Below are 57,671 nucleotides of genomic sequence, written 5' to 3' on the forward strand. Positions count from 1 at the left end.
TACCGGAATACCCAAAGCCTTGTTTTCGATGATCGTGACTGGCTGAGGAACGGACTTGCAATAAAAGTCGTTCACCTCGATCACCTCCTCCATCAGATCGGTGTAGCTCAAATGCTCCCGGAAGGCTTTCACCAGGTAAATATTCTCGCCGACAACCGCCCATGCGGTGCACGCGGAGTAATCCGCTCCCTCGCCTGCGGACATCGCCATGTCCCAGGAGATCACGACCTGCTCTACATTGCGTTTGTAGAGCTTGCCGGGCTCCCAGCGACCGAAATCCGCAAGCTTGAACAAGGCGCCGCCCGGGGCCTCGGGGTTCTGTTCATATTGCGCCTGATACTGGGCCTGCCCCATTTGCTTCTTGATGCGCGCGATTTCTTCCTCGCCAAACCGCTCCGGCATCAACAGCGTGCCTGCGGCGCGACGCCAACGCTTTCCTTGCCCGATCGGAATCTCTTCATCCCTTTGCGCCGTCATCGAGAGGTTCAAGTGTCGCCAACCTCCCTCGGCGATCAGCCGTCCCGGAAGGTCGTCCACATGAAGACGTTGTGAGACAATGATCATGGCGCCCTTTTTCGGGTTGTTAAGGCGGCTCGGGAGCACATTGGCGTATCGGTGGTGGAGGGCCAGGCGCTCCGCTTCTGACTGGACGGTGCCTGCGCTGATGGAATCGTCGACAACGAGCTTGTTTCCACCGATACCCGTGACGGGACCGCCGAGCGATCGGGCGAAACGAACGCCACGTCTTGTCGTTCGCAATTCTTCGAGGTTGGCACGTTTGGGATCGAGCCGCGTTTTGGGGAAGGCCTGCTTGTACCAGTCCGATTCCATGATGAGGCGCGATTGATGAGCGAGCGATTGTGAAAGCTCGGCCGAATAGCTCAAGCAAACGACGCTTTCGGAAGGATTGTTGCCAAGCTCCCAAGCGGGGTAGCAGACGCTGTAAATGAAAGATTTCAGAAATCGGGGCGGGGCGGTCGTCAGCAGAAAGCGCTCATGACCTGCGCTTACCTCCTCAAGCGCGTGGCACATGGCAAGGATAGGCGCGCCTAAGACAAGCTCTTCGCCGGCGTTCAAATACCGGAAGGCGCGCGCGACGAAGAGCGCAAGGCCCTCCCGCACGGCCGCTGCTGCGAGAGATTCCGCCTTGTCGCGGTGGTTTGCGGACATCTCAGGCACCACCCATTTCTTCAATCAAGGCCTGCAGCGCCTGGGCGTCTTTCAGAACCTGAAGATCGGCTGCGTCGGGTATTGAGGGGTCACTCGCCTCGGGTTCCGGCATATATTCCTTCAAAAGGTTCAGAACGACTTGTATCGCCCGGATATCGCCGAGGGTTGCCTTGTTGAAGGCGACGAGAAGCGTTGCTTCGGCGCGTGACAACCGGCTCCGTCTTCCATTTGCGTCCTGCGCGACGACGCTTCTTTCCGCAAGCTCACGTACGATCGTGGAAAGATGCTTTGTTCCCTTCCTCTTTCCCTTCGGGTTACCCGACTGCCCGGGCTTCCATCGATGGGCCTTGGGCGGCTTCCCGTAGCCCACCTCCTCTTCGGACACCGTCATTCTCGAGCGATCACCTGTCATCTGCCTCGAGTGCTCCGCCCCCGCGCTCGGCCTCTGCGGTGACCGCCGTGCTTCATCGTCTCTATCTCCCGTCACCCTGGCCGCAGGGCTCCTCTCCCGGACCATCCTCTTCTTCGCGGGCGCCTTCGTTGCCGAGGGGTTCTGGGTCACCGTTTTCGTCGCGCACAGCTTCCGCGTCATCGTTTTCGTGGTCGGAGCCTTTTTTACGGACGTGTTCTTAGTCCAGGTCTTCGTTGCTGACGTCTTCTTGGCCACCGTCTTCGTCGCTGAAGACTTCCGCGCGGACATCTTCCGGGGCGAAGACTTCTGGGCGGACGTCTTCTGGGGCGACATCTTCTTCGCCGAAGTTTTCGTCGAGGGCGTTTTCGCGGGCGCCGCCTTATGGTGCGTCGCGGTCGCTGCTGCCTGCGGCTTGGACGCGCCGGTATCGGAAAGGGGCTTTTCGCCGGGCTTGGGAGTCTCTGCCGGCGACACCTTGCTCTCCTCCCCGAAGGTCTTCGTTTTCTTGCTGCTGCGGATGACAACCGACATTGACGTGCTCTCGTACTCGCTGTTGCGTTTCGAATGAGGTTTTGAGGTGAAGGTCTTCTTCGCGAGCCAGCATGTGACTGCCGGCGCGCGGCCAAGAGGACCTCGATGTGGCTAGATGAGGAATGTCTCCGCCTCTCCGGCCGGTATATCGCTTGCGGGCGTGTCCTCCGGCGTTGAAGAAGAGCGGTGCTCGGTGGTCCCGCCCGCTTCCTGCCTCCGCCCCGAGGGCTCTGCGGCCTGTGCGTCGTCCATATCCTCGTTGTCGACGACGAGCGCTTCCCTCCGCCGCTCTTCCCCCAGCTCGCGGAAACTCTTGCCGGAGCCCACATGGACCGCCTGCTGGCCCGTGCAAGCCTCGTAGCGCCGGACCGCGACGTCGACATAAAGAGGATCGAGTTCGATGCCGTAAGCGATGCGGCCGGTCTTGTCGGCCGCAATGATCGTCGTGCCCGAGCCCATGAAGGGATCGAGCACGAGCTCACCGCGCTTCGTCGTATCGAGAATAAGGTCGGCGATGAGCTCGACGCTTTTCGGGGTCGGATGATCGGCGAGGGCGGCACGGGCGGACGACCCGGGCGTGGTGGCGCCCGGATAGATCAGAACATTGGTCCGATCACGGCCATGCTTACCGAGCTTTACCCGGTCGAGATGCGGGGCGTCCCCATGCTTCAAGACAGCGATCAGCTCATGAGCGTTGCGATAGAGGCCGCCCATGCCGCCGCGCCCCTTGTACCAGACAAGAAGATTGAGAAGCGTCGTGCCCGCTTCGCGCGCAACACGAAGAAAGGTAAAAAGGCCGCGCCAGTCCATCGGGTAAAAGCCAAGACCGCCTTCGACCAGGTGCTCCGGTGCTTCTTCGAGCACGTCAGCGAAAAGGGTGGCGATGGTTTCTTCATCCACCCCGCTTGAATTCCCGACAAACTCACGGTGCTTTACCGCTCCCTTGCCGCTGGCAAAGCCCTCGATCGCACAGCCATAGGGAAAATCGGCTACGATGAGACGTGCCTTGAGCCCGGCTTCCGCAAGTCCTGAATAGCTCTCAGCATCGCGCGCATCGCCGCAGACAAGGGTATGGACGCCCAGCGTAAATCGATCCCCGGGACGCGCGACGGCGGCGCGAGGTTCGCGCTCGGGGGGCGACGTCTCCGCGGCCTCGCTCGTGTCCCCGCTGTCCAGAATGATATCGAGTTCCGCACCGTCGAAGCCCGGGATCTCGATTACGCCCTCATCGAGCACGATCTCCTCCAGCTCAAGGCGCAAATTCTCGAGGTCGTATTCCCCTTTTTCGCCCAGGCGATTGACAGCGAGCCGCAAACGCTTCAGCTCGCTCCGGTTCAAATGATCGATTTCGATACAGGGCACTTCCGCGTATTCGAGGCGTCGTGCGGCCTCGAGGCGAGTAACCCCGTCGATCACCTCACCTTCCGCCGTTGCGAGCAGAGGCACAATGTTGCCGAAGGCCGCAATCGACTGAGCGACCTCGGCGATGTGGTCCTCGTTCAAGCGGCGCACATTGACGGAAGGTGCGTAGAGCTCTCCGATCGGCCGCAACACGATCCCGAGTGACGGCTCGGCCCGGTTGCGGCGCGTCTGCCTCGCGGTCTCAAGGACCACGCCGCTTTCAAGACCGCGCTTCTTCTTGCGCGACTTCGCTGCAAGCTTTTTCTTCAATGCCTTCGGCGACTTCTTCGCCGGAAAATCCTTCGTCATCCCAATATACTCCTTCGTTCACACCTTTATTCGGGTGTTGCCTCGTGAACGACGGAGTTGGGTGGAGGAGTGAGCCGCCTCGGCATCGTTTGATCCGGAGGGGCTCCAACCACCCGCCTTGCGGCGTTCAGTCGGCAACACCCTCCGTGGAAAATTCGTTGCGCGGCTCTCTCGAAGGTGGCGTCGGTATCGCGCTTCGTCAATAATTTATTCGGGTACAGACGAAAATTTTTTTGGACAAGAGTTTTTTGAGATCGGTTATGTCATCGCGGCACTTCGCAATTTTCTTGCGGATGCTTTTTGAGTTGGAGAGTTAGAGCGATGATCTGTACAGCATTCTCGTTGGAGTCACTCTAGCGGCGCGCGATGCATCCCGAGGTTTTCGCGCATTGCACCACTTCGTCACGGGGTGGACGCGTCAATTTCTCGGGCTTCGGATCTCCGGCTATTTGATCCCTTCATCCGATAAACGAGACGACTGGCGGCGGTGCTTTTGCCGCGCAACCGATTCGCGGGGTGCATTTTTCTGTTGGCTGTCGTTTTTTGAGATGTCGGGACCGAATGTTGGCCCTCAAAATATGCGGGCTGGTTGCTGGTCTTCCTTGCGCGCGTTCTTCTTGCGCGTTCTCATTGTGGGCGTCCTCTTCTCTGCGATCATGCCTTGCTTGTGCGGTCCTCGGCCCCATGTTCTGCGCCCGTCCCTCAGGCAGTCTTCTCAGGCACTCTCTTCAGGCACTCCTCTCAGGCATTTCCCTCAGCCACTTCCCTCAAACACTCTTCTTGGACATCTCTCTCAGATCGCTTTCCTCAGATCGCTTTCCTCAGACAGCTTCTCTCAAGCGCTCCCCTGCTAACCATCTCTCTCGAACCTCCAACAGGGATGCCTTTCGCCCGGCCTTTTGGGGGCGGTTTTGCCGCGGTGGCTTGCCCGGAGGTTTCTTGCTTGTCCTCTCCCATGCCGAACGCCGCCAATCCGGAGCGGATTGCGTGCTTGTTGTCTCCAACCCGGATGCATCTCCGCTCAGGGTTAAAAGTTTTTAGGAACCAATCGGCGCAGTCTAAAGCGAGACAAGCCGCTCGCCGTCAAACGCCTTTCCTGAGCGCATGGCGGCGCTGCCGGCGGTTCAATTGCTAGGACTGGGAGATAACAATGTCGCTTAGTGAATCGAACGCCGCCCCCTCCTCGTCGGGGCAGGCATCCAAACCGGAGGCGGGTCGATCCAAATCTGCTACGCCCGTGCGCCTAATTCGTGCCGGCAATGAAGACATCACCATCGGCGAGAACAGCGTGCTCGAAGGTTCTTTCGAGACGCAGGGCGTGATGTTTGTCGATGGCGCTGCGGTTAACGCGGACCTCAATGCCGCGCAACTCTCGATCGGAGCGACTGGTCGGGTTGAGGGACAGGCATCGGTCCTTCGTGCCGAAATCGCGGGGGCCTTCGAGGGCACACTCGAATGTTCGGGCGAGGTCATCCTCCGCTCCTCCAGCCGCATCGCTGGCGAGGTTCGTTGTGCAAAGCTCGTGACGCATCGAGGTGCCGTGATCGATGCACAGGTGCGCGTCGTCTCGGACGGCGAGGACGGGCCAGAAGAAAGAACTCCACAAAGCGTTGCAATTGTTCAAACCGCACGCGGCTCTTCATTGCGGCCCTGGACACGGCGGCGCTTCAAACGCGTGGTGCCGGCAATAGGCGGAGCGGCGCTCTCGCTCTGCTTGGTCGGTATCGGAGCCCTCGTTTTCTGAAACCTCCGATGGGACAGGGTCAGCGAGGCGGGAGCGCGGTTTTGGGCGGTGGGCGCCGCTCGCGACGGCACTCGTTTTCTTTCGTCGGCGCTCTTTCCCGGTTCTGGCGCATCACGCAAGAAAATGAGCTCTCATTGCGACCGGAAATGACGGCGCCGTTTCCGCTTGTGTCAGCCTTCATGGCCGCTTTAGTGTCCGCTCCTTTCTCCTCTCTTGGGGCACATCCCGGGGCGGGAGAGGCGGCGAATAGGCGGTACGTCGCCTAAGGGATAGCGTTCGCCAGGCATTTCCCGGCACTAGGCAGCAAACGCACCAAGCGTTTGTTGCCCGTGCCGTCCTTCCAGGGAGGAAGGTCACGCCTTTCCGTTTTGGGCCTGCTTCAACAGGTAAGCTGCCTTGGCTTCCCGACCGGTCTTTTCGGCCCAATGTCATCTGCGATACGAAATGTATCAAAAATAACACCTACGCCCTTGGGGGGCCTCCTGGACGGCGGGTTGTCTCGCAGCGCGGGGCGGGGGCGTGATTAGTCCGCGAGCGCGAGAAATGCCGGTTGTAAGACCGGCTGCGCCTTTCCAAAGTGCGGGAAAGGTTCATTTGCCTCGCGAGAGTTCCCTCTTAGGCCCGCAAGAGTTTTTTCAAGCGGCTATAGAGGCGTTTTCCCCACATGTTCACTTAGTGAAACTTTTTCACTTTTGGGCTGACTTTCGGCGAGGTCTCGAAGGCTCCATTTTCCCTGCTTGCGAGACTGAGGTCGGGGGAGATTGGGCCCATGTCCCGCTGGAGACGCGGATCCTTGGGAGGGGTGGTTCGCGGGGCAGGCCAGACAAGGCCAACCCATATTGAATTGACGGGAGGTTTCCCCGTGTTCACCTATTGGCTTGCTGTTGTGGTCGGAGACGACCCAAAGGCAATCGATCGGCGCATGGCTTTTGACGAGGCGCTTGAAGACGCGAGTGAGAGGGAGATTTTCGGGCTTTCCTTTTCCTTCCTTGTCTTCGAGAGCGCGGAGGCGATCGATCCGCTTTGTGCGGCGCTCGGCGATGCACTTGATCCCTCGCGAGATTCCTTCCTCTTGCACCTTGCAGGTCGCCATGAGGCGCGCGCATTCGGTCTCCCGGAGCAACATGAGCTTTTCGATCTCCTCGATTATCTAGCCCCAGGGCCCGCGCATTAGTGCAGGCCGGAACGTCCGGCGCACGGCTCAGGGCACTTAAGCGGCCTCTAAACGCCGTTCGCCCCTATCCAGCTCCTTTCCCTTCTATAGGCGATGCGTTCCCTTCTACGCGGGAAAGGTTCGCTGCTCCCCATGCACATAATTCCCTGCAAGGCGTCTTAGGGAATTTCATCGGTAAGTCGCTCTATTTCCTCAGGTTTTCGCCCTCGTTTAAGCGCTTTTCGCGCCGGAATTCATGGAAATTCCCTGTATTCTCCCTGCATTTAGGGAATTCGGTGCCAAAAGCACGAAGGGGGATATTTCACCTCCTCTGACCTTGTGCCAAAAGCCATCGGCATTGGACAAAGGGGCCAGAAAGGGCCGCTTTACGGGCTCGTTTGAAGAAGCGGCTTAGGGCGCGCGCGCGGGCCCCGTGTTCCCTTCTCTGAGGGTTGCAAAGAGCCGAGCGGGGCGATGGCGGCTGCGCTAGACTTTCTTTTTCCTTGTCCCGCCCCAAGCTGTCCCGCCCCACGCTGGCCCAACCCAAGCTGGAGACCACCTTTGAAAATCGCCGAGCGCTGGTTCGAGAAACAAGAGATCGGAGATGGTATCACCTGGCTCTACGAGCCTCATGTGCATCCCTTCATCCGTTGCAACATCTGGTTTGTGCGGGGGCGCGACCGTGATCTTCTGATCGACACGGGCACAGGCGTTGCCTCGCTGAAGGATGCCATCGCGGGCATGACGGACAAGCCGCTGACTGCCATCGCGACCCACATCCATTACGACCATGTGGGCTCCCTGCACGAGTTCGAGACGCGGCTGATACATGAGATCGAGGCGCCGCTTCTTGAACACTATCGGGAGTTCGCCGCGCTGACCTCGGCGGGCTTCCCGGATGTGCTGCGGGAAAGTCTCGCTGGCTATGGTCTTGACGGCAATGATGCCGTTCTCGTCGATGCGCTACCGCATGAGGGCTATTCGCTCGCCGATTATCGGATCACCTCGACGCATGCGACGGGGCATCTCGCGGAGGGCGATGTGGTCGATCTCGGCGACCGGCATTTCTCCGTCTTCCACCTGCCGGGGCATTCACCGGGTTCGATCGGCCTGTTCGAGAACGCCACGAAGACGCTTTTCTCCGGCGATGCGATCTATGACGGGCCGCTGCTGGACGAGTTGCCGGATTCGGACATCGCCACCTATCTCCAGACCATCAAGCGCCTGCGCGGCCTCGATGTGCGGGTGGTTCATGGCGGTCACGATCCGAGCTTCGGTCGCGACCGCCTTGTCGAAATCTGCGACGACTATCTCGCCCGCCGGGGCTGAGCGTCAGGCGGCGCTTGCCGCTTCCGCCGGGGCTTCGCCATGTGCGCTCTTCCACTCGGCGACGAGTTCCCGATTGTCGTGCATCCAGGGGTGGAAGCTCGGGCGGAACCAGTCGAGATAGGCCGGGATCGACTTCCAGAGCGGCCCGGGATTGATCCAGAGATAGTGGAAGATCCGGCCCCATGCGCGCGGGCTCCATTGCAGCCGGTCGGCTTTAAGGAGATCGCGGATGTGAAGCGTGAGGTTGATGTTGAAGAAGATCGTCGCCATGAGCAGCGAGCGTGTGCGCAGGAGATAGAAGGTGACGGGGTTCGTGATGGCTTTCAGGACGTCGAAGGCAACCGCCTTGTGTTCCGTCTCCTCAACCGCGTGCCACATCCAGAGCTCGTATTCCTCCGGTGACGCGTGACGGCCGAAGGTTTCGCGCTCACGAAGAAGATGATCGGCGAGAACGGCCGTGAAATGTTCGAGTGCGACGGTCTGGCCGAGCTGCGCCTTTTTCGGCATCAGCATCCGGGCGAGGTTTTGCATCCGCGCCGTGCGGCGTTCGAGCTTGTCCATTGGATAGCCCTGGGCGGCGACGCGGTCGTTATAGGACTGATGTTCGCGCGAATGGATGGCTTCCTGGCCGAGGAATTCCTTGATCTCGCCCTGCAGCTTCGGGTCGGTGATCTTGTGCTTCTGATAGCGCACCGTGTCGCAGAAGAAGCGCTCGCCGGCGGGAAACATTGCCGAGAGGGCGTTGAAATAGGCGGTGATGGCCGGGTCGCCGTCATACCAGCTCTTCCGTTCGCCGGCCTGGAACTGCCGGTTACGTATGGTGAAGGCAAGCTGGCTTCCGCTCTGGCTCGGGGCGGCAGCGGCGGACGCAGGGGCAGCAGATGTGGGGGCGGCGGACATTGGGGGGCTCCTCTTCCCGTCATTTGTACCCTACATTTTTGTCAGCGACCGCCTATCTTCAATGCCACGTTACAAAATCTCACAAAAGAGACGCCGGAATTTGGTCCTCGTGACCGTATCTCAGCACGGCAAAGGCTTTGGCGGCGTTTATCGGAAAGGGAGCACGCGGTATTCATGAAGATCAAGGTGGGGAAATACCGCATTCCGGTGCCCAAGAGCCGTGCGGGCCGCATCGGCGCAGGCGTTACGCTCGTCATTCTGGGGTTCATTCCCGGTCCGCCCGGGCCTGGCGCAATCCCTCTCGGCCTGACCATTCTCACGCTGGATCACCCGCGCGGCCGCCGCTGGCGCCGGGTCACCATCGTTTGGGCTGGCCGGCGCTGGCAGGCATCCAAGGAAAAAAGAGAAATGCGCCGCACTGCAAAGCGCGACGCATCGGTTGTTCCGGGAGCCTCGGAGCCTGAAGTTTGAGCTTCAGCAGGCGCCACGGCGAAGGAGCACGGCCGGGAAGGTTTTGAACATGATGGCGATATCCTGCCAGAGCGACCAGTTCTTCACATACCAGGCATCGAGTTCGACACGGCGCATATAGGTTGTCTCGTTGCGGCCGCTCACCTGCCAGAGGCCGGTGATGCCGGGTTTGGCGGCGAGGTAGTATTCGGCATCCTCGCCATAGCGCAGCACTTCCGCATAGGTGACGGGGCGCGGGCCGACGAGGCTCATTTCGCCGCGGATCACGTTCAGGAGCTGCGGCAGTTCGTCGAGGCTCGTCTTGCGCAGGAACTCACCGACCGCCGTTACGCGCGGATCGTTGCGGAGCTTCTGGTCGCGGGCCCATTCGGCGGCGCGCAGCGGATCGTTTTCAAGCACGCTCTTCAGGATCGCATCGCTGTCCACATGCATGGTGCGGAACTTTCGGCAATGGAACTCGCGGCCCTTTTCGCCCACGCGGCGATGGCCGAAGAAGGCCGGACCGCCGTCGAGACGGATCAGGAGGGAAACGGCCCAGAAGAAGGGAAGCAGTGTGAGGAACGCGGCGCTCGCAACAACGAGGTCGAAGCTGCGCTTCATCAGGCGCGCCATCGGGCGGTTGAGATTGTCGGCCAGCGTCAGCATGACGAGGTCGTGGCTGAAGAAATTACCCACTTCGAGCGCCAGCGCGCCGATACCCTTCACAGGCGGGACGATGGAGAAGGCGATGCGGGCGCGGTGCAGCGCACGCAGGATGTTGTCGAGGCTCGCCATTTCTTCCGGCGAGGGGGCGAGGACGACGAAGCGCGCACCGTGCTTCTCGCAAGCGAGTTTCAGTGCGGCGGAAAGCTGGCCGCCCGCGCGGTAGAGAAGGCTAGAGGGATCGGACGCATTGCGGTCGGCGGTGAGTTCGGCAAGGTCCAGTGTGCCCGCGACTTCGTAGCCGAGATAGGGCTCGTCCTCGAGCACCTGTGCGGCTTCGGCGGCGTTCTCGCGCGAGCCGATAATGAGGACGGGAGCGGTCCAGCTGCCGTACCGCTTCAGGACATGTCTCATCCCGATACGGGCCATCGGCACGAAAAGGAGCGCCCAGAGCCAGGCCTGAAGCATCCAGAGACGGGAGAAGTAGTCCTTCGCAATGTACTGCAGGAAGCCGTCGACCAGTGCGACGAGGGCAATCGCCTTAACGATTTCCTTGGCCTCGGCCCAGAAGGGCGTGCGCTTCGAATAGTGGCCCTTCGCCGCCCACCACAGGATCGGCAGCATGGCAAGGAAGCCGATGCGGATGATGCGGCTCATCAGCTCGCCGGCTTCCAAAGCCGCGAATTCCGTATTCAGAACCTGCACATTGATGCCGAACGCAATCGAACCGGCGACAAGCTGGGCGAGAGCCAGCGCGCCGAGATCGCCCATCAGCAGCATGAAGCGGTCGGCCAGCGGGGTCAGGCGCGTGCCCGTGGAGGGGCTTGTGGAATTAACGCTTTCGAAGCCGGCAAAGCCGGTTCCGGTGACGGGGGTCACGCTTTCGAAAGCCTGTATTTCGTTGTTCAGTGCGGTCACGATACTCACGCCAACTTGTGTCCGAATGCGACAGTTGACGGAGAGGTCGCAAGGAGCGCGCCATCCCGCTTTGTCCCGTTTTGAGCGGGCGAACAGGGTAAATACAGTCTTAAAACCAGCAGAGGTTTAGTGTGGAGGCAGCGGTATTATCCGGTGGCGGATGATGCGAAGAGCGCACGAATATCCGCGCGGAGGATTTCGCCGAGCGCGGCAAGGATCCTCATATTCGCGCGTAAACGCCGGTCGAAGCGGGGTGCATCCTGCCGCTGCGTACCGCTTACCGGGATTTGCCGGAATGGTGTGCCCCGGCGAAGCGAGTTGATTGCGAGCTCCGTGCCGATGGAGTTCGTATGGTCGAAGCCGCCATTCGCAAGGGCGAGCTTCATGTCATAGCCCTTCATGCCGCAGAGGATGTCCTTCACGCCGAAACGCAGGCGGACGTAAAGACCCATCACGACTTCGGCAAAGCGCTGCTTGCGTGGCCTTACGCCCAGCACCAGAGGCACCGCTTCCTCCATCAAAAGCGCCTTGAAGGCGTTTACGAGAGCCGGGTTGTGTTCACCATCGGCGTCCATGGTGATCGCAAAAGCAAAACCACGGGAGAGCGCCTCCTCAAAGGCGCGGTTCAGCGTACCGTCATAGCCGAGATTGTTCTCGTTGCGGATGACGATGGCGCCCGCATTTGCGGCCTCCGCGCCGGTTTCGTCCGGCGAAGCGTCATCCACCACGATCACATCGGCATATTCGCGCGCGGCTTTCACCACCGCGCCAATAGTTGCGGCTTCCCGAAAGGCGGGAATGAGGATGGCTATGCGAGATCGGTCCACAGCAACTCCTCTCCCGCTTTCTTGCCGGTGGACAGGCGCTTGCCAAGAACCTTTGAGAGCGCATCGGGTGAGACCGCTCTTTCGGGGCAGGGGCGAAGCGCCTCAAGGTGGTCTTCGGAGAGAATTGTTCCGGCGGCAAGCGCATCCTTCAGGCGCAGTGCGCGGCGCTGAATGACGATTGTTTCCATCTCGTTCTTCTCAATCCGCTTCACGCCGTCTCCGAGCGCTGCTTCGAGCTCGCGGGTCGCATCGACCATGGCGCGCCATGTTGCCGGGTTGAGAGCAAAGGAATGGTCCGGGCCTTCGCGCGAATTGTCGTCGGTGAAATGCTTTTCGATCACGCGCGCGCCCAGCGTCACGGCGCCGAGCACCGCGGAGTGGCCTGGAGTATGATCCGAAAAGCCGAGCACCATGCCGGGCCAGCGCGCAGCGAATGTCTGAAGTACGCGCAGGTTCACATATTTGAAGTTTTCGAGACTGCCCGTGTAATTCGTGTTGCACTGCATGAGGCATATCTGCCTGTTATGCTTCAGGATCAGTTCGACGGCAGCTTCCGTTTCTTCCATCGTGGCGGCGCCGGTCGCAAGAAGCACAGGCTTTCCCGTCTTCGCGATGTGTTCGATCTCTTCGTGATAGGTGATGTCGCCCGAGCCGATCTTGAAGGCGGGAACGATGTCGCGAAACATGTCCACCGCCTCGATATCGTAAGGCGTGGTCATGAAATGGATGCCGGCCTTGCGGCATGTTTCCAGCAGCTCCGGCGTCCAGTCGCGGCGCGTGTGATACTGGTCATAGACTTCCACGACCGATTTTTTCCATGCGGCCTGATGCGAAACCTGACCCTTCTCTCCCTCGAAGCCGACCTTGCTCACGATCTTGTTCGCAAGGAAATGCTGGAACTTGGCACAGTCGGCGCCTGCTTCCTTCGACTTCCAGATCAGGTCCTTCGCGCGTTCGAGGTCGCCGTCATGATTGGCGGCAATATCCGCGATGAAATAGGAGGGCGCATCGAGCGCAATCTCGTGCGTTCCGATGCGGAGCGATGTGTCGTGCTTCATGACGGTTTCTCGTTGTACTTGTGCAGAACGCAAGCAACCACTTCGGAAAGTCCGGGCAGCCTGTATTTCAGGATCTGTTCGGCGCGGCGACTGTCGAGGCCGAGACAATGGGCGCGCGTGGTGGCCAGGCCCTGAACGGAGCCGGATGTCGCAGCGGTGAGCGTGCAGCCGAGTTGCCGGGCGATCTCGTGTACGAAATCTTCCTTCGTATATACCTCGCTTGCAGCGAGGTTGTAGAGGCCGGATGCGCCGGCCTCCGCCATGTCGAAAGCGGCGCGCGCAAAGCTCGCAACGTCGATGGAAGATGACCAGGCATCGCTGAAAAGTGTCGCGGCGAGATCGTTTTCCGCGACCCCGATAGCCCATTCGGCAAGAGTCGGCTTCTCCCAGCCTCGAATGCCGACGATGCTTGTGCGCAGAACGAGTGCGCCCGCTGCCGTCAGGGCAAAGCCTTCGCCTGCGAATTTGGTGCGCGCATATTCATTGACGAAGGAGACGGGGGCCGTTTCGTCATGTGGCTGTTTGCCGCCTTCGGTGAAGTACTGGTCCGTCGAGACATGAATGAGTTTGCCGCCGCTTGCTCGCGCCCATGCGGCGAGAAAGGCAAGAGGGCGCGCGTTCATGTTCCATGCGTCGAGGGGCGCGCGTTCGCAGGCCTCGATATCGGTAAGGGCAGCGCAGTTGAAGACGAGGTCGGGCTTTTCCGCTTCAAGCGTCTTGCAAAGCGCCTCCTCGTCGGCGATGTCGAGCGCGATGGGTGCATTCCGCCGGGCCGCTTCCCGCAACAGATGGCCCCGCCGTCGTGCTTCCTCCACGACCGCCTGGCCAAGCAACCCGGTGCTGCCCAACACAAGGGTCTTCATTCAGCCGCCTCTTTCGAACTGAAGAAGCATATGGACTTCGGAAGAGAGATGTTTGCGGTCCAGCGCTTCCTGCATGGCGTCGATGGCAGGCTTCATCATGTCCGTCCATAGCCCGGCGGCGCCTGCCGTCTTTTCGGAAGCCGAGAGCCGGACAAGGATACTCCGATAGAGATCCATGACGTCGCCGCCGAACCACCATTCAGCCACGCGACTCATGCCGAATTCGCGGCAGGTCCAGTCGAGTGAGGATTCCGAATAGAGATGCGTATGCCCGCCGGAAAGGTGGCGTTGCATCACATCCTGAAAGGCGGCCTCGATGAAGACACTGGGGCTGAAAAGGGGCACGGAAATGTAGAGATAGGAAACGGCCGCATTGTCCTTGAGCGCAGCCAGCAGCTCGCGCGGCCGTTGCAGGTGTTCCAGAACGCCGATCAGCGAGACGACTTTCGCGTCCACTTCGCCCGCCAGCGACACCGTGTCACCAAGGTCGTGGGTACGGACGACCGCTTCTCCAGCCATCTCGTTTGCGAGTGCGGCTTGTGTTTGTGAAACCTCGAAGCCGCGAATGTCGGCGAGGCCTGTGGCGCGAAGCGCGGAAACGAAATAGCCGGAGCCCGCGCCGAAATCCGCATAGGAAAGCGCGGCCGGGTCTTCGCCTTTTGCAGCAAGGGCATCCGCGAGAAAGCGCGCCTTCGGGACATAGATGTCGTCCGTGCGCTTGCGATAGGCGTCGCGGTCGGCGGAGCTGTAGTCGCGGGCATAGGCCGCGCCGCCCGCCTCTACATAAAGTTCCGAACAGAAGGCGTCGCTATCTTCATGTGCGCCATTGAGGTGGCCGCAGCGCGGGCAGACGAGATAGTCGACATCGAGTTTCGAGAAACTGACCTCGCTTATCGGTCCGTCGCAGGCCTTGCAATTCAGCCTTCCGGGTTGCTTCGCATAAAGCGCGGCAAGCCCGCGCTGGCGTTGAAGCAGCGCCTCGTTTTCATCGAAAAAGTGCGATTTGTGAGAGAGCAGAGGTGCGCTCGGTTTTCCGTATTTCTGCATGACGGACCTCCCCCGCGGGCCCTTTTCAGCGCTAACGCCGGATGGCGTTCAGCTCCTGAAGATGTTTGTTTTCCTCGCAGACCTTCAGCGTTTCCATCCAGGACGGAATGCCGTCGCCGAGCAGCGGAAAGAGCGCCTTGCAGAATTCGAGGTCTTCGGGATAGTCGAGCGTCCAGCGTAGCTTGCCGAGCGCCTCGTCCGGCCCCTCCAGCGAAATCCGCTTGATCTCAGGTTCGCGGCGCAGCCAGGGCGTGACGTGTTCGCGGTCGTAAGGCTCGGTTGCCTGCTGCCAGTCACGTTCCATGGCGCGCCATGTGAAGGCTTCGCAGTCGAGCCCGTGCGGATAGCGATGGACGAAGTTATTTGCGGCGTAATCGGCCGACGGATCAGCAAGAAGCGCCGCCAGAACGTCGCCACAGAGGCCTGGGTCGATGAGAGGGCAGTCGCTGGTCACGCGCATGACGATATCCGCGCCGAGGTCGCGGGCCGCGGTGTAGTAGCGGTCGAGTACGTCAAGTTCGGAGCCGCGGGCCACCGTCGCGCCAAAGGCTTCGGCTTCCCGGACGACGGGCTCCTGTTCCGGGCCTTCCGGCACGGCGCAGCAGACAATGTCGATTCCCGGAATGGCGGCACAGCGTGTCAGCACATGGCGCAGGACAGTCTGCCCCGCCAGGTCTTCCAGCACCTTTCCGGGCAGGCGGGTCGAGGTCATGCGGGCCTGAACGATTGCGACATTGGGCATGAGGCGTTACTTCCTCGAAGCGGCGTGCATCATGCGTCGGCCCGTACATTGTAGGCCTTCACTTCGTCAACGCTCAGGAAGTGCGGGTTGGTGCCGGAGCTGTAGTCGAAGCCCTGCGCCACGGGTTCGCCGCGTTCCTCGATGTTATTGGTCAGGTAGTCGACATCTCCGCGAAAGAACTTGATCGTCGGGCGGATCACGAAATGATCCGGGAATTCGACGGTGAGGTGCGAGTCATCGGCAGGACACATGGTCTCGTGCAGCTTTTCGCCGGGGCGGATGCCGATGATTTCCTGCTTGAGTTCCGGCGCCATCGCCGATGCGAGATCGGTAATGCGAACGGAGGGGATCTTCGGCACGAAGATTTCGCCGCCATGCATGCGCTCGAAATTCCGAATAACGAAGTCGACGCCTTCCTGAAGCGTGATCCAGAAGCGCGTCATGCGTTCATCCGTAATCGGCAGCGAGGTTGCGCCTTCGGCAATGAGTTTGCGGAAGAAGGGGACGACCGAGCCGCGCGAGCCGACGACATTGCCGTAACGCACGACCGCGAAACGGGTCTTCGCGGGACCGACCATGTTGTTTGCGGCAACGAAGAGCTTGTCAGAGGCGAGTTTCGTCGCGCCATAGAGATTGATGGGGTTTGCCGCCTTGTCGGTCGACAGGGCCATTACCTTTTCGACGCCTTCGGCTATCGCCGCCTTGATGACGTTCTCCGCACCGTGGATGTTCGTCTTGATACATTCCATCGGATTGTATTCTGCTGCGGGCACCTGTTTCAGCGCTGCCGCATGGATCACGAAGTCGACGTCGCGCATCGCCTGGCGCAGGCGTTCGCCATCGCGCACATCGCCGATGAAATAGCGCATCTGCGGTTGCGAGAATTCCTGGGACATCTCGTACTGCTTCAACTCGTCGCGCGAAAAGACGATGATGCGGCGAGGCTTGTGCTGGTCGAGAAGGGTGCGGACATATTTACGGCCGAAGGAGCCGGTGCCGCCTGTAATGAGTACGGATTTATTGTCGAACATCCGGATTTTTCACTCTCGTTTGGGTGTCCGATTCATTGCACGATAAGCCTAATGGGTCGTTAACCATGATGGCGAGCGCCGATTGACGGTTGCGGCGACCGGGGACGTTTTGGGGAGGAAAATCTGTTCGATCTGAGGGAATATCGTCTGCCGGACGGGCGGGAGCTTCTGCTTTATGGCCGCGCACCTCACGAAGGGGCGGTGCGGGAGTGCCTGCCCCCGGCGGCGCCGTGCGGCGGCGGGCATCTTCGGTGGCATCCCTTGCGGGGCGAATGGGTCGCCTATGCGGGCGCGCGGCAGGGCCGCGCCTTTCTGCCATCGGCTAGCACCTGTCCGCTCTGCCCTGCGCGGGACGGCGGTCTCGGCGAAATCCCTTTCGAGCAATTTGAAGTTGCGGTCTTCGAGAACCGTTTTCCGGCTTTCTCGAGTGCCGCGACCCCGGTCGATCTTCCGGGCATCGAGACCGCGCCGTCGCACGGGCGCTGCGAGGTCGTCGTCTTTTCCGACGATCATCGGGCCGGGCTCGGTTCGCTTTCGGAGGACAGGCTTGCTCTCCTCCTTGAGGTCTGGGGCGCGCGGGTCGAAGCGCTCGGGCAGGATCACCCTTATGTCCTGCCCTTCGAAAACAGGGGCGAGGAGATCGGGGTGACGCTCCATCATCCGCACGGTCAGATCTATGCCTTTCCCTTCATTCCCGTGCAGGCGCGGCGCGCGGCGGAGGCGCAGGCCGAAGCGCCCGTCATCGAGCGCCTCCTGCATGGTGCCGGGCAGCTTGTCATCGAGGAGCGGGAGCATGCTTTGGCGTTCGTGCCGCCCTTTGCCATGTATCCTTTTGAAAGCTGGATTGCGCCCCGGCGGCGTGTACCCGGCCCGCAGACCCTTTCGGATGCAGAGCGGCTGGACATGGCGCGGCTTCTCGGCCGCACGGTGCGACGGCTCGATGCCCTCTTCGGCGCGCCCATGCCATACATTCTCACCGTGCAATGTGCGCCGCGCGGTTTCGAGGCGACATTCCACATGACAATCGACATTCGCCCGTTCCGCCGCGATGCGGGCAAACTCAAATATCTCGCTGGTGTCGAGCAGGGTTCAGGCGTCTTCCTCGCCGATGTGCTGCCGGAGGATGCGGCGGCGCGATTGCGCGCGGTGTCGGCGGACTATCCGGCATGAGGGCGTCGTTCCGGGAAGCTTTCGGCATGGAGGGGCAAGCGGAGGGCCGCGCGCCTGCCCGCGTCAACCTGATCGGGGATCATACCGATTATGCCGAGGGCTTTTGCCTGCCCATGCCGCTTCGCCGCGAAACGCGGGTGACGATGGCGCGGGCGGGTTCATTCGAGGCGCGCAGCGATGGGCATCCGGCCGCCTCCTTCGATCCTTCCGGTCCGCCGCGCGGCGGCTGGACGGATTATGTGGCGGGGCCTCTTGCCGAGCTCACGAAGACGGGAATTGAGGTGCCGCCTGTGGCGGTTCTGGTTACGTCGGATATTCCGCAAGGGGCGGGTATTTCTTCCTCCGCCGCCCTTGAGGTCGCGGTGCTGCGTGCGGCGCTCGCCCTCACAGGGGCATCTCTGCGCGATGCCGAGGTGGCGCGGATGGCGCAGGCGGCGGAGAATAATTATTGCGGCGTCAATTGCGGGATTCTCGACCAGATGGCGTCCGCGGCAGGCCGCCCCGGCGAGGCGCTGCTGCTCGATTGCAGGACGGGAGAGGGCCGTCTCGTTGCCGTGCCGCCGTCCTTCCGATTCCGCGTCGTTCATTGCGGCGAGGCGCGCCGTCTTGCCGATGGCGCCTATAACGAGCGCAGGCGCGCGGTCGAGGAGGCGGCGGCGCTTCTCGGCATTGCGGCCCTGCGCGATGCGGTGCCTTCCGATGTCGAGGCGTTGCCTCCATCGGTGCGGCGCCGCGCGCGCCATGTGGTCACGGAGAACATGCGTGTGGTTTCCGCCGTCGCCGCGCTTGAAGCGCAGGACGTAGCGGGCTTCGGGCGGGCCATGAGCGAAAGTCATCGTTCGCTCGCGGAAGATTATGAGGTTTCGACGCCTGCTCTCGACCGGCTGGTCACTGCCATGCTGGCCGAGGGAGCTGCCGGGGCGCGGCTCACAGGCGCGGGCTTCGGCGGCTGTGCTGTGGCATTGTTGCCGCCGGAGCTGGACAGCGATCTCTGGTGGAAAAGGGTGTCGGCGGATAATCCTGCGGCCTGGCTCGTCGCGGACTGAGTGCGGTCATGCTGTAATGCGGCTCGCGCTTTTTGAGGGCGGGAGCAACCGCTCCGGCGGGAAGGTGAGCGTTACCGTTGTGCCATGTCCGGGCTCGCTCTCGATCTCCAATGTGCCCCCGTGCCCCTCCATCAGACATTTCGAGAGGGGCAGACCGAGCCCCGTACCTTCATATTTCCGGGCGATGTCTGAATCGATCTGGCCGAAACGCTCCAGCGCCATCGGAATGTCTGCTTTCGCGATACCGATTCCGGTATCGCTGACGCGAATTTTGGGTGTGCCGTTTTCCACTGCTGCGGAAATATGGATGTCGCCGCCGTCCGGGGTGAACTTCACGGCGTTTGAAAGCAGGTTCAGTAAAACCTGCCGGATGCGTCTGTGGTCGGCCAAAAGTGCCGGCATGTCCGGCGGGCTATCGACGTGAAGTTTGAGGGCGTGGGTGTCGGCCTGCTGTTTCAGCATGCGAATGGCGCTGCGAATGACATCTTCGACATCGACTTCCTCGTCGTGAAGCTGCAATTCGCCTGCGTCTGCACGGGTGAAATCGAGCACATCGTTGATGAGTGAAAGCAGATGCTGCCCGCTCTTGTAGATGTCGTCCGTATATTCGAGGTATCGCTTGTTGCCGAGAGGGCCGAAGGTTTCGGATTTCATGATCTCCGAAAATCCAAGGATCGCATTCAGCGGAGTCCTGAGTTCATGGCTCATCGTGGCCAGGAACTGTGCTTTCGCCTGATCTGCCGAGGCGACGCTTTTCAGCGCGATCATCAGGTCTTGTGAGGTCGCTTCGAGCTTCCGCTTTGTCTCCTCAAGCTCCATCACATGGGCACGGAGGCGCTTTGCTTCCTGCGCGGAAAGCCTCGCGAGATGCCGGTCGATTGCGCTCCCGAGAAAGCCGAAAGCACCGATGAAGACCGTGATCGCGGCAATCGCAATAGACAGAACGAGAGGCTGAACCGTCGGCCTTGTAAACTCGATTGCGGGATCGAACGTGACTGTCGCCGCCGTCATGCCCGTGAAGTGAAGCGCACAGATTGCGAGAGAAAGGAAACCCGTTCCCGCGATCCGGCCTTTGACCCCGCCCAGTGCCGCTTTGAGTTGAAACGCCAGGGCCGAGAAGACGATACCCATGACGACAGACGCGAAGACATAGTCTCGATCCCAGGTCAGATGCTCCTGCACCGTCAGCGCTGCCATGCCGACATAGTGCGCTGCCACGATGGCAAGCCCCACCACGGCGCCGCCGATCCCGGCGGGCTTTACGCGCGCGACGAGAAAAAGCCCGGCAACGGACAGGGCGACGGAAAGGAGAAAAGAGATAATCGTGGCGCCCGCCGCATAGGTCGCGATTTCGCCGGGCCGAAAGGCGAGCATGCCTATGAAATGGGTCGCCCAGATACCGCAACCCGCAACCGCGCCGCTCGCCGGAATCCAGAGCGTACTCCGCCATGATGCCCCCTCGCGTGCGCGCGCGAGCAGGCTCATCGCCGAAAAGCTTGCGAACAGACAAATGAAGCCCGCCAGAGCGACGAGCCGCAGATCGTGTTCGACCACTATGCAATTATAGACGGTAAGCATGGCTCGCGAGTGAAGCACACGCCGTTTAATCCTTGCTTAACGATTAATGAACTCTCGGTTTCAGTTTTCTTCCGCTTCCGTGTGTTGCGCGAGGCGGTCGAGAAAGCGATAGAGGAAAATCCCCGCGCCTATCGCAACAATCGTGAAGAAAACCGTCATGTCCAGATGCGCGGGAATATAGGGATCTGCCTTGATGAGCTGCATCTTTGCGCCGATCGTCTCGTAGTGACGGTCCTTGAAGGGCCATACCGCCAGAAGCGATCCGCCGAGTATGCCGATCACTGTCAGCAGGGTCTGGCGGTAGAAGCGGTCGAGCAGCCAGGAGATTGCTCGCGAGAAAAGCAGGGCGCCGGTGACGACGCCCGCGGCCAGAGGTGCGATAAAGGAAAAGTCGAGTCTGCCCAGAGCCTCGATGGCATCCGTATATTTGCCGAGGATGAGCAGTACGAAGGAGCCTGAAACGCCGGGCACCAGCATTGCCGCCACCGCCGCCATGCCGCAAAGGAAGATGAACCAGCTTGCATCGGGTGTGCGCACCGGTACGAGGGTTGCGGCAAGAAGGCCAAGCACGACGCCAAGTCCGATCCATATTACGCTCGTCGCGCCCTTGGAATGGACATGGGACAAAAGCCCAACGATGGAAGCGGCAATCAAACCGAAGAAGAAGCCGAAAGTGATTTCGGGGAGGTTCGTCACCATCATCGAAAGCGGAATGACGCGGCTGAAGATGATCAGCGAAAGCATCACGCCGATACCGGTGGTGCCGAGAAAGAGCATGTCCGCATGCCGCGCCGCCGCCAGCACTTGCCCTTGCCGGAGAAGGCCGAGCAATTCCCTGTCGAAGCTGGCAATGGCGCCGATCAGCCTTTTGTAAATGCCGAGAATAAGCGCCAGTGTGCCGCCGCTCACACCGGGTACGAGGTCGGCGGCGCCGATGCACATGCCACGCAGCACCTGCCGTGTCGGGTTCACATTGTCGCGGCCCTCCGGGCTCAGCCTGTCGGCAAAACGGACCCAGAAGGAGAGCGCCCAGTCTGCCGGTTTCAGCGCGGCGCAATAGATATGCCAGGTGATCGGTGTACCCACGATAATGGCGAAGGTGACAAGCGCCATCGCGCCACCGCCGATCACGGCGTCGGTCGCCCAATGCGCTCCGGCGGCGATGCGCGGCAAGGCGAAGAAGAAAGCGAGCGCAACACCGACAAGGCCGAAGCGCCAGTTGAAGCCGCGCCACCAGAGGATTGCGAGGATCATCGTCACCGTGGCGTGATCGCCGGGAAAGCTTCTGTCCGATCCTTCCTTCGCCGCCGACCAGGGAATGATGTCCTTGATCGAGTGGAAGCCGTCGAGAACATGCGAGGGCGAAAGGCGCGGATAGGCGATGATGTGGCGCTGGAGAACGATGATGATGAGCAGCAGTACTGCCGTCATCAGTCCGAAGGCGAGACCATGCCGGAAGCGCGCGAAATCGCCGGACCCGATATAGTAGAGATAGATCACGAAGATCATCAGGGCGGAAAGGGCGTCGAAGCGCCGTCCGCCGGTCGGCGCCCATATGGTCGCCCAGATGTCGCTCGACGCCACGGTGCCGTTCATCGCATGGAACACCCATGCGTCGAAAACGTCCCATGACTCGCGCGTAACCGGCCACAGCCATGAGGCGAAAAGAAGCAAGCCTGCGGCTGTCCAACCCGCGAGCGGCACCCAGCGCCAGCTTTTCGACAGCTTGAACTCGCTCAGATTTTCATTGGAAGCCATCAAGCTCTCCGGCAGGTCCCCACCCCAGAATCACTTGCGATACTATAATGGCGTCACGGCTTTGGAATGGCAAAACCGGGATTTTCGACTTCCTTCAGTGAAACGCCGGCAGCCAGGCGCCATGTGCCTCGATCAGATCGTCGACCAGCGACCATATCTCATCGAGCGAAAGTTCCGCTGCCATGTGCGGGTCCATCATGGCAGCGTGGCAGATGTGTTCGCGTTTGCCGGTTCGGATCGCCTCCAGCGTCAGCGCCTGTACGTTGATATTCGTCTGCATCATGGCGCTCAGATGCGGCGGCAAGGCGCCCACCCGTGTTGGCGTGATGCCGTTTCCATCGACGAGACAGGGAACCTCCACGCATGCGCCCGCGGGCAGATTATCGATGAGGCCGCGATTGGGAACATTGCCGTTGATGACGGCGGGCTTGCCCGTGGCGATGGCGCGCATGATCTTTGCGCCATATTCACCGGAGAACTTCACTTCGAGCCGGTTTGCGGAGACGAGGTCGCGCTCTTGCGCTTCCCAGGCCGCGATCTGTTCCTCGCAGCGGCGGATATATTCGTCGAGCGGGATGTTGAATTTCTCGATCAGGTCCGGCCGGTCGCGTTTGATGAACCAGGGCACGTATTCGGCGAAATGTTCGCTCGATTCGGTGACGAAATAACCCGTGCGGCGCAGGATTTCGTAGCGCACCTTGTTCCAGCCGGGCTCTTCGCCTTGCGCGGCGATTTCCTTCAGCTTCGGGTAGAGGTCCTCGCGCGTACCGTCCGGCAGCTCGCGCTCGAACTTCGTATAGAAAGCCATGTGATTGATGCCCGCGCATCGATAGCGCAGGGATTTGTAGTCGACGCCGAGATCCTGCGAGAGTTCAAAGGCGGTTCCCTGCACGGAATGACAAAGACCCACATGGCGAATGTCCGGTGCAAGCTCGCTCAGCGCCCAGCAGTTGATCGCCATCGGGTTCACATATTGCAGCATCAGCGCGTCGGGGCAGAGCTCGCGCATATCCTTTGCGATATCGAGCAGCACAGGCACGGTGCGCAAGCCGCGCATGATGCCGCCCACGCCCAGCGTGTCGGCAATGGTCTGGCGGAGGCCGTATTTCTTCGGGATTTCAAAATCGGTGACGGTGCCCGGTTTGTATCCCGCGACCTGGATCATCACGATGACGAAGTCCGCACCCGCAAGCGCTTCGCGCCGGTCGGTCGTTGCGATGATCTTCGGCGAGACGGCAAGCGCGTCCGCGATCTTTCCGGCCACAACCGCGGAGGTCTTCAGCCTCGCTTCGTCGATATCCTGCAAGGCGATCTCGCAATCGGCAAAAACACCGTTCAGCAGGATGTCCCCCACCAGGTTTTTCATGAAGACGGTGCTGCCCGCCCCGATCATGCAGACTTTCGTCATTCTCCCGCGCTCCCCCGTTGTTTTACGGGAGCATCGGGCAGGCGCCGCGCGCTTGCAAGCGCCGCCATTTCCGGCACATTGGGTGCATTAAGGGAAGGGAGGCCCCATGCCGCAGTCGGGACCACGGCCGAGCGATGTCACGATCGGTGTCTGCTACTACCCGGAGCATTGGCCGGAGGCGGTATGGGCAGAAGATGCCCGCCATATGCGCGAGGCGGGCATTTCGCGCGTCCGCATCGGCGAGTTCGCCTGGTCGCGGCTGGAGCCTTCGCAGGGCAAATATGATTTCGGCTGGCTCGCCCGCGCGCTCGATGTGCTGCATGGCGAAGGTCTCGGCGTCATTCTCGGCACGCCCACGGCAACACCGCCCAAATGGCTTGTGGACGCCATGCCCGACATGCTGCCCGTCGACCGGCATGGCCGTCCGCGCGGCTTCGGATCGCGCCGTCACTACTGCTTTTCCCATGCGGGCTACAGGCGCGAATGCGCACGGATCGTGCGCGCGCTCGCCGAGCGCTTTGGCGAACACCCGGCCATCATCGCCTGGCAGACCGACAATGAATATGGCTGCCACAATACGGTGCTTTCCTGGTCGGATGAGGCAAGGCTCGGATTCCGGCACTGGCTGAAGGATCGCTATGGTTCCATCGCCGCGCTGAACGACGCGTGGGGCAACGTCTTCTGGAGCATGGAATATCGTGACTTCGAGGAGATCGACCTGCCCTCGGCTACGGTCACGGAGGCGAACCCGGCGCACCGCACGGATTTTCACCGTTACTCGTCCGATCAGGTGGCGGCCTTCAATCGTGTGCAGGTGGAAATCATTCGCGCGCTTTCGCCGGGGCGCGATGTTCTCCACAATTTCATGACCTTCTTCCTCGATTTCGATCATCACGAAACGATGAAGGATCTCGATATCGCTACCTGGGATTCCTATCCGCTTGGCAGTCTCGATGTCTTTCCCATGCCTGCCGAGCGCAAGGCGGCCTTTGCGCGCACGGGTGATCCCGACCTTCAGGCTTTCCACCACGATCTTTATCGCGGCGCGGGGCGCGGCCGGTTCTGGGTGATGGAGCAGCAGCCGGGGCCGGTGAACTGGGCGGATTACAATCCCGACGCCGCGCCCGGCCTCGTCCGTCTGTGGGGGCTTGAAGGTTTCGCGCATGGTGCGGAAACCATCTCCTATTTCCGCTGGCGTCAGGCACCTTTTGCGCAGGAGCAGTTTCATGCCGGGCTCAATCTGCCCGACGGCTCGCCCGACCGCGCCTACCACGAAGTGAAGCAGCTTTCTGCCGATCTTGCCGCTCTCGGGACGCTCGGCAAGGCGGTGCCCGCCAGGGTTGCGCTTGTCTTTTCCTATGAAGCTTCGTGGTTTCTGAGGGTGCAGCCGCAAGGCCGGAATTTCTCCTATGTCGAGCAGGCCTTCGCCATGTACCGCGCGCTCCGGCGGCTCGGTCTCGATATCGATATCGTCGGGCCGGAGGCCGACCTCTCGTCATATGCGCTGGTACTCGTTCCCTCGATGCCTTTCGTGCCCGAGCGGCTTGCGGCGGAACTTGTCCGCTGCCCCGGCATGGTTCTCGCGGGCCCGCGCACCGGCAGCCGCACGGCCTCTCATCGTATTCCCGGCAATCTCGCGCCGGGGCCGCTGGCGGATTTTCTCGGCGTCCGCGTGACGCGCGTCGAGAGCTACCGGCCTCACAGCGCCGTCCCCGTCCGCTATGAAAACGAGGTGTTTCACTTCGACCGCTGGCGCGAATTCGTGGAACCGGGTGCGGACACGGAAGTCCTCGCCAAAACGGAAGACGGTCGGCCCGCGCTTACCCGCAAGGGCAGGGCGCATTACCTCGCAGGCTCGCCCGACGAGGCGTTGCTTCAGCGGATCGTTGCCCGTCTTGCGGGCGATGCGGGGCTGGCGGTGCTTGATCTGCCAGCCGGGCTGCGCACCCGGCGGCGGGGCGCCTTTCGCTTTGTTTTCAACTACGGGCCGGCGTCTGCCGACATCTCGCCGCAATTCCCGGTTACCTCCGTGGTTCTGGGCGGCGCACGGCTCGAAGCGGGTGGTGCGGCCGTTCTGCGCACGGAGGATTAACCTTGTGAACGGGCAAGGGCTAGGTGCGGAAAACACGGGCGTGATAGCGTCCCGACCATGAGTTCAGCCGGGGGCGTCCGATGCATTTTTCCAGCCTGATTTCCAGCCGCCGCAGCGCGCATTTCTCGGTGCGTACCATTACGCTGCTGGCGTTGAGCCTGACGGGCTGTGCCGCGGCCGCCAATGCGCCATCGGGAGAGCCGCGTGTGCCGCTTGCCTCGCCGGTTGTCGAAAACGCGGCCTTTGCCGACTGGCTGACTGCGTTCCGGGCAGATGCCATAAGGGCGGGCGTCAGTGGCCAGACCTTCGACCGCTCGCTCGCGGGTATGAAGATCGACCGCAAGGTGATCGAGGCGAACGAGGCGCAGCCGGAATTCTCGAAACCCGTCTGGGAATATCTCGAAGGCGCGTTGTCGGATACCCGCGTTGCCAAGGGCCGCGCGCTTCTCGCCGAGAACAAGGCGCTGCTCGACAGGATCGAGGCGCGCTACGGCGTCGACCGTCATGTGCTGGTCGCGATCTGGGGGCTCGAATCCAATTTCGGTTCGTTTCAGGGCAATATGAGCGTGGTCCGTTCGCTCGCCACCCTCGGTTTCGAAGGGCGGCGCACCGAATATGGCCGCACACAGCTCATTGCCGCGCTCCAGATTATCCAGCATGGCGACATCGCGCCGGAGGGTATGACGGGGTCGTGGGCGGGCGCGATGGGGCAGACGCAGTTCATCCCCACGACCTATAATGCGCATGCCGTCGATTTCGATGGCGATGGCCGCCGCGACATCTGGAACTCCCATGCGGATGCACTCGCCTCCGCCGCGCATTATCTCGACCAGTCGGGCTGGAAAACGGGTGCCGTCTGGGGCCATGAGGTGAAGCTGCCAAAGAATTTCGATTATTCGCAGGCCGACATGTCGGTCCGCAAGCCGGTCTCGGAATGGGTGAAGGCAGGCGTGGCCCGCATGGACGGACGCTCTTTCCCGGGCGGTGAAATGGGGAACGATGCCTCCCTCTTCCTGCCGTCGGGCCATCGGGGGCCGGCCTTCATCGTCATGAAGAATTTCCGCACCGTGCTCGCCTATAACGCTTCCACTTCCTATTCGCTGGCGGTGAACCTGCTTGCTGACCGTTTCAAGGGCCGGGGCGAGATCGAGGCAAGCTGGCCGCGCGGCGACCGTCCGCTCGGGCGGCATGAGCGCCATGAATTGCAGCAGCTTCTCACGGACAAGGGCCACGACACCGGCGGTGTGGACGGCATCATCGGCTACAATACGCGCAAGGCGGTGCGCGCCTATCAGATGAGTATCGGTCTTCCCGCGGATGGTTATCCGACACATGAGCTGCTTCAGCGCCTGCGCGGGAACTAGACAGCCCTCCCGCGCGTTGCCTCTTTTGGCAGCGTTCTTTCCTTCCAGCGCTCAGAAAACCATCAGTGTTCCATGAATTTTCCTGTGGAACCCGCGCAAATCAGGGGCGAGCGGGCATGGCATCGCTTTTGCTCTCCTTGTAGGCTCAGAAGGCGCAACAATCGCCACAACGGCAGGAGATTCGATGGCGCAGGCCATCTTCGACGAAATGGGCGGACCCGGTAGCGAGGTGCGCCAGGCATATCTCAAGCTGCAATCATGGCTGGAAGAAACGCCGCTCGACATCCTCACGCTCCGGCGTGAAGAAGCCGAGACTTTCTTCCGCCGTATCGGGATTACCTTTGCCGTTTATGGCGAGGGTGGTGACCCGGAACGCATCATTCCCTTCGATATCATCCCCCGCATCATCGAAGCGGCGGAATGGCGCTTCGTTTCGGAGGGTCTTGTCCAGCGGGTAAGGGCGCTCAACGCTTTCATCGCGGATATATACGGCGCGCAGGAAATCCTGCGGGCGGGCGTCATCCCGCGCGATCAGGTGTTGCTCAACGAAACCTATCGCTACCAGATGCAGGGCGTTTCGGTGCCCGAGAACGTCTATACGCATATCGCGGGCATCGACATGGTGCGTGTCGGCGCGGACGAGTTCTATGTTCTCGAAGATAATTGCCGCACACCGTCCGGCGTTTCCTACATGCTGGAGAACCGCGAACTCACCATGCGGCTCTTCCCCGATCTCTTCTCGCGCTACAATGTTGCGCCCGTCGATCATTATTGCGACGAGCTGATGCGCACGCTCACTTCTGTTGCCCCGCGCAATTGTCAGGGCGAGCCGACGGTCGCGGTGCTCACACCCGGCATCCATAACAGCGCTTACTACGAACATTCCTTTCTCGCCGACCAGATGGGCGTCGAGCTTGTAGAAGGCCCCGACCTCTATGTGATGGACGACATCGTCTATATGCGCACGACGCAGGGTCCGAAGCGCGTCGATGTCATCTATCGCCGGGTCGATGACGATTTCCTCGACCCGCTGACCTTCCGGCCGGACTCGATCCTCGGCGTTGCCGGGCTCATGAATGCCTATCGCGCGGGAAACCTGAACCTTACAAATGCGGTGGGGGCGGGCATCGCCGATGACAAGGCGATCTACACTTATGTGCCGAAGATGATCGAATTCTATCTCGGCGAGCAGCCGATCCTGAAAAACGTGCCGACCTGGCGGTGCAGCGAGAAGGACGATGCGGCTTACGTGATCGAACATATGGCAGAGCTTGTCGTGAAGGAGGTTCACGGCTCGGGCGGCTATGGCATGCTTGTCGGTCCAAAGGCGACGAAGCAAGAGGTCGAGGACTTCGCCGCACGGGTGAAGGCGGCGCCGGAAAAATATATCGCGCAGCCAACCCTTGCGCTGTCCACATGTCCAACCTTCGTCAATGAGGGTGTCGCGCCGCGTCATGTGGACCTGCGGCCGTTCATTCTTTCGGGCAAGAAAATCAAGGTTGTTCCGGGCGGGCTCACGCGCGTTGCCATGCGCGAAGGGTCGCTGGTCGTCAATTCGAGCCAGGGTGGCGGCACGAAGGACACCTGGGTGTTGAAGGACTGATCGCCCATGATGCTCGCGCGCACAGCCGACAATCTTTACTGGATCGCCCGCTATATGGAGCGCGCGGAGAACCTTGCGCGTACCCTGCGAGTGACGGACCGTCTTTCGCTCATGCCCTCAAGCACCGATACGGAGGGCAATGAATGGCACTCCACGGTCATCGTGTCGGGCTCGGAAGAAGGCTTCTACGAAAAATATGACGAGGCGACACCGGAGAACGTCATCTCCTATCTCGCCTTCGATCCCGAGAACCCGTCCAGCATCCGCAGCTGCATCGAGACGGCGCGGCGCAATGCGCGCGCCGTGCGTACCGCGCTCACCACCGAACAGTGGGAATGCCTCAACTCGGCCTGGCTCGAACTGCCGCGCTGGAACGAGACGCGCGTGCGCGGCAGCGGGCTCCACCGCTTTCTCGACTGGGTGAAGGATTGCTCGCTCCTCTTCACGGGCGGCACGGTCGCGACCATGCTCCGCCGCGACAGCTATTATTTCACGCGGCTCGGCACCTTCATCGAGCGTAGCGACAATACGGCGCGCATCATGGATGTGAAGTATCACGTCCTGCTGCCCGAACATGCCGAGGTCGGCGGCGGCATCGACTATTATCAATGGGCTTCGATCCTGCGCGCGGTGTCCGGCTATCGCAGCTACAACGCGGTCTACCGCGAGGGCCTCAAGCCCTGGCTCATCGCCGAGTTCATCATCATGCGCGAGGAGATGCCGCGTTCGCTCATCAGCTGTGCCGCCGAGATCAAGGATTGTCTCGACAGGCTCGGCGAGGAGTATGGCCAGCGGCACGAATGTCACCGGATCGCCGGGCAGATACATTCGAGGCTTCGCTTCGGCAAGGTCGAGGATGTCTTTCGGCAGGGCCTGCACGAATTCCTGAGCGAGCATATCGAGACGAACGACCGGCTCGGTCTTGAAATCAGCCGCAGCTATCTTTTGGGGTAGTATGCGGCATGCTTATCCAGATTCGCCAGGAAACGACTTACCGCTATGCGGCGTCGGCCAATTACTCGATGCAGATTCTGCGGGCCCAGCCGCAGGACAGCGCCACGCAGCAGGTGCTGTCCTGGCGGCTCTCCGTGCATCCCTATTCGACGGTAACGACTGGCCGGGACGCTTATGAGAACATTCTCCAGACACTCTATATCGACCGCCCGCATGGCGATATCACACTGACCATCGAAGGCGAGGTCGAGACAAGGGACAGAGGCGGGGTCGTGAGCGGCACCTCCGAGCCCTTTCCGCCGGCTTTCTTTCTCCGCCAGACCGACCTCACGACGCCGGACGGGGCGATCCGGGCTCTCGCCGCCGGAGCGAAGGCCCGGTCCGATGGCGCGCCGCTCGATTTTGCCCACCGGCTGATGGATGCCGTCCGCAATGCGGTCGACTACCGGATCGGGGAGACCCATGCCGCGACCACGGCGGCGGAGGCGCTCTCCCACAGCTATGGCGTTTGTCAGGATCATACCCATGTCTTCTGCGCGGCGGCGCGCGCCGGGGGGCTGCCCGCGCGCTATGTCAGCGGCTATCTCTGGGACGATGTGGACACCGAATATGAGGCTAGCCACGCATGGGCCGAAGCTTATATTGAGGGGCTTGGCTGGGTTGGATTCGATGTTGCCAACCGGGTCTGCCCGACGGATGCCCATGTCCGCGTCGCCTGCGGCCTCGACTATCTGGAAGCCGCGCCCGTTCGCGGGCTCCGGCGCGGCGGCGGCGAAGAGACGATGGAGGTCCGGCTCAGGGTCGATGCGGGTGCTGCCCAGCAATAGGCTTTTGTCTGCATGCAGGTTGTCTGCAAGCGGGGCGATTTGAGTTGAGACCGGGTCATGCCCCGGCGATGTCTGGAGACGAGAATGACCTATTGCGTCGCGCTTCGGCTTGAGGGCGGCCTGGTGATGCTGGCCGATACGAGAACCAATGCCGGTGTCGACAATATTTCGACCTTCCGCAAGCTCAGTGTCATCGAGCATCCGGGCGACCGCGTGATCGGTCTCATGACGGCGGGCAATCTTGCCGTCAGTCAGGCCGCGATCAACATGGCAACGGAGCAGGGGGTGCGCGTGCGCGGTTCCGACGAGCTGGAAACGCTGCACACCGTACCCACGATGGTGCGCGCCGCTCAGCTCATGGGCGAGGCGGTGCGTGAGGTCTATCGTAACGACGGGCCCTCGCTCGAAGCGCAGTCGGGAGAGTTCAGCGTCTCCATCCTGATGGGCGGGCAGGTCGGCAATGGCGAGCTTCGTCTCTTCCAGATTTATTCGGCCGGCAACTATATCGAGGCGACGGAAGACACGCCCTATCTCCAGATTGGCGAGCACAAATATGGCAAGCCCATCATCGACCGCGCGCTCAGCTACGATACGCCGCTGGCGGATGGATTGAAGCTCGCGCTCATCTCGATGGATTCGACCATGCGCTCGAACCTTTCCGTCGGGATGCCCATCGACCTCATGGTCTATCGCCGAAATGCGTTGAAAACCGCCCTGCAGCGGCGGATCAAGGACGAGGACGAATATTTCAAGGGGCTTCGCAGCGCCTGGTCCGATGCGCTCACGCAGGCATACCGCACCATTCCGGGCCCCGGCTGGGAATTTTGAACGCCGAGTAATCCCCGCCTTTGAAAGACTGCTTCAGACTGTCCGGTGAATTCATCCGGACAAGGAGCAGCTTCATGTCTCACATCGTACGTATGACCGGCTTTCCACCGGGCGGGGCGCCCTCATGGGCGCTTGCCGAGCCGCCAAGCTGGCAAGGTTTCGGCCCTCATTCTGCCACGGGTGGTCTTCCCGCAGACCCGACCGGCTGGTCCGCGGATTTTTCCGCCGGGCTCTACCGGCGCAGCGGGCTCCCGCTCACGGCGAACGAGGCCTGTGCCACACTCAGGAACAGCGTTGCTCTCGGCGTCGAAGCCGGTGGCGCATTGCGGCAGTTTGCCGTCAATGAAATGCCGGTCCTTGCCGGTCTGGGGCTTGATGTATGGGGCCAGTGTCTCAACAAATGCGAGATTTACAATGCGGCGCCTGCAGACATCAGCGGTTTGGTGAAGTCGGGTGCCGCGACCTCCACGCTCAGCGTTGTGGACGATAGCGCCGAAATCCTGGCGGCCGGATTGAGCGGCGTTTGCAGCGGGCAGGTTTACAAGCTCGATAACAGTCTGGGTGCAACGAACGCGCGAGCGAATGCGAATAAGGGCATTGCGGGCAACACCAACCCTCACAATCTGAGCGTTTACTGGCGTGGCACCGGCATGGCCGGGCTGGATTTCTCCGAAACAGCCGATCAGGTTCTTCCGGCAACATATGAACGCTATGACGTGAACAGGACGCCGGCCAGTGCCGCCAACTACTGGCGCATTCATGCGGCGCCCGGTGCCGTCGTCTATTTCATACTGTGCCAGTTAGAGGAACGCTCCCTTGTTTCGCCGCCCATCGTTACCGCAGGCGCGGCAGCGGCCCGTCTGGCAACCGATGTCACGATCCGCGATTTCGGCGCTCTCGCTGCTGCCCGCGGATTACAGGACGGGTTTGGTGGATCGATCAGGGTCAACCTTACGCAGCTTTCCGGTTCCGCTGTCCGGGGGCTGGCTGCGTTTGGCGCGGATGCGAATAATTGCCTCAAGCTTCAGATCGGAACCGACGGCAAGGTTCGCATGATCTTGCGGAAGGCGGGCGCGGATGTGCTGACACTTGCGACTGCCGATGGCTTTGCGGCTCCGGGGCCCAAGGTCATCGATTTCAACGCCGTGCCCGGCACGGGGTTCTCGCTTTCTGCGACGGGGCTGATGCCGCCCGCCAGCATCATGTCGAGCGAAGCGCTGCCCGGCATAGATGGTGCAGCGCCGAGCGTTGGCAGCCTTTTCGGCGCGCTGCATCTCAATGGAATTCTTGAAGCGATCGGTTTGAGGAGTGCCGTATGAGTGCCCTTTTTTCATACCGTCTTCGGGCGGAGAGCAACGCAGCCCTTCTTGCGCTGCTGGAGGCCGCGCAAGAAGGCAAGGCGAGAGCGTTCGTTACCTCTGGCGAGACAGGCGATCCTGTCATCGATGGCGCGCGTATCGTTTATCCATGGGCCGAAACGGAAGCGGGCACCGCTCATCTCGACGAGGAGACGGGCGAAGTGGTGACGCCGCAAATCCCGACGGGCGACTGGCTCTGCGAGGTCTTGCTGACCGAGCCGGATGCCGAACTTGGCGCCATTGCTGTCTAGGCCGCCGCACTCGTAAATGTCGCGAGGTCGAAATAGTCGCGCCAGACCTTGATCCTGCCTGCTTCCATCTCGAAGACGCCGCAGCAGGGCAGCGCCACCGGCTTGCCGCCGACCGTCATGCGATCCACGCGTTCGGCGAAGACGAGATTTCCCGCAGAGGCGATGTTGAGGAGTTCCCACTTCACGTCCGACCAGCCATTGACGAAGCCGCCGATGAAGCCGGTCAGCGCCTCGCGGCCCTTTACGGGGTCGAGCATCATGTTGTGATAGATGCCGTCCTCCGCGAAGAAGCCGACGATCTCGGCCACGTCGAGACGCGGCCATGCGTCGATGAAGTCGCGGACAGTCTGTTCGTTGTCGCTCATGTCTCGTCTCCCCGAATAAGGAGGGCGGCGCCTTCCGGTGCCGCCCTTGCTTTCGTTTCCAGCGTCAGAAGTCCGAGAACTTCTTGCCTTCCGCGACGATCTTTTCCAGAAGCGCGGCGGGCTTGAAGTCGTCGCCCATCTGCGCCTGGAATTCCTTCATCTTGGCGAGCACCTTGTCCGCGCCGACCGTGTCGCCATAGAACATCGGGCCGCCGCGATAGACCGGGAAGCCGTAGCCGTTGATCCAGACGATATCGATGTCGGAAGCGCGGATCGCCTTGCCCTCTTCGAGGATCTTCGCGCCCTCGTTGATCATCGGATAGATGCAGCGCTCCAGGATCTCGTCATCCGAGATCTTGCGGCGGTTGATGCCCTTTTCGGCGGCGTAGTCGAGGATCATCTTTTCCACGACCGGCGAGGGCTTCGCGTTGCGGTTCTCGTCATAGTCGTAATAGCCTGCGCCCGTCTTCTGGCCGCGGCGGTCCATCTCGCAGAGGCGGTCGCGGAGCGTTTCGCCCTTCGACTTCTCCTTGTTCCAGCCGATATCGAGGCCGGCCAGGTCCGACATGGCGAAGGGGCCCATGGGCAGGCCGAAGTCGTAGAGAACGCGGTCCACGTCCCAGGGCATCGCGCCTTCCATGATGAGCTTCTGGGCTTCGCGCTGGCGCTGCGCCAGGATGCGGTTGCCGACGAAGCCGGGGCAGACACCGACCAGAGCGGCGATCTTGCCGATCTTCTTTGCAAGCTGCATGGAGGTTGCGATGACGGATTTCGACGTCTTGTCCGCGCGCACGACTTCGAGAAGCCGCATCACGTTGGCGGGCGAGAAGAAGTGGAGGCCGATCACGGCTTCCGGCCGCTTCACCGCCGTTGCGATTTCGTCGATGTTGAGCGCCGAGGTGTTCGTTGCGAGGATCGCGCCCTGCTTCACGATGGCGTCGAGCTTCGCAAAGACTTCCTTCTTCACGTCCATGTTCTCGAACACGGCCTCGATCACGAGGTCGCAATCGGCCAGATCGTTCATGTCGAGCGAGCCGGTGAGAAGACCCATCCGCTTCTCGACCTCTTCCATGGAGAAGCGGCCCTTCTTGGCGGAGTTCTCGTAGTTCTTGCGGATGGTCGCGATGCCCCGGTCGAGCGCTTCCTGCTTCGTCTCCACGATGGTGACGGGGATGCCGGTAGTGAGGAAGTTCATGGCGATGCCGCCGCCCATCGTGCCCGCACCGATGATACCGACCTTGTTGACTGGGATGATCGGCGTTTCCTTCGGCACGTCCGGCAGCTTCCAGACCTGGCGTTCGGCGAAGAAGACATGGCGCTGCGCGGCGGACTGGGTGCCCGTGATGAGTTCGCGGAAGAGCTTCTGCTCCACCTTGATGCCTTCGTCGAAGGGCAGGTTCACCGCCGCCTCGATGCACTGGATATTGTATTCCGGCGCAAGGAAGCCGCGCGTCTTGCGGGCAATGGATTTGCGGAATTTCTCGAAGATTTCCGGCTTGCCGCGGGCTGCTTCCACCTTGTCGTTCAGGTCGCGCACCTTGTTCAGCGGGCGCTTCTCGGCAACGATCTTGTTCGCGAAGGCGACCGCGCCCTCGCGCAGCTTGCCTTCCTCGGCCAGATCGTCGACGAGGCCCATTTCAAGGCACTGCTTCGCGCCGACATGTTGGCCGCTCGTCACCATTTCGAGGGCCTTTTCCGGGCCGACGATGCGCGGCAGGCGCTGTGTGCCGCCCGCGCCCGGCAGCAAGCCCAGGTTCACTTCCGGCAAGCCGCATTTGGCCGAGGGCACGGCCACGCGGTAATGGCAGGTCAGCGCCACTTCGAGGCCGCCGCCCAGCGCCGTGCCGTGGATCGCGGCGACGACGGGCTTCGAGGCGTTCTCGATCATGGCCTGCGCGTCGAACAGGCTCGGGCCCTTGGGCGCCTTGCCGAATTCGGTGATGTCCGCACCGGCGATGAAGGTCCGCCCCTCGCAGATCAGCACGATCGCCTTGACGTCGCTGTCTTCGAGCGCGGCCTTGATGCCGTTATTGATGCCTTCGCGAACCGGCGCGGAAAGCGCGTTCACGGGGGGTGAGTTGAGGGTGACGACGGCAATGCCGCCTTCCTTCTCAAGCGTGGTGACGTCGTTGATCGCTGTCATGGCGCTCCCTGCCTCTTTTCTCGTTCTGGATTAGGAATCCGTTTGTTGGCGGGGATTATAGCGGTGCGGGGCGACGGCGCCACCGGCAGGTATGTGCAATGGTGTTCGGGCTCCGGTCCGGGCCTGAACAGGCGGCCGGGCTGTGCTAGGGTCTGGCCCATGCCGGTTGCAGGCGGGGCCAGAAGTGTGAAGCAGCAAAAAGAGAGAGCGAGAGGCGAGGGCAGGGCAGTCGGACGGCCGCGCAGTGTCGAGGCACAGGCCTCCGCCGATCCCCGCATGGATATCATCGCCGCCGCCGCGCGCCTTTTCCGCGCCAAGGGTATTGCCGGCGCCTCGGTCCGCGAGATTGCCGCAGAGGCGGGCCTGCGCAAGGCCTCCCTTTATTACTACTTCCCCTCCAAGGAAGAGATCGTCTACGCGATGATCGAGGGTGTGCTCACGCCCGCGCTCGACATGCAGAAGAAGCTCGCGCGCACGGGGCTGTCGGAGGCCGCGCGGCTCTATCTCTATCTCCGCTTCGATGTGGAGATGCTGTGTGCCGCGCCTTACGACTGCACCTGGCTTCTTTCTCATGGCGATCTCAGCGATGCGCGTCTCGCGGCCCACTGGAAGGAGCGCGAGAAACTTCTCGTCTGGCTCCGTGCCCGGCTGCGAGAGGGGCAAGCAAAGGGCGAGTTCGCCGCCTGCGATGTTGCCACCGTCGCAAAAGCCATGCTTGCCGCTACGGAATATTCCGTCACATGGGCCGAGCGCGAAAACCGCAACGGCATGAGGAGGAATGCGGAGGAGGTCGCCTCGCTCCTCGTTCGCGGTGTGCTCGCGGAAGGGCGCTCTCTCGAAGAGGTAAAGGCCGAAGCGTCGCGCTGAAGCGCATTGTGTGACAGGGCAAAAGCCGAAAACGAGGTGCGGCGCCTTGCGCTCTGGATTCTTTCAGACAGCGCGATACATTGGTCAAAAGCCGCGATGGAGGAGAAAGATCATGAGTGACGAAAAGGTGGCAGTCGGGCGCGATTATACGCGCAGCAATGCGGAGCTTGCCGCCCGCTGGAAGATCGACGTCAACCGTGACCCGTATTCGATCCCTCTGGAAGAACTCGATCCCGCGCATGACGATCTTTTCGGTGCGAACAAGGTGCTCCCCTATTTCGAGCGCCTGCGGAAGGAAGATCCCGTTCACCTGAGCGAGACCGGGCCTTATGGGCGCTACTGGTCGATCACGAAATATGAAGACGTGATGTTCGTCGACACGAACCACAAGCTCTTCTCCTCCGATATGCGCAATGGCGGCATTCGCCTCGGCGGCGAACGTATCGAAGGCGAGCCCGATCCGCTCACCTATCTGCCCATGTTCATCATGGAAGACCCGCCCAAGCATGATGAGCAGCGCAAGGTCGTGCAGCCCATGTTCACGCCGCAGAACCTTGCCGATCTCGAACCGCTGATCCGCGAGCGCGCGGGGCAGATCCTCGACGCCCTGCCGGTCGGCGATGAATTCAACTGGGTGCGCGAGGTTTCGGTCGAACTCACGGGCCGCACCCTCGCCACGCTATTCAATGTGCCGCAGGAAGACCGCCACAAGCTCATTCACTGGTCGGACACGGTGGAGCGTATCGGCGACCCGGAATATTTCGAGACGCCGGAAGAGGCCTTCAAGGAGCTCTGGAACTGCTGGGAATATTTCGACGGCGTCTGGAAGGACCGTCTGGCCAATCCGGGTTCCGATCTCATTTCCATGCTGGCGCATGGCGAGTCGACCAAGAACATGCCGCCGAACGAATATCTCGGCAACATGCTGCTGCTCATCGTCGGCGGCAACGACACCACACGCAATTCGATCACGGGCGGCGTCCTCGCGCTCAATCAGCACCCGGATGAATATAAGAAGCTCATCGACAATCCGGGCATCATTCCCAATATGGTGTCCGAGATCATCCGTTGGCAGAGCCCGGTCGCACATATGTGCCGCACCGCAATGGAAGATGTCGAAATTCGCGGCAAGACCATCAAGAAGTGGGACAAGGTCGCGATGTGGTACGTCTCGGGCAATCGCGACGACGAGAAGATCGACCGTGCCAATGAATTCCTGATCGACCGCGAGGGTGCGCGCCAGCATCTTTCCTTCGGTTTCGGCATTCATCGCTGCATCGGCAATCGTGTCGGCGAAATGCAGCTCCGCATTCTCTGGGAAGAGATCATGAAGCGGTTCAAGAGGGTCGAGGTTACGGGCGATCCGAAATATCTCCGCTCGAACTTCATTCGCGGCATCACGGAGCTGCCCGTTACTGTCCGCGTGTAAGAGCGCGCGGCATTCCCGGTCTTTCAGGGCGGCGGGCGAAGAGCCCGCCGCCCTTTGCTTGACTCGGCTGCCTCTTCCATCCTAATTTCGACCGAACGGTTGAAATTAGGATAAGCCCATGCCTGCCTCGCTTGAAGGCCTTGTGGAAGAAGCGCGCGGCGCTGTCTTGCGCCCTCTGGCCGAAGCCTCCACGCTGCCGCCGGGCTTCTATACCTCCCCCGATATATTCGAAGCGGAATGCGAGCTTGTCTTCAGGCGCAACTGGGTCTCGGTTGGGCGCGCCTCTGAAATCCCCGATGCGGGCGATCGCTTTCGTATCGATGTCGCGGGCGAGCCGCTTCTCATCGTTCGCGGCAAGGACGGTGAGGTCCGTGCGCTGTCCGCCGTTTGCCGCCATCGCTGGATGCTGTTGGGGGAGGGGGCGGAAAGCGCGGGAACGATTTCCTGCCCCTATCACAAATGGACCTACGCGCTGGATGGCTCGCTCATGGCGGCGCCACTGATGGAAAAGGCTGAAGACTTCAAGCGGGAGGCCTGCGCCCTTCCGTCATTTGCCTGCGAGATATGGAACGGCTTCATCTTCGTCAATCTGGGCGGCGATGCCGCGCCGCTCGCCCAATCGCTTGTCTCTCTCGCGACCGAGTTCGCGCCCTGGAAGATGGACGAGATGGAGATCGTCGGCCGGATCGAGTTCGACCAGAGCTATAATTGGAAGGTGCTGGTCGACAACTTCATGGAGTCCTACCATCACTTCGCGGTTCATCCCGAAACCTTCGAGCCGAATTATCCAGCCGCCCTTTCCTATACGGAGGAGACGGGTGCGCCTTACGCGGTCGCGCGGATGCCGCACAAGGATGACGTGCTGGCCGAAACATTGTTCAAGCCGCTTGACGGGATTCCGGATCGCGCGCGGCGGAGCTTCTCCGTCTTCAATGTCTATCCCTCGATGCTCCTTGCCGTCCTTGCCGACAGTGTCATCTGGTACCGGCTCGAAGTCGAAAGCCTCGACCGTTTCAAGCTCACCATCTATCTCCTTGCTCACCCCGCCTCGCTCGACGTGCCGGATGCCGACGCGCTGAAGGCGTTTCTGCGCGAGGCCACCTGGCATGTTCACATGGAAGACCTGCCTGCCTGCGAGGGTGTGCAGCGGGGCCTCATGAGCGGGGCCGCGCAGGCGGGGCGCCTCAGCCATCTCGAAGGCGCTATCCATGCGCACCAGAAATGGCTCCTGGGTGAGTTTGGACGGGCGTAAAGCCCGGCGAAGCTGCCTGCTTCGTTCATCAGCGTTCAGTGCTACCTCAGCCTGCGAACAGACCGGCGGATTTTGCGGTGGCGCGGCCTTCCCCTGCCTGTGCTAGGTTGCGGCAAATGACATTTGCACAACAGGGAAGGGGCGTTTCAGCGCTCCTTGAGGGATTTGACCACCGATCAGCAAGGCGCCACCGGCGATATCGATGCCATCCGTAAAGGCTTCGAGACGCGCGGCTATATCTGCAATTCGCATATCGCGACCTCCATCTTCCTCGCGGAGAAGCTGCAAAAGCCGCTTCTCGTCGAAGGCCCTCCGGGCGTCGGCAAGACGGAGCTTGCCAAGGCGACCGCAGAGATGGTCGGCAAGCCCCTGATCCGTCTCCAGTGCTATGAAGGGCTCGACGAAGCCAAGGCGCTTTACGAGTGGAAATACGGCAAACAGCTTCTCTATACGCAGGTGCTGAAGGAGAAGCTTGGCGATCTCATGTCCGGCGCGCAGGGGCTTCAGGAGTCCATGGCCCGCCTGCATGACTTCGACGACACCTTCTTTTCGGAAGAATTTCTGGAGCCGCGTCCTCTGCTCAAGGCGCTCTGGCAGCCGGGCGGCGCCGTTCTTCTCATCGACGAAATCGACAAGTCGGATGACGAGTTCGAGGCCTTCCTGCTCGAACTTCTGTCCGACTACCAGATTTCCGTGCCCGAGCTTGGCACCATCAAGGCGCGCACCACGCCCATCGTCTTTCTCACCTCGAACAATACGCGCGAGATCGGCGATGCGCTGAAGCGGCGCTGCCTGCATCTCTACATTCCGTTCCCGGATACGGGCCTCGAACAGCGCATCATCGCGGCGCGTGTGCCGGAGATGGAAGTGCGCTTGCGTACACAGCTTGTCGCCTTCGTGCAGGGGCTTCGCCAGCTCGACCTGAAGAAGCTTCCTGCCGTCAGCGAGACCATCGACTGGGCACGGACGCTCGTTCTTCTTCATGCGCGCGAGCTCGATGCCGAACTTGTCCGCAACACATTGAACGTCCTCCTCAAGTTTCAGGACGATATCGACAATGTGGATGGCGAGGTGAACGCGCTGGTATCGAAAGCCTTGCAGGCGGGGTAGCGCCATGAGCGAAGTCCTCGGCGATTTCATCCGGGCGTTACGCGCCGCGGATGTGCGCGTCTCGACCTCGGAGTCGATCGATGCCGGCAAGGTGATCGATCTTGTCGGCTTCGACGACCGGGGGACGCTTCGCAGCGCGCTTTCGCAGGTGCTCGCCAAGAGCGAAGACGAGAAGCAGGCCTTCACGGAGACGTTCGACACCTTCTTTTCCTTCGAACAGTTCAAGGAACGCCCGCAAGCGGCAAACGAAAACGACGAGAGCGAAAGCCGTGAGGCCGAGGAAGATGGCGGCGATGGCGAAGGGGGAGATCCTTCGCAGTCGGGCAGCGCTCCCATGCCCGGCAGCGGCGGCATGGGTGGCGAGCCGCAAGGTGAAGCTTCACCGGCGAATATGGACCTTGCCGGTCTTCTGGAGCGGGGCGATCAGGCCGAGCTTCAGATGGCGCTTGCGGAAGGTGCGCGTCAGGCGAACCTCAATCGTATCCGCCTCTTCACGCAACGGGGCATGTTCACGCGCCGTATCATGGAAATCATGGGGCTCGACGGTCTCAACGAAGAGATCGAGCGGCGCGAGACGTCCGGCAATGAAAAAGGGGCGGAGCGTCTCATCGAGGCGCGCGAGGAATTGCGTGGTCAGGTTCGCGACTACGTGGAAAAGCAGCTCGAAATTTTCACGGCGAATTCAGGCCGCCAGCTTCGCGAGGAAGTTCTCTCGCAGATGCGGCTTTCCAATGTCGATCGCTCCGACATGAAGATCATGCGTGAGCTGGTGCGCAAGATGGCCAAGCGGCTTATCGCGCTTCATTCGCGCCGCAAGAAGGTCGCCCGGCGCGGTACACTGGATGTCCGCCGCACCATTCGCGCCAATATCGAATTTGACGGTCTGCTTTTTCACACCATCTGGAAACGCACCAAGGTCGACCGTCCGAAGGTGATGGCGATCTGCGACGTGTCGGGTTCCGTCGCGCAGGTGTCGCGCTTCCTGCTCATGTTCCTCTACAGCCTGCAAGAGGTGCTGCCCGATGTGCGCAGCTTTGCCTTCTCCGGCGATCTTGGCGAGACGACGGATCTCTTCAAGCGTGAGAAGCTTGAAAAGGCCCTGACCGAAGTGCTGCGCGATTTCGGTGGCGGCTCGACGGATTACGGCCGCGCTCTCGAAGATTTCGAATCTCTCGCCATGAACGATATCGACCATCGCACCACGGTTCTCGTTCTTGGCGATGCGCGCTCCAATTATGGGGATCCGCGTTCGGACATTCTGAATCTGGTTCACGCGCGCGCCCGGCGCGTCATCTGGCTGAACCCCGAGCCGCGCTCCATGTGGAACTCGGGCGACAGCGAGATGCGCCGCCTCTCGCCCTATTGCGACAAGGCCGTCACCTGTTCTTCACTCAAGGATCTGGAGCGGGTCGTCTCCGAGCTCCTTCGCAGCGCCGTCTGATACGGCCATTTTCCGGGGATTATTCCGAGGCGGGGAAATATCCGCCTTATGTGACGTTATGATGACGTTTCAATGACGGTCGACCCATATCTAGGCAAGTAATCCCCGGCCCGCTAGACTTCGCGTCTCATTATGGAGCAGCCGGGGGGCCTTCCATCAGGCACGTCTGCTGCAAGTCACAAGGCATCTCCGGTCGCGGCAGAGCCTGGGGCTGTGCCGTAACGGATCAATGATTCAGTCGCGTTTGAGTTCGGGGGCAATATGGCGGGGCGCGCCATCGCAAAATTACAGAGGGAAGAAGCGCGGCGGGTTGCCTGTGCGCTCGTGCTTTCTCTGCCTTTCGTCATCCTCTGGTGGGCTTGCGCGCATGCGGAGCCGATGCGGCTCACGCCGCCTTCTGTTGAAAGCGCGGTTCTGAAGCGCGACGTTCCGCAGGAAGAAGCACAGGCCGTTGCGCCTGTGCCTGCGCCTGTCGAAGCGCAACCCGCGCCGCCTGTTATTCGGCAGAAGCAGAAATACAATGTCGTCGTGTTCGGCGACTCGCTGGGCGACGGGTTGTGGGCGGGGCTCTACCATGTTCTGCAGAAGGATAAACGCTTCAACGTCATCAAGAAATCACGCGTTGCGACGGGATTTTCGCGTCACGATTATTACGACTGGAACAAGGCGGCGCACGAGATCGCAGCGGAAACGAAGATCGACATTGCCGTGGTCGTGATGGGCACGAACGATCGCCAGCCGATCGTGCAGGACGGTCAGCGCCATGCGCTTTTCGATTCTGGATGGCGGGAAATTTACCGGCAGCGCGTCGATGAATTCACGGCGACGCTGAAGGCGACCGGCGCACCTGTTTACTGGATGGAAATTCCGGTGATGCGCAGTCCGCGCTTCGGTGGCGACATGCAAAAATTCAACGAGATTTTCGAAGAGCGCGCCGCCGCGAACGGCGTTACCTTTGTGAGGACAGATGGCCTCGCGACGGGTGCCGATGGCGGTTACACGGCCTATGGCGAAGATCGTTTCGGCCGCACACGCTTGCTGCGTGCGGAAGACGGCATTCATTTCACGATGGCCGGCTATGAACTTCTCGGCGATCGCATTGCAGATGTGGTGCTGGCCGATATCGAAAACGGTGCGCCGGTTGCCGCAACTGTGAAAGCGCCGCCGCCGGTTAACGAGACCGTGGTGTTGCGAGATGCCGGTGCGAATGCAGATACCGTTACCGCTTCCGCGGAAGACAAGCCGGAAAAGGCTGAAAGATATGACATGGCGGAGAGGCGGCCGGGCCGCTCGGATGACTGGCTCTGGCTCGGTGCAACGAACTGACCGGCTTTGGTTTTCGCTGCGGGCAGTTCTGGCCGCGCTCCTGATCAGCGTCTTCCCTGCCGCTTCCAGTGCGGCGTCTTGCGATGAAACGCGAGGACTGGAAAAATTCCACAAGGCTATCGAGGATGTAGAAGGCGGGTTGCGTAGCCGTCCGCTCACCATCCTGCATCTAGGCGATAGCCATATCGCGCTCGACAGCTTCACGCGTGGTTTGCGCAACCAGTGGGCCGGAATCTTCGGCAGTGCAGGGCGCGGGCTCATGCCCGGCGTTCCGTTTCGCTACTATGCGCCCGATGGTTTCAAACCCGAGATGAGCGGCAACTGGGATATCGCGTCGAGCCTTCCTGCGAATGCAACGGGCCCGTTCGGTATCCAGGGCTTCCGGGTAAGCAGCGCCGACAGGAACGCGGTCATGTCTGTGCATTCGGAGAGCGCAGTCTCGCGCGTCGTGATCGATGTTTACGGTACGCCTTATTCGGGTGCGCTTCTCCTGAAGCTCGGCGATGCCGCCACTCTCAAGCTGTCGACGAAGCGCGATGTTCCTGGCCTCGTTCAGCTTTCCGTTCCGGCGGCCAATGTGCATGAGGTTCGGCTCATGCCCGCGGGTACTGGCGACGTTCATGTGCTTGGCTGGAGCTTTCTTTCTTCCGTGTCGCCCGGTATGCGCTACGACAGTTTCGGTGTCGTCGCGGCCACTGCCAGCATTACGACGCGATGGGACAGGCAAACGGTGCGTGCGCAGATCGCGGCGATGAAGCCCGATCTCGTTATTCTGGGCTTCGGCACGAATGAAGGCTTCAACAACGGGCTTGATCTCGAAGCCTACAGGCAGCTTGCTGGCGGCTTCGCAGGCGAGATCGAGGAAGCAGCACCCGATGCATCTATCGCTCTGCTCGGCCCCTTCGACGGTGCGCGGCAAGGAACCGGGGAGGCCTGTGGCGACGGCTGGATGACACCGCCGAAGCTTGACGGCGTTCGACGCGTGTTGCGCGATCTCGCGGCGGCGCGTGGCTATTTCTTCTGGGATGGCGGTGCGGCGATGGGCGGGCGTTGCGCGGCCAATGAGTGGGCGAAGGCCGACCCGCCGCTCATGTATGCAGATCGCGTCCACCTGCGCCCGGCAGGGGCGGAGCAGCTTGCCAGCGCGCTATGGACCGCATTGAAGGGGCAGGAAAGACGGGGCAGCTCATGTACTCGGGCCGGCGACCAGGGTTAACCATAAAGACAGGCAGAGATTGAGCTTTCCGGCTTCAGCGGGGATGATGCGGTCAATGCCGTCATGCCCCCCTGATGGTTAGTTTGGGCGACATATGCGCGAGTAGTAAGCGCGTGAGTGACGGGGCGGCATGCTATTTCCGACCATCGAGTTCGGCATATTCTTTCTGGTCGTTTTTGCGGCCAGTTGGGCCGTGCGCGGTATGCCGGAAGTGCGCAAGCTTTTCCTGTTGGGGGCGAGCTACTTCTTTTATGGCTGGTGGGATTGGCGTTTCCTCGGCCTTCTTTTCCTGTCAACTCTGATCAACTATCTCGCGGGGCTTGCGCTGGAAAAGACGGAACGTGTAGGCCTCCGCAAGTTCGTTGTCGGCGTTGCGGTTGTGGCCGGCCTTTCGATCCTCGGCTTTTTCAAATATTACGGCTTCTTCCTGGCGTCGCTTTCTGTGCTTCTGGAATCGGCAGGGCTTTCGCGCGACCTTCCCTTCATGCAGGTGATCCTGCCGGTCGGTATTTCCTTCTTCACCTTCCAGGGGATTTCCTATGTCGTCGATGTTTATCGCGGTCATGTGAAGGCGGAGCGTTCGCTGACGAATGTGATGCTCTACATCTCGTTTTTCCCGCAGCTTGTTGCTGGACCTATCGTGCGCGCTGCCGATTTCCTGCCACAGCTCCACCATCCGGTGCGTCTCACGCGCGCGCATATCGGTGTTGGCGTCGTCCTCATCCTGTCCGGGCTTTTGAAGAAAATGTTCGTTGCGAACTATCTTGCGACGGAACTTGTCGACCCTGTTTTCTTCGATCCAACGGCCGTTGGCGCACTTGATCTTCTCATTGGCATTTATGGCTATGCGATCCAGATCTATTGCGATTTTTCAGGCTATAGCGACATCGCCATTGGCGTTGCGGCGCTGCTCGGCTATCGCTTTCTCGAAAATTTCGACCAGCCTTATCGTGCGTCGAGCCTGCAGGATTTCTGGCGCCGCTGGCACATATCGCTTTCCACCTGGCTGCGCGATTATCTTTATGTGCCGCTCGGCGGTAACAGGCATGGCGAGGTGAAGACCTATCGCAATCTCTTCCTCACCATGTTTCTCGGCGGTATCTGGCATGGCGCGGCATGGACCTTCGTTTTCTGGGGCGCTTTTCACGGTTCGATGCTTGCCGTCGAGCGTTATGCGCGCCGTCAGATCGAGTTCTTTGCGCCGGCGGAAACCGCGCCCGGTGGTCTGATGACGGCGCTCGGAAACGGCGCTCAGCATCTCGTGGGGGTTGTCTGGACGTTTCATCTTGTCTGTTTCGCCTGGATATTTTTCCGTGCGGACAGTTTCGCGACGGCGGGAAGCTATCTCGCGGGGCTCGTGCGGTGGGGTGAGGCGAGCCAGTATGTTACACCGTTTCTTGTCTGGCTCATCTTCATCGCGATGATCTTCCAGTTCACGCCGCGTCATCTAGGACGCTGGCTTGCGAAGGGTGTCCAGCACCTTCCTTCGCCGCTGCTCGGTCTTCTTCTCGGTGGCGGTATCTGGCTCATCTGGGCAATCGCGCCCGAGGGCGTTGCGCCCTTCATCTACTTCCAGTTCTGAGGCGCGCCATGCTGGACCTCTTGCACAAAATCGAGCGTGAAATTTCCGGAGATCCCGAAGAGGTGAGCGAAGCCGAGCGTCTTGCGGCGCTGGAGTCGCGACGAAGCTTCCTGCGCATGCTTCAGGCGCTTGCGCTTGTGGTGGTGCTGCTGCTTTTCTTCAGCAGCGAACGGCTGGTGAGATGGGTCAATGGCTTCGAGGTCGGACCGGTGCAGGATGCGATTGTCTCGGTGTCGACGGATTGGCATTCGCTTATGGCCGATGCAGGGTTCACCGCGGCTGCCGAAACGGTACGCGCGGAACTTGACGAATTGCACGGCGCGGACTGGTCCGAACTGCGCCGCCGGATAGAGCGCGAGCGCGCCCGTACGCGCGATGGCGTACGCCTTCTTCGCGGCGCTGTTCCAGACGCAAAGAGTTAGGCGGCGTCGCGCAGCTGCTCGAAAAGATCAGCCGGATAAATGCTCTCGAAGGCTTTGATGCCGTGATGCGCGCGGATATCGGCGATGGAACGGTGCCATTCGTTCTCCCATTCGATTTCCATGAAGAACGGTGTGGTGCGCCCGTGCTGCCAGGCTTCCATGATCACTTGCATGACGACGGGAAAGGCCTCGGGCACGTTGAACAGGGGCGAGGCCGCTGCTGTCGCGATCAGCATAGCCGAATAGTTGTGGTCGAATTGCGCGAGCGAAAAGGCGGAGATGCCGACTTCCTGAAGCATGGTCGTGCGGTATCCGGCCATCATGTGCCACACATCGTGCATCTGCAGGATGCGGACGTTGAGGTAGCGCAGGGCAGGCGGCATCGCATTGATGGTTGCATCATCCCGGTCGAGAACTTCGAGATGGAAATCGTTGTCGACAATCAGCCGGTAGATGTCGTGTCCCAGCGATCCTTCCGGTTGCTGGCCAAGGGTCTCCAGGGTGATTTTTTCGGGTATCGGTCGCGTGGCGGCGTTTGCGGTGCCGGGATGGGCGATAGCGGCTTCCTCGGCGCGCGCGGTAAAGCTCGCAGGCAAGCTGGACGCGAAGGCTGCAATTCTCTCGGTCACTTCCTCGCCGCTCATATTCTCTTCCCGGCTGGAGAGGAACGCCCAGAACGCGTCCCAGAAGGCAGTGCCGGGAGGGTCAGCCTCGTCGAGCCGTGAGAGCATTAGGGCTTGCGCTGCCGGCGTTGCGGGTATGGCCGCAGCTTCGCCGAGCCAGCCCCTCGCGAGGCCATCGAGTGCCGCCATCGAGGCGCCCGGGTTGACGAAGGCGATGTGGGCAATGGCCGCTGCCACCTCCTGCATGGCAGCACTGTCGCCCGCCTTCGCGCGTTGGCCAAGGGTCTCGAGATCGGCGGACGTGATTCCGCCTTTTCCGAATTGCCTGGTCAGCTGCTCGAAGGCCTGCTGTTCTGCGGTCCGTTTCATCCCTGTTATCCCGTTTTGTGTTGTGGGTCAGGATAAACATAAAAGTGGACCAGAGTCTATTTTAAGTGAATGGCCGCGATGTCGTGTCTTGCGAAAAAAGCCCCCGTGAATTGCTTCGCGGGGGCTTCCTTTAGCGTGTTTCGCGCGGCGTCAGCGTGGAAGTCTCGTTTCCCCCATGAGGAACAGATCCACTTCGCGGGCTGCCTGGCGGCCCTCGCGGATGGCCCATACGACGAGGGACTGACCCCGGCGCATGTCACCGGCGGTAAAGACCTTGTCGACGCTCGATTTATAGGTTGCCGTATCGGCTGCGATGTTGCCGCGCGGATCGAGCTCGACGCCGAGTTCCTTCAGCATGCCTTCATGCACGGGATGAACGAAGCCCATGGCGAGGAGAACGAGATCGGCCTTGATCTCGAACTCGCTGCCTTCCATCGGCTGCATCTTTTCGTCCACGCGGATGCATTCGATAGCGGTCACGTGGCCGTCCTTGCCGATGATGCGGCGTGTCATCACGGCGAAGTCACGGGTTGCGCCTTCGGCCTGGCTTGACGAGGTGCGCATTTTCAGCGGCCAATCCGGCCAGGTGAGAAGCTTGTTTTCCTTCTCGGGCGGCGCCGGCATGATTTCGAGCTGCGTCACGGAGACCGCGCCCTGGCGGAACGAGGTGCCGATACAGTCCGACCCTGTGTCGCCGCCGCCGATCACGACGACATGCTTGCCGGTTGCGAGGATCGGCTCGACCTGGCCGATGGGCTCGTCGGAGACGCGGCGGTTCTGCTGTGGCAGGAACTCCATGGCGAAGTGCACGCCGGAAAGCTCGCGGCCCTCGACGGGCAGGTCGCGGGGCTTTTCGGAGCCGCCGGTCAGGATCACTGCGTCGAACTCGGCGGTAAGTTCCTTTGCGTCCTTGCCGGCGCCGATATGTGCGCCGTAGTGGAAGGTCACGCCTTCAGCTTCCATCTGTTCGACGCGGCGGTCGATCAGGGTCTTCTCCATCTTGAAGTCCGGAATGCCGTAGCGAAGGAGTCCGCCTGCCTTCTGGTTCTTCTCGAAGAGATGGACGTCATGGCCACGCCGGGCGAGTTGCTGCGCGGCAGCCAATCCCGCGGGACCGCCACCGACGACAGCGATCTTCTTGCCGGTCTTCTGTGCGGGAACCTGCGGAACGATCCAGCCTTCCTTCCAGCCGCGATCCACGATCGTGCATTCGATCGTCTTGATCGTTACGGGGGCGTCGGTCAGGTTCAGTGTGCAGCTTGCCTCACAGGGCGCGGGGCAGATGCGGCCGGTGAATTCCGGGAAGTTGTTTGTCGAATGAAGGTTGCGGCAAGCCTCTTCCCAGTCCGCGCGATAGACGAGGTCGTTCCAGTCCGGAATCTGATTGTTCACCGGACAGCCATTGTGACAATAGGGAATGCCGCAATCCATGCAGCGCGCAGCCTGGTTGCGTACCGCGTCTTCGGTGAGCGGGATCACGAATTCCTTGTAGTTGCGAACCCGGTCCGACGCCGGCAGGTACTTCCGGTCCTGCCGGTCGATTTCCAGAAAGCCTGTTATCTTTCCCAACACTTATTCTCCCGCTGCCACGGCCTGCGCGCTGTCCTGCGCGCGCTGCATTTCCTGAAGGGCGCGGCGGTACTCCACCGGCATCACCTTCCGGAACTTGGGCAGCATGGCCTCCCAGTTGTTCAGAATGTACTGCGCGCGCGACGAATTGGTGTAGTGCGCGTGGTTTTCGATGAGCTGGTGCAGGCGTTCCGCGTCGAATCGGGTCATGTCGCTCATCACATCGACCCGGCCATGACTTTCCAGGTCGCCCGTCTGGTGACGGTGACGCTCCATGAGTTCGAGCTCTTCCGTTACGGGTTCAAGGTCGACCATCGCAAGGTTGCAGCGCTGCTCGAACATGCCGTCTTCATCCAGCACATAGGCGATCCCGCCCGACATGCCTGCCGCGAAGTTGCGGCCCGTTTCGCCGAGAACGACGACAATGCCGCCCGTCATGTATTCGCAGCCGTGATCGCCTGTGCCTTCGACAACGGCAATGGCGCCGGAGTTTCGCACAGCGAAGCGTTCGCCCGCCACGCCGCGGAAATAGCACTCACCGCTGATGGCGCCATAGAGCACCGTGTTGCCGACGATGATCGACTTCTCCGGCACGATGTTGCATTGCTTCGGCGGATAGACAATGAGACGCCCGCCGGAAAGCCCCTTGCCGACATAGTCGTTCGCTTCGCCTTCGAGTTCGAGTGTCACGCCTGCGGCAACCCATGCACCGAAGCTCTGTCCGGCCGTGCCTGCGAGCTTCACATGGATCGTGTCGTCGGGCAGGCCCGCATAGCCGTAGCGCTTCGCGATCTCGCCCGAGAGCATGGCGCCTGTGGTGCGATCGGTATTACGGATGGGCAGTTCGATCTTGACGGGCTTGCGATGTTCGATCGCGTCCTGCGCCTTTTCGATCAGCGAGCGGTCCATGATGTCATGGATCTTGTGGTCTTGGGCTTCGCAATGATGGATTGCGATACCTTCGGGCGCGGACGGCTTGTGGAAGAGCTTCGAGAAGTCGAGCCCCTTTGCCTTCCAGTGCTTCACGACCTTGCTCTTGTCGAGCATCTGCATCTGGCCGGTCATCTCGTCCATCTTGCGATAGCCCATCGCCGCCATCAGCTCGCGCACTTCCTCGGCGACGAAGAAGAAGTAGTTGATGACATGCTCCGGCGTGCCGACAAAGCGCTTGCGCAGTTCAGGATCTTGCGTTGCGACGCCAACGGGGCAGGTGTTCAGATGGCACTTGCGCATCATGATGCAGCCCGCCGCGATGAGCGGGGCGGTGGCGAAGCCGAATTCATCCGCGCCGAGAAGGGCGCCGATCACAACGTCGCGACCCGTGCGCAGCCCGCCATCGACCTGGACGGCAATGCGGCCACGCAGACGGTTCATCACGAGCGTCTGGTGCGTTTCGGCGAGGCCGATTTCCCAGGGGGAGCCTGCATGCTTGATCGAGGTGAGCGGGGAGGCACCCGTGCCGCCTTCGAAACCCGAAATCGTCACATGGTCCGCGCGCGCCTTTGAAACGCCGGCCGCAACCGTGCCGACGCCAACTTCCGAGACGAGCTTCACGGAGATGAGCGCGTCCCTGTTGGTATTTTTCAGGTCGAAGATAAGCTGAGCCAGATCCTCGATCGAATAGATGTCATGGTGCGGGGGCGGGGAGATAAGGCCCACACCCGGTGTCGAGTGGCGCACCTTGGCGATTACCGCGTCCACCTTGTGGCCGGGAAGCTGACCGCCTTCGCCGGGCTTTGCGCCCTGCGCCATCTTGATCTGGATCATGTCGGAGTTGACGAGATATTCCGTCGTCACGCCGAAGCGGCCGGAGGCAACCTGCTTGATCGACGAGCGCATGCTGTCGCCGTTCGGCAGGGGCTTGAAGCGATCGACCTCTTCGCCGCCTTCGCCCGTGTTCGAGCGGCCGCCAATGCGGTTCATCGCGAGCGCCAACGTCGTATGCGCCTCGCGGCTGATTGAGCCGTATGACATGGCACCGGTCGCAAAGCGCTTCACGATTTCGGCGGCGGGTTCGACCTCGTCGATGGAGACGGGCGCGCGGCCGTCATCCTCGGCGCTCTTGATGTCGAAGAGGCCGCGGATCGTGAGAAGGCGTTCGTTCTGTTCGTTGATCTGGCGCGCGAAGGCCCGGTACTTGTCCTGGCTGTTGCCGCGGACGGCGTGCTGCAAGTCGCGGACACTGTCGGACGTCCAGGCGTGGTCTTCGCCACGGATGCGCAGCGCGTATTCGCCACCCACATCGAGTGCGTTCTTGAGCACAGGCGCGTCCGAATAGGCGAGGCTGTGGCGCTGGAAGGTTTCGCGCGCGATTTCTTCGATCCCGACACCCTCGATCATCGAGACGGTACCGGTGAAGTAACTGTCGCAGAAGCGCGTGGAAAGGCCTACGGCGTCGAAGATCTGGGCGCCGCAATAGGACTGGTAGGTCGAGATGCCCATCTTGGACATGACCTTGAGAATGCCCTTGTCGATGGCCTTGATGTAGCGCTTCTCGGCTTCCTTCTGCGTCAGCCCTTCGTCGAGCTGCGGCAGCATTTCCGCGATGGTTTCGAATGCAAGATAGGGGTTGATCGCTTCGGCGCCATAACCCGCGAGGCAGCAGAAGTGATGCACTTCACGCGCCTCGCCCGTCTCGACGACGATGCCGACCTTGGTGCGCAGGCCCTTGCGGATCAGATGATGATGGACGGCCGATGTGGCAAGCAGCGCCGGAATGGCGATGCGGTCGGCCGAAATCAGCCGGTCCGACAGGATCACGATGTTGTAGCCCTGATCGACCGCTTCTTCCGCGCGTTCGCACAGGCGCTGGACCATTTCGGCCATCTCGCCTTCGCCGCGCTCGGCTGCGAAGGTCATGTCGAGCGTCTGGGTGCGGAAATGATTGTCCGCGACTTCGCCGATCATGCGGATTTTTTCGAGGTCTTCATTGGTCAGGATCGGCTGGCGCACTTCGAGGCGCTTTACCGAGGACATGCCTTCGAGGTCCAGCAGGTTCGGGCGCGGGCCGATGAAGGAAACCAGCGACATGACGAGTTCTTCGCGAATCGGGTCGATCGGCGGGTTCGTCACCTGCGCGAAGTTCTGCTTGAAATAAGAGTAGAGCGACTTCGACTTCGAGGAGAGGGCGGAAATGGGCGTGTCCGTCCCCATGGAGCCGATGGCTTCCTGTCCGTCCATCGCCATCGGCGTCATCAGGAACTTGATGTCTTCCTGTGTGTAGCCGAAAGCCTGCTGCGTATCGAGCAGCGAGCCGTAACCGGGCTTCGTCATGGAGCCGCGCGGCGAAGGCATCTCTTCAAGCTGGATCTGCGTTGCGTTGAGCCATGCCTGGTAGGGATGAAGCTTCGCGAGATCGGCCTTCACTTCGGCGTCGGAGATAATCCGGCCTTCTTCGAGGTCTATCAGAAGCATCTTGCCCGGCTGAAGCCGCCACTTCTCGACGATCTTGTCTTCCGGCGCGGGCAGCACACCCATTTCGGACGCCATCATCACGTCGCCGTCGTCGGTGACGTAATAGCGGGCAGGGCGCAGGCCGTTGCGATCGAGGGTGGCGCCGATGTGACGGCCGTCAGTAAAGGCGACGGCGGCCGGGCCGTCCCACGGTTCCATCAGGGCTGCATGATATTCGTAGAAGGCGCGGCGCTCTTCATCCATGAGCGGGTTGCCCGCCCAGGCTTCGGGAATGAGCATCATCATCGCATGGGTGAGCGAATAGCCGCCCATGACGAGGAGTTCGAGCGCGTTGTCGAAGCAGGCCGTGTCCGACTGCTCGTGAACGGCAATCGGCCATATCTTCTTGATGTCGTCGCCGAGAAGCTCCGACTCCATTGTCGCATAGCGCGCCGCGAGCCAGTTCACGTTGCCGCGCTTCGTGTTGATCTCGCCATTGTGGCAGATCATGCGGAAGGGGTGCGCGAGGCTCCACGTTGGAAAGGTGTTAGTTGAAAAGCGCTGGTGGACGAGGGCAAGTGCCGTCGTCATTTCCGGGTCCGACAAGTCCTTGTAGTACTGACCGACCTGCGCCGCCAGCAGCATGCCCTTGTAGACGATGGTGCGCGAAGAGAACGAAGGAATATAGAGTTCCTCCGGTACATGGCCTTCTTCTGCCAGCAACGTATTGAAAATGCGCTTGCGGATGACGAAGAGCTTGCGTTCGAACGCGTCCCGGTCGGCGCAATCCGGCGACCGTGCGACGAAAACCTGCATGTGATAGGGCTCGGTCGGGATCACCGACTCACCCAGATCGGAATTATCGACGGGCACGTCGCGCCAGCCGAGAAGGGCCTGCCCTTCCTCGACAATAATCTTGTTCACAAGTTCGACGATCTTCTGGCGTGCGCCTGCATCCTTGGGCAGGAACAGCATGCCGACGCCATACTGCCCTTCCTCGGGCAGTTCGATGCCGAGCTTGTTCGTTTCCTTGCGGAAGAAAGCGTCCGGCATCTGAATGAGAATGCCCGCGCCGTCGCCAGCCTTCGGGTCCGCACCGACGGCGCCGCGATGCTCGAGATTCTCGAGAATCTTCAGGCCGTCCTGAATCATCTTGTGGGATTTTCGGTTGTGGATGTTCGCAATGAAGCCGATGCCGCATGCATCGTGTTCGTTACGGGGGTCATAAAGACCCTGCGCCTCGGGCATACCCGCCACGCGCTGGGCCGGGAACCGGCTCATGTCTTCCCGCTTCTGCGTCATACCATCCCATCCTTCACCCGGACCTGCATCGCCGGTTTACGCTTCGGCGTTCGGCACAGGTCACTTCGACGTCTTCAACTCTTCGGCCCGCGCGCCTCCCTTCCCCCTGAGCCCTTCCGGCCGGAGCCCCGATTCCTCGAGGCGGGGGACGCTAGCGAGCCGCACGCGTTATCGCAAAGGCCCCTGCCGAAATTTCCGGCAAGACTGATCACCGCTGGACCGCTTTTGCAGTCCGCTTTCGGCATGCGCGGAAGCCAACGCCGCCTGGCAGCTTGCTGGCACTCTTGCATACCCTTGCAGTGCCGCCATCACCGACGGAGCTTTCTGCTGGGTGCTCCCTATTGCCCGGAGCACAGGCTACAGACGGCTGGACCGCAAGCGTTTTCGGTCAGCCAATCGTGCCGGGAAAGCGTTACTTCCCCAGCAGGCGGAATATGCCAAACCCGCTTCCTTGAATCAAGCAAATAAGACAGGAATGCTGACCTATAATTGAGAATCGCTCGCAATATGGAGCAGCGCCAGATTCTGGCGGTTTTGCCGGGCCTTGGCCTCTGTCATGCTGGTCATAGAACCAGAATAGCCCGCCTGCCGATATAGGGGCACATAATAAAAAGGGAGAAGCGGCATGCTCAGCAGAATCGACAGGATACAGCTCGCAGTGCCCGATGCGCCGGCAGCGGCCAAGGGGTGGGTCGAGCTTCTGGGGGCCGAACTTGCGGGGCAGGACCGGATAAACGGGCTTGGTGCGATACGGCATCGGCTTCGGGCCGGTACCGGCTTTGTCGAGCTTTTGGTGCCCGATGGGCCGGGGCCTGTCGCCGACGCTGTGGCAGAGCGGGGTGCACATCTATACGCAGCTGGTGCCGCAACGCCGGACCTCGGCGCTCTCGCCGCCCATCTGAAGGCGCGGGGCATCTCGCCGCTCGCGGAAGCCGGTCAGTTCCATCTCACCGAACAGGATACCGGTATCGACGGGCTTCGCATGGTCCTGAGTGCGGATGAGGCACTGCCGCAGGTCGGCGACATCGACTTTTTTTATGAGGCGACGATCCTGTCGGATGACACGGCGGGCATCACGCGGAAGCTCAACGCACTCTTTGGCCTCGATGAGCGTAACTATACCGAGATCGTATCGGAGGTCTTTGGCTATCGGGGCACGCTCACGCTTTTCGAAAAGGACAAGCTTCACCGGCTCGAAGTGATCGAGCCGACGGTGTCCGGCACCACGATGGACCGTTATTTCCGCAAGTTCGGGCAGAGCCTTTACATGGCCTTCGCGGAAACTAAGGCTATCAACCGCATCGCGGAGCGAGCGGCTGCTGCCGGCGCGGGCTTCACGCTCGACCGGCCGGAGGACCGCCCGGCGCATCTTCCCTCCGATCAGCTCTGGCTCCATCCAAAGACGCTCGGCGGCATGATGCTCGGCCTGTCGCGGCCCAGTATGGCATGGTCCTGGTCCGGCCATCCCGAGCGCGTCGAAGCGGTCGCCTGAGTTTCGCGCCGCTGGGCTTCTCGCGAAGGGCGAGCTTCGCTACCATCCGCCCTTCGCGCAAGGAGGCGTCATGGATTTCACTAGCGACAATGCGTCGGGCATCGCGCCCGAAATTCTGGATGCGCTGGCCTGCGTCAATGTGGGTACGGCCTCCTCTTATGGCGCCGATGAGGTTACGGCTCGCCTCAAGGCACGGCTCTCGGAAGTCTTCGAGCACGATCTCGACGTTTTTCCAGTCGTTACAGGTACGGCGGCAAATGCGCTCGCGCTCGCGACGCTGACGCCGCCGCATGGCGCGGTTCTGTGTCACGAACTGGCGCATGTTCATGCCGATGAATGCGGCGCGCCGGAGATGTTTTCCGGTGGTGCGAAGCTTGTGCCCGTCGGCGGTGCAGGGGCCAGGATTGATGCGGCGTTGCTCGTTGCGGAACTGGCGAAGCTGCCCGCTGGCAATGTCCACAATGTCCAGCCTGCGACGCTCACACTGACGCAATCGACGGAGCTGGGTGGCGTCTACACACCCGACGAGATCGCGGCGCTGGCCGCTATCGCTCGCGAGCGCGACATGCATGTCCACATGGATGGCGCTCGCTTTGCCAATGCGCTGGCGTCGCTCGATGTCTCGCCTGCCGAGGCGACATGGAAGGCGGGCGTCGACATCATGTCTTTCGGCGCGACGAAAAACGGTGCTATGGCTGCCGAAGCCGTGATCGTCTTCAATGCAGGCCTCGCCCGCGATCTGGCCTTCAGGCGCAAAAGGGCGGGGCACCTTCTTTCCAAGATGCGGTTCATTTCCGCGCAGCTCGAAGCCTATATCGAGGATGGGCTCTGGCTTCGTCTGGCGGCGCATTCAAACGCCATGACGGCGCGGCTTGCGGCCGGGTTGCGAAGTTTCCAAGGCGCGGAACTTCTCGTCGAGCCGCAGGCAAACGAGATATTTCTTCGCCTCCCTGTTGTGACCTTGAAGCGGCTTCGTGATGAGGGTGCCCGTTTCCACCCGTGGCCGATGCCGGGCGATGACCGGGCGGTGCGCACTGTCCGCCTCGTCACTTCCTTCCAGACGACGCCTGAGGAGGTTGACCGTTTCATTTCGGTCGCATCGGGCTGACTGTCTTTTAAGGTTCGTTAAGCGCAATCCCATAGGCTCATCCTCGCGAAATCGTGCGTTCGGCACCGAGCGGGGATTCATGGCCTTTCCGAAGGACGACAAGACACCGGAATTTGAAAGCCTCATTGCGCAAGCAGAGGCTGCGGTCGAAGCATTGCGCGACACCTATCGCCAGCAGCTTGTCGCCGATGTCGAGGAACTCGGCGCCATCTGGACCCGATACGAGGAAGGTGCATCCGTCGAGGAAACGCTGGAAGCGCTTCATTCCATCGCCCATAACATCAAGGGACAGGGCGGTTCTTTTGGCTACGATCTCGTCACCGAAATCGGCGCGTCCTTCTGCGACTATCTGCGCAGCGCCGACCGCCGGACCACGGAAGAGCTAAACATCGTCCACATGCATATCCGTATGCTGAAGACTGTGTCGGATCACGACATTTCGGGCGATGGTGGAGACGTCGGGCGCCGGATTGTCGAAAAGCTTCGGCTGCTCACGGGTCATGCAGAAGACTGAAATCTTCAGGCTGTCATTCGCTCCAGTTCATCGAGTATCCGGGTAAGGGCGACTCTCGCCGGTGCGGAGGTTGTCTCTGCATCTTCCTCAGGATCACCACCCCCAGCTTCGACGATTGTGCGCGGCATTTGTATGCCGTCGCGTGTTTCGACGATGGCTCTCGTCATTTCCGATACCAGGACGTCGATATTGAATGGCTTCGACACGAAGCCGTTCATGCCGGCCGCCCGATAAGTGTCGCTGTGCCCGGCCATCGCATGCGCGGTGAGGGCGACGATCGGAATGTCGTGCCAGGGTTCGTCCGAGGCGCGGATGACCTTGGTGGCCTGAATGCCGTCCATGAGCGGCATCTGCACATCCATCAGCACGATGTCGAAGCGTTCCTCGCGGAGTTTACGTATTGCCTCCACGCCATTTTCGGCGATGACCAGTTCGTGGCCAAGCCGCTCCATGACCGCGGCCATGAGCTTCCTGTTCACCGGTTGATCTTCCGCGAGAAGAACTTTCAATAGCCCGAGGTTAGCGGGATGGGTGACCGTTTCGCTGCCACCGGACGCCGCGTTCGCCGATGCTGCGGATTGCGTCACGCGCACAGGGAGGCGGACGATGAACGTGCTGCCTTCATCCTCCGCGCTTTCGACCTCGACCGTCCCGTTCATCAACGTCACGAGTTCACGCGTGATTGCAAGGCCCAGACCTGTACCGCCATAGGTGCGGGAGATGGACGAGTCGGCCTGTTGAAAGCGGGTGAAGAGCCGCGGCAGCATGGTCTTGGGAATGCCGATGCCGGTATCGCGCACCTTGTAGATGAGCTCGGCCATGCCGGGCTCGCGAAGGGAGTGAACGGCCAGTGAGACGTTTATCTCTCCTTTCGGCGTAAATTTGATGGCATTGCCGATGAGGTTGAACAGAATCTGACGCAAACGTGTGGGGTCGCTGACGACCTGCGCCGGAATGTCACCTGCGCAATCCTTCGTCAGCGTCAGTCGTTTTTCGGCCGCGTTGGGCCGCAGCACTTCCACCACCGTTTCGAGAATTCCGGTGGGTGATGTCGGGCCGCAATCGAGGTCGAGTTTACCAGCTTCGAGTTTCGAGAGGTCGAGAATGTCATTCAGAATCGTCAGCAGGCATTCGCCGGATTCACGAATCGTCGAGACGCGATCGCGTTGCTGCTCGGTCAGTTCCTCCGAGAGCAGCAGGTCCGCCATGCCGATTACACCGTTCATCGGTGTTCGCAGCTCGTGGCTCATCGTTGCGAGAAAGGCGGATTTCGCGCGATTTGCGTTCTCGGCGGCTTCTTTGGCAACGGATAGGTCGTGCGCGGCGTCTGCCAGTTTCACGCGCTCCTGTTCGAGCTGCATCG

General features: G+C 61.2%; 47 protein-coding genes (2 of these 47 running past the window's edge). 27 read left to right on the top strand and 20 right to left on the bottom strand.

All coding sequences use genetic code 11. The features are described from left to right. Positions 1-1,194: the 5' portion of a phage terminase large subunit gene (gene terL, locus ABJO61_RS00835; protein ID WP_348323542.1), read on the bottom strand. It extends 333 nt beyond the left edge of the window; only the first 1,194 of its 1,527 coding nucleotides appear in the window; its start codon is at positions 1,192-1,194; its stop codon lies off the left edge, out of view. Beyond that, entirely contained in the window at positions 1,172-1,837 is a 666-nt protein-coding gene (locus ABJO61_RS00840) for a DUF5681 domain-containing protein (protein ID WP_348323544.1), read from the bottom strand. Before ABJO61_RS00840 ends, terL begins: the two co-directional genes overlap by 23 nt. Here ABJO61_RS00840 and ABJO61_RS00845 point away from each other — a divergent pair. After that, positions 1,830-2,150: a hypothetical protein gene (locus ABJO61_RS00845; RefSeq protein ID WP_348323545.1), complete on the top strand. Its 321-nt coding sequence runs from the start codon at positions 1,830-1,832 to the stop codon at positions 2,148-2,150. The two genes, ABJO61_RS00840 and ABJO61_RS00845, sit on opposite strands and share 8 nt — an antisense overlap. A gap of 74 nt (positions 2,151-2,224) precedes the next feature. Here the strand turns inward: ABJO61_RS00845 and ABJO61_RS00850 are convergent, their stop codons facing one another. Continuing rightward, a complete protein-coding gene (locus ABJO61_RS00850) occupies positions 2,225-3,823 on the bottom strand; it encodes a DNA modification methylase (RefSeq protein ID WP_348323547.1) in 1,599 nt (532 codons plus the stop codon). A gap of 1,150 nt (positions 3,824-4,973) precedes the next feature. On the opposite strand from ABJO61_RS00850, the gene ABJO61_RS00855 reads away from it, so the two are divergent. From ABJO61_RS00855 to ABJO61_RS00865, 3 genes are all read left to right on the top strand, one after another. Next, on the top strand, positions 4,974-5,567 hold the full coding sequence (locus ABJO61_RS00855) for a polymer-forming cytoskeletal protein (RefSeq protein WP_348323549.1): 594 nt from the start codon (positions 4,974-4,976) through the stop codon (positions 5,565-5,567). Positions 5,568-6,429: 862 nt separating this feature from the next. Next, positions 6,430-6,741, top strand: a complete 312-nt coding sequence (locus ABJO61_RS00860) for a hypothetical protein (RefSeq protein ID WP_348323550.1) — start codon at positions 6,430-6,432, stop codon at positions 6,739-6,741. A 540-nt stretch (positions 6,742-7,281) separates the two neighbouring features. Next, positions 7,282-8,049 carry an MBL fold metallo-hydrolase gene (locus ABJO61_RS00865; RefSeq protein ID WP_348323552.1) on the top strand — a complete coding sequence of 256 codons (768 nt, stop codon included), beginning with the start codon at positions 7,282-7,284 and terminating at the stop codon, positions 8,047-8,049. A gap of 3 nt (positions 8,050-8,052) precedes the next feature. Here ABJO61_RS00865 and ABJO61_RS00870 read toward each other — a convergent pair whose 3' ends face one another. Further along, the gene (locus ABJO61_RS00870; protein WP_348323554.1) at positions 8,053-8,949 is read right to left on the bottom strand and encodes a metal-dependent hydrolase; all 897 of its coding nucleotides are present in this window, start codon (positions 8,947-8,949) and stop codon (positions 8,053-8,055) included. A gap of 174 nt (positions 8,950-9,123) precedes the next feature. On the opposite strand from ABJO61_RS00870, the gene ABJO61_RS00875 reads away from it, so the two are divergent. Next, complete coding sequence (locus ABJO61_RS00875) at positions 9,124-9,420, top strand: hypothetical protein (RefSeq protein WP_348323556.1); 297 nt, start codon at positions 9,124-9,126, stop codon at positions 9,418-9,420. Between the two features lie 3 nt (positions 9,421-9,423). Here ABJO61_RS00875 and wbaP read toward each other — a convergent pair whose 3' ends face one another. The 7 genes from wbaP to pseB all read right to left on the bottom strand — a co-directional run bounded on the left by wbaP (position 9,424) and on the right by pseB (position 16,548). After that, positions 9,424-10,989 (bottom strand): undecaprenyl-phosphate galactose phosphotransferase WbaP, encoded by a 1,566-nt coding sequence (gene wbaP, locus ABJO61_RS00880; RefSeq protein ID WP_348323558.1) that lies wholly within the window; start codon positions 10,987-10,989, stop codon positions 9,424-9,426. A gap of 137 nt (positions 10,990-11,126) precedes the next feature. Then, positions 11,127-11,807, bottom strand: a complete 681-nt coding sequence (locus ABJO61_RS00885) for a glycosyltransferase family 2 protein (protein ID WP_348323560.1) — start codon at positions 11,805-11,807, stop codon at positions 11,127-11,129. After that, positions 11,789-12,865 (bottom strand): N-acetylneuraminate synthase family protein, encoded by a 1,077-nt coding sequence (locus ABJO61_RS00890; RefSeq protein WP_348323562.1) that lies wholly within the window; start codon positions 12,863-12,865, stop codon positions 11,789-11,791. The genes ABJO61_RS00885 and ABJO61_RS00890 overlap by 19 nt, the downstream gene beginning before the upstream one ends. Further along, complete coding sequence (locus ABJO61_RS00895; protein ID WP_348323564.1) at positions 12,862-13,728, bottom strand: sugar nucleotide-binding protein; 867 nt, start codon at positions 13,726-13,728, stop codon at positions 12,862-12,864. Before ABJO61_RS00895 ends, ABJO61_RS00890 begins: the two co-directional genes overlap by 4 nt. Beyond that, positions 13,729-14,775: a methyltransferase domain-containing protein gene (locus ABJO61_RS00900; protein WP_348323566.1), complete on the bottom strand. Its 1,047-nt coding sequence runs from the start codon at positions 14,773-14,775 to the stop codon at positions 13,729-13,731. It lies immediately after the preceding gene. A gap of 31 nt (positions 14,776-14,806) precedes the next feature. Further along, entirely contained in the window at positions 14,807-15,517 is a 711-nt protein-coding gene (locus ABJO61_RS00905) for a glycosyltransferase family protein (protein ID WP_348323568.1), read from the bottom strand. Positions 15,518-15,546: 29 nt separating this feature from the next. Continuing rightward, entirely contained in the window at positions 15,547-16,548 is a 1,002-nt protein-coding gene (pseB, locus tag ABJO61_RS00910) for a UDP-N-acetylglucosamine 4,6-dehydratase (inverting) (RefSeq protein WP_348323570.1), read from the bottom strand. A 261-nt stretch (positions 16,549-16,809) separates the two neighbouring features. Here pseB and galT point away from each other — a divergent pair, with 261 nt between their 5' ends. Together galT and galK are read left to right on the top strand one after the other, a co-directional pair. After that, entirely contained in the window at positions 16,810-17,718 is a 909-nt protein-coding gene (gene galT / locus ABJO61_RS00915; RefSeq protein ID WP_348323572.1) for a galactose-1-phosphate uridylyltransferase, read from the top strand. Continuing rightward, positions 17,715-18,764 (top strand): galactokinase, encoded by a 1,050-nt coding sequence (galK, locus tag ABJO61_RS00920; protein ID WP_348323574.1) that lies wholly within the window; start codon positions 17,715-17,717, stop codon positions 18,762-18,764. Before galT ends, galK begins: the two co-directional genes overlap by 4 nt. Positions 18,765-18,770: 6 nt before the next feature. On the opposite strand, the gene ABJO61_RS00925 is transcribed toward galK, so the two are convergent. The 3 genes from ABJO61_RS00925 to ABJO61_RS00935 form a co-directional block, all read right to left on the bottom strand. Continuing rightward, on the bottom strand, positions 18,771-20,360 hold the full coding sequence (locus ABJO61_RS00925) for an MHYT domain-containing protein (protein ID WP_348323576.1): 1,590 nt from the start codon (positions 20,358-20,360) through the stop codon (positions 18,771-18,773). Between the two features lie 42 nt (positions 20,361-20,402). Continuing rightward, a complete protein-coding gene (locus ABJO61_RS00930; RefSeq protein ID WP_348323578.1) occupies positions 20,403-22,100 on the bottom strand; it encodes a DUF368 domain-containing protein in 1,698 nt (565 codons plus the stop codon). A 94-nt stretch (positions 22,101-22,194) separates the two neighbouring features. Further along, positions 22,195-23,508 carry an alpha-glucosidase/alpha-galactosidase gene (locus ABJO61_RS00935; protein ID WP_348323580.1) on the bottom strand — a complete coding sequence of 438 codons (1,314 nt, stop codon included), beginning with the start codon at positions 23,506-23,508 and terminating at the stop codon, positions 22,195-22,197. A gap of 106 nt (positions 23,509-23,614) precedes the next feature. Between ABJO61_RS00935 and ABJO61_RS00940 the strand changes: the two genes are divergently transcribed. The 8 genes from ABJO61_RS00940 (at position 23,615) to ABJO61_RS00975 (ending at position 32,785) form a co-directional block, all read left to right on the top strand. Then, a complete protein-coding gene (locus ABJO61_RS00940) occupies positions 23,615-25,600 on the top strand; it encodes a beta-galactosidase (RefSeq protein ID WP_348323582.1) in 1,986 nt (661 codons plus the stop codon). 80 nt (positions 25,601-25,680) lie between these two features. After that, a complete protein-coding gene (locus ABJO61_RS00945; protein WP_348323584.1) occupies positions 25,681-26,964 on the top strand; it encodes a lytic murein transglycosylase in 1,284 nt (427 codons plus the stop codon). A gap of 184 nt (positions 26,965-27,148) precedes the next feature. Further along, positions 27,149-28,567: a circularly permuted type 2 ATP-grasp protein gene (locus ABJO61_RS00950; RefSeq protein WP_348323586.1), complete on the top strand. Its 1,419-nt coding sequence runs from the start codon at positions 27,149-27,151 to the stop codon at positions 28,565-28,567. 9 nt (positions 28,568-28,576) lie between these two features. Continuing rightward, positions 28,577-29,521: an alpha-E domain-containing protein gene (locus tag ABJO61_RS00955; protein ID WP_348323685.1), complete on the top strand. Its 945-nt coding sequence runs from the start codon at positions 28,577-28,579 to the stop codon at positions 29,519-29,521. An 8-nt stretch (positions 29,522-29,529) separates the two neighbouring features. Next, positions 29,530-30,348 (top strand): transglutaminase family protein, encoded by an 819-nt coding sequence (locus ABJO61_RS00960; protein ID WP_348323588.1) that lies wholly within the window; start codon positions 29,530-29,532, stop codon positions 30,346-30,348. Positions 30,349-30,432: 84 nt separating this feature from the next. Further along, positions 30,433-31,176, top strand: a complete 744-nt coding sequence (locus ABJO61_RS00965) for a peptidase (RefSeq protein WP_348323590.1) — start codon at positions 30,433-30,435, stop codon at positions 31,174-31,176. Between the two features lie 74 nt (positions 31,177-31,250). Beyond that, positions 31,251-32,495 carry a hypothetical protein gene (locus ABJO61_RS00970; protein ID WP_348323591.1) on the top strand — a complete coding sequence of 415 codons (1,245 nt, stop codon included), beginning with the start codon at positions 31,251-31,253 and terminating at the stop codon, positions 32,493-32,495. Then, complete coding sequence (locus ABJO61_RS00975; RefSeq protein ID WP_348323593.1) at positions 32,492-32,785, top strand: hypothetical protein; 294 nt, start codon at positions 32,492-32,494, stop codon at positions 32,783-32,785. The genes ABJO61_RS00970 and ABJO61_RS00975 overlap by 4 nt, the downstream gene beginning before the upstream one ends. Here ABJO61_RS00975 and ABJO61_RS00980 read toward each other — a convergent pair. Together ABJO61_RS00980 and ABJO61_RS00985 are read right to left on the bottom strand one after the other, a co-directional pair. Next, entirely contained in the window at positions 32,782-33,150 is a 369-nt protein-coding gene (locus ABJO61_RS00980; RefSeq protein WP_348323594.1) for a limonene-1,2-epoxide hydrolase family protein, read from the bottom strand. The two genes, ABJO61_RS00975 and ABJO61_RS00980, sit on opposite strands and share 4 nt — an antisense overlap. A gap of 64 nt (positions 33,151-33,214) precedes the next feature. Next, positions 33,215-35,284, bottom strand: coding sequence for a 3-hydroxyacyl-CoA dehydrogenase NAD-binding domain-containing protein (locus tag ABJO61_RS00985; protein WP_348323687.1), 2,070 nt, complete (start codon positions 35,282-35,284; stop codon positions 33,215-33,217). A gap of 285 nt (positions 35,285-35,569) precedes the next feature. Here ABJO61_RS00985 and ABJO61_RS00990 point away from each other — a divergent pair, with 285 nt between their 5' ends. The 9 genes from ABJO61_RS00990 to ABJO61_RS01030 all read left to right on the top strand — a co-directional run bounded on the left by ABJO61_RS00990 (position 35,570) and on the right by ABJO61_RS01030 (position 45,938). Continuing rightward, the gene (locus ABJO61_RS00990; RefSeq protein ID WP_348323595.1) at positions 35,570-36,160 is read left to right on the top strand and encodes a TetR/AcrR family transcriptional regulator; all 591 of its coding nucleotides are present in this window, start codon (positions 35,570-35,572) and stop codon (positions 36,158-36,160) included. A gap of 112 nt (positions 36,161-36,272) precedes the next feature. Further along, positions 36,273-37,589: a cytochrome P450 gene (locus ABJO61_RS00995; RefSeq protein ID WP_348323597.1), complete on the top strand. Its 1,317-nt coding sequence runs from the start codon at positions 36,273-36,275 to the stop codon at positions 37,587-37,589. Between the two features lie 118 nt (positions 37,590-37,707). Further along, positions 37,708-38,841 (top strand): SRPBCC family protein, encoded by a 1,134-nt coding sequence (locus ABJO61_RS01000; protein ID WP_348323599.1) that lies wholly within the window; start codon positions 37,708-37,710, stop codon positions 38,839-38,841. A 165-nt stretch (positions 38,842-39,006) separates the two neighbouring features. Continuing rightward, a complete protein-coding gene (locus tag ABJO61_RS01005) occupies positions 39,007-39,951 on the top strand; it encodes a MoxR family ATPase (RefSeq protein WP_348323689.1) in 945 nt (314 codons plus the stop codon). 4 nt (positions 39,952-39,955) lie between these two features. Beyond that, positions 39,956-41,392, top strand: coding sequence for a VWA domain-containing protein (locus ABJO61_RS01010; RefSeq protein ID WP_348323601.1), 1,437 nt, complete (start codon positions 39,956-39,958; stop codon positions 41,390-41,392). A gap of 261 nt (positions 41,393-41,653) precedes the next feature. Further along, positions 41,654-42,718, top strand: a complete 1,065-nt coding sequence (locus ABJO61_RS01015; protein ID WP_348323603.1) for a DUF459 domain-containing protein — start codon at positions 41,654-41,656, stop codon at positions 42,716-42,718. After that, positions 42,687-43,934 (top strand): GDSL-type esterase/lipase family protein, encoded by a 1,248-nt coding sequence (locus ABJO61_RS01020; protein ID WP_348323605.1) that lies wholly within the window; start codon positions 42,687-42,689, stop codon positions 43,932-43,934. The genes ABJO61_RS01015 and ABJO61_RS01020 overlap by 32 nt, the downstream gene beginning before the upstream one ends. Before the next feature lie 130 nt (positions 43,935-44,064). Further along, entirely contained in the window at positions 44,065-45,516 is a 1,452-nt protein-coding gene (locus ABJO61_RS01025; protein ID WP_348323607.1) for an MBOAT family protein, read from the top strand. Positions 45,517-45,524: 8 nt separating this feature from the next. Next, complete coding sequence (locus tag ABJO61_RS01030) at positions 45,525-45,938, top strand: hypothetical protein (protein WP_348323609.1); 414 nt, start codon at positions 45,525-45,527, stop codon at positions 45,936-45,938. Here ABJO61_RS01030 and ABJO61_RS01035 read toward each other — a convergent pair. The 3 genes from ABJO61_RS01035 to gltB all read right to left on the bottom strand — a co-directional run bounded on the left by ABJO61_RS01035 (position 45,935) and on the right by gltB (position 53,194). Beyond that, entirely contained in the window at positions 45,935-46,930 is a 996-nt protein-coding gene (locus ABJO61_RS01035) for a Coq4 family protein (protein WP_348323611.1), read from the bottom strand. The two genes, ABJO61_RS01030 and ABJO61_RS01035, sit on opposite strands and share 4 nt — an antisense overlap. A 150-nt stretch (positions 46,931-47,080) precedes the next feature. Beyond that, positions 47,081-48,499 carry a glutamate synthase subunit beta gene (locus ABJO61_RS01040; RefSeq protein ID WP_348323691.1) on the bottom strand — a complete coding sequence of 473 codons (1,419 nt, stop codon included), beginning with the start codon at positions 48,497-48,499 and terminating at the stop codon, positions 47,081-47,083. 3 nt (positions 48,500-48,502) lie between these two features. Then, positions 48,503-53,194, bottom strand: coding sequence for a glutamate synthase large subunit (gene gltB / locus ABJO61_RS01045; protein ID WP_348323612.1), 4,692 nt, complete (start codon positions 53,192-53,194; stop codon positions 48,503-48,505). A gap of 625 nt (positions 53,195-53,819) precedes the next feature. On the opposite strand from gltB, the gene ABJO61_RS01050 reads away from it, so the two are divergent. The 3 genes from ABJO61_RS01050 (at position 53,820) to ABJO61_RS01060 (ending at position 56,308) form a co-directional block, all read left to right on the top strand. Further along, positions 53,820-54,686, top strand: a complete 867-nt coding sequence (locus ABJO61_RS01050) for a VOC family protein (protein ID WP_348323614.1) — start codon at positions 53,820-53,822, stop codon at positions 54,684-54,686. A gap of 70 nt (positions 54,687-54,756) precedes the next feature. Then, complete coding sequence (locus ABJO61_RS01055; protein ID WP_348323615.1) at positions 54,757-55,794, top strand: beta-eliminating lyase-related protein; 1,038 nt, start codon at positions 54,757-54,759, stop codon at positions 55,792-55,794. A 79-nt stretch (positions 55,795-55,873) separates the two neighbouring features. Continuing rightward, on the top strand, positions 55,874-56,308 hold the full coding sequence (locus tag ABJO61_RS01060; RefSeq protein WP_348323617.1) for an Hpt domain-containing protein: 435 nt from the start codon (positions 55,874-55,876) through the stop codon (positions 56,306-56,308). 5 nt (positions 56,309-56,313) lie between these two features. On the opposite strand, the gene ABJO61_RS01065 is transcribed toward ABJO61_RS01060, so the two are convergent. After that, positions 56,314-57,671, bottom strand: the 3' portion of a protein-coding gene (locus ABJO61_RS01065; RefSeq protein ID WP_348323619.1) for an ATP-binding protein. Its footprint extends 1,204 nt past the window's final position; the window shows 1,358 of its 2,562 coding nt (coding positions 1,205-2,562); the start codon falls outside the window, past its right edge; its stop codon occupies positions 56,314-56,316.

Source organism: Parvibaculum sp. (assembly GCF_039973015.1).
In the GTDB taxonomy this organism is placed as follows: Bacteria; Pseudomonadota; Alphaproteobacteria; order Parvibaculales; family Parvibaculaceae; genus Parvibaculum.

Excerpts from the sequence above, each read along its gene's own strand:
- ABJO61_RS00850 (WP_348323547.1), bottom strand. The coding sequence starts at position 3,823 with ATGACGAAGGATTTTCCGGCGAAGAAGTCGCCGAAGGCATTGAAGAAA.
- ABJO61_RS00855 (WP_348323549.1), top strand. The coding sequence starts at position 4,974 with ATGTCGCTTAGTGAATCGAACGCCGCCCCCTCCTCGTCGGGGCAGGCA.
- ABJO61_RS00870 (WP_348323554.1), bottom strand. The coding sequence starts at position 8,949 with ATGTCCGCCGCCCCCACATCTGCTGCCCCTGCGTCCGCCGCTGCCGCC.
- ABJO61_RS00875 (WP_348323556.1), top strand. The coding sequence starts at position 9,124 with ATGAAGATCAAGGTGGGGAAATACCGCATTCCGGTGCCCAAGAGCCGT.
- ABJO61_RS00890 (WP_348323562.1), bottom strand. The coding sequence starts at position 12,865 with ATGAAGCACGACACATCGCTCCGCATCGGAACGCACGAGATTGCGCTC.
- ABJO61_RS00895 (WP_348323564.1), bottom strand. The coding sequence starts at position 13,728 with ATGAAGACCCTTGTGTTGGGCAGCACCGGGTTGCTTGGCCAGGCGGTC.
- ABJO61_RS00900 (WP_348323566.1), bottom strand. The coding sequence starts at position 14,775 with ATGCAGAAATACGGAAAACCGAGCGCACCTCTGCTCTCTCACAAATCG.
- ABJO61_RS00905 (WP_348323568.1), bottom strand. The coding sequence starts at position 15,517 with ATGCCCAATGTCGCAATCGTTCAGGCCCGCATGACCTCGACCCGCCTG.
- pseB (WP_348323570.1), bottom strand. The coding sequence starts at position 16,548 with ATGTTCGACAATAAATCCGTACTCATTACAGGCGGCACCGGCTCCTTC.
- galK (WP_348323574.1), top strand. The coding sequence starts at position 17,715 with ATGAGGGCGTCGTTCCGGGAAGCTTTCGGCATGGAGGGGCAAGCGGAG.
- ABJO61_RS00930 (WP_348323578.1), bottom strand. The coding sequence starts at position 22,100 with ATGGCTTCCAATGAAAATCTGAGCGAGTTCAAGCTGTCGAAAAGCTGG.
- ABJO61_RS00935 (WP_348323580.1), bottom strand. The coding sequence starts at position 23,508 with ATGACGAAAGTCTGCATGATCGGGGCGGGCAGCACCGTCTTCATGAAA.
- ABJO61_RS00940 (WP_348323582.1), top strand. The coding sequence starts at position 23,615 with ATGCCGCAGTCGGGACCACGGCCGAGCGATGTCACGATCGGTGTCTGC.
- ABJO61_RS00945 (WP_348323584.1), top strand. The coding sequence starts at position 25,681 with ATGCATTTTTCCAGCCTGATTTCCAGCCGCCGCAGCGCGCATTTCTCG.
- ABJO61_RS00950 (WP_348323586.1), top strand. The coding sequence starts at position 27,149 with ATGGCGCAGGCCATCTTCGACGAAATGGGCGGACCCGGTAGCGAGGTG.
- ABJO61_RS00955 (WP_348323685.1), top strand. The coding sequence starts at position 28,577 with ATGCTCGCGCGCACAGCCGACAATCTTTACTGGATCGCCCGCTATATG.
- ABJO61_RS00960 (WP_348323588.1), top strand. The coding sequence starts at position 29,530 with ATGCTTATCCAGATTCGCCAGGAAACGACTTACCGCTATGCGGCGTCG.
- ABJO61_RS00965 (WP_348323590.1), top strand. The coding sequence starts at position 30,433 with ATGACCTATTGCGTCGCGCTTCGGCTTGAGGGCGGCCTGGTGATGCTG.
- ABJO61_RS00970 (WP_348323591.1), top strand. The coding sequence starts at position 31,251 with ATGTCTCACATCGTACGTATGACCGGCTTTCCACCGGGCGGGGCGCCC.
- ABJO61_RS00975 (WP_348323593.1), top strand. The coding sequence starts at position 32,492 with ATGAGTGCCCTTTTTTCATACCGTCTTCGGGCGGAGAGCAACGCAGCC.
- ABJO61_RS00980 (WP_348323594.1), bottom strand. The coding sequence starts at position 33,150 with ATGAGCGACAACGAACAGACTGTCCGCGACTTCATCGACGCATGGCCG.
- ABJO61_RS00990 (WP_348323595.1), top strand. The coding sequence starts at position 35,570 with ATGGATATCATCGCCGCCGCCGCGCGCCTTTTCCGCGCCAAGGGTATT.
- ABJO61_RS00995 (WP_348323597.1), top strand. The coding sequence starts at position 36,273 with ATGAGTGACGAAAAGGTGGCAGTCGGGCGCGATTATACGCGCAGCAAT.
- ABJO61_RS01000 (WP_348323599.1), top strand. The coding sequence starts at position 37,708 with ATGCCTGCCTCGCTTGAAGGCCTTGTGGAAGAAGCGCGCGGCGCTGTC.
- ABJO61_RS01010 (WP_348323601.1), top strand. The coding sequence starts at position 39,956 with ATGAGCGAAGTCCTCGGCGATTTCATCCGGGCGTTACGCGCCGCGGAT.
- ABJO61_RS01015 (WP_348323603.1), top strand. The coding sequence starts at position 41,654 with ATGGCGGGGCGCGCCATCGCAAAATTACAGAGGGAAGAAGCGCGGCGG.
- ABJO61_RS01020 (WP_348323605.1), top strand. The coding sequence starts at position 42,687 with ATGACTGGCTCTGGCTCGGTGCAACGAACTGACCGGCTTTGGTTTTCG.
- ABJO61_RS01025 (WP_348323607.1), top strand. The coding sequence starts at position 44,065 with ATGCTATTTCCGACCATCGAGTTCGGCATATTCTTTCTGGTCGTTTTT.
- ABJO61_RS01030 (WP_348323609.1), top strand. The coding sequence starts at position 45,525 with ATGCTGGACCTCTTGCACAAAATCGAGCGTGAAATTTCCGGAGATCCC.
- ABJO61_RS01035 (WP_348323611.1), bottom strand. The coding sequence starts at position 46,930 with ATGAAACGGACCGCAGAACAGCAGGCCTTCGAGCAGCTGACCAGGCAA.
- gltB (WP_348323612.1), bottom strand. The coding sequence starts at position 53,194 with ATGACGCAGAAGCGGGAAGACATGAGCCGGTTCCCGGCCCAGCGCGTG.
- ABJO61_RS01050 (WP_348323614.1), top strand. The coding sequence starts at position 53,820 with ATGCTCAGCAGAATCGACAGGATACAGCTCGCAGTGCCCGATGCGCCG.
- ABJO61_RS01055 (WP_348323615.1), top strand. The coding sequence starts at position 54,757 with ATGGATTTCACTAGCGACAATGCGTCGGGCATCGCGCCCGAAATTCTG.
- ABJO61_RS01060 (WP_348323617.1), top strand. The coding sequence starts at position 55,874 with ATGGCCTTTCCGAAGGACGACAAGACACCGGAATTTGAAAGCCTCATT.